Annotated in this window: 36 protein-coding genes and 3 tRNA genes (1 of these 39 running past the window's edge); 29 read left to right on the top strand and 10 right to left on the bottom strand. The window is 52.2% G+C overall.

Annotation, left to right across the window (positions count from 1 at the left end):
• The 3 genes in view from Q0R57_RS10125 to Q0R57_RS14755 are tightly spaced (at most 3 nt apart) and all read left to right on the top strand, a layout consistent with a single transcriptional unit that may run on beyond the window.
• Positions 1 to 520, top strand: the 3' end of a protein-coding gene (locus Q0R57_RS10125; RefSeq protein WP_294746944.1) for a histidinol-phosphate transaminase. 539 nt of this gene lie to the left of the window's left edge; the window shows 520 of its 1,059 coding nt (coding positions 540-1,059); its start codon lies off the left edge, out of view; its stop codon occupies positions 518 to 520.
• A gap of 3 nt (positions 521 to 523) precedes the next feature.
• Positions 524 to 1,525 carry a CDP-alcohol phosphatidyltransferase family protein gene (locus Q0R57_RS10120; protein ID WP_294746941.1) on the top strand — a complete coding sequence of 334 codons (1,002 nt, stop codon included), beginning with the start codon at positions 524 to 526 and terminating at the stop codon, positions 1,523 to 1,525.
• Entirely contained in the window at positions 1,522 to 3,858 is a 2,337-nt protein-coding gene (locus Q0R57_RS14755; RefSeq protein WP_366516848.1) for a clostripain-related cysteine peptidase, read from the top strand. The genes Q0R57_RS10120 and Q0R57_RS14755 overlap by 4 nt, the downstream gene beginning before the upstream one ends.
• 8 nt (positions 3,859 to 3,866) lie before the next feature.
• Here the strand turns inward: Q0R57_RS14755 and Q0R57_RS10105 are convergent, their stop codons facing one another.
• Positions 3,867 to 4,997 (bottom strand): HAMP domain-containing sensor histidine kinase, encoded by a 1,131-nt coding sequence (locus Q0R57_RS10105; protein WP_294746938.1) that lies wholly within the window; start codon positions 4,995 to 4,997, stop codon positions 3,867 to 3,869.
• A gap of 166 nt (positions 4,998 to 5,163) precedes the next feature.
• On the opposite strand from Q0R57_RS10105, the gene Q0R57_RS10100 reads away from it, so the two are divergent.
• The 8 genes from Q0R57_RS10100 (at position 5,164) to Q0R57_RS10065 (ending at position 12,704) form a co-directional block, all read left to right on the top strand.
• Positions 5,164 to 5,694, top strand: a complete 531-nt coding sequence (locus Q0R57_RS10100) for a DUF177 domain-containing protein (RefSeq protein WP_294746962.1) — start codon at positions 5,164 to 5,166, stop codon at positions 5,692 to 5,694.
• 58 nt (positions 5,695 to 5,752) lie between these two features.
• A complete protein-coding gene (gene rpmF / locus Q0R57_RS10095) occupies positions 5,753 to 5,944 on the top strand; it encodes a 50S ribosomal protein L32 (protein WP_081778395.1) in 192 nt (63 codons plus the stop codon).
• Positions 5,944 to 6,945, top strand: coding sequence for a beta-ketoacyl-ACP synthase III (locus tag Q0R57_RS10090; protein ID WP_294746933.1), 1,002 nt, complete (start codon positions 5,944 to 5,946; stop codon positions 6,943 to 6,945). The genes rpmF and Q0R57_RS10090 overlap by 1 nt, the downstream gene beginning before the upstream one ends.
• Positions 6,946 to 7,087: 142 nt before the next feature.
• On the top strand, positions 7,088 to 8,350 hold the full coding sequence (locus Q0R57_RS10085; protein ID WP_294746930.1) for an alpha/beta hydrolase-fold protein: 1,263 nt from the start codon (positions 7,088 to 7,090) through the stop codon (positions 8,348 to 8,350).
• Positions 8,351 to 8,567: 217 nt separating this feature from the next.
• Positions 8,568 to 9,881, top strand: a complete 1,314-nt coding sequence (locus tag Q0R57_RS10080) for a hypothetical protein (protein WP_294746926.1) — start codon at positions 8,568 to 8,570, stop codon at positions 9,879 to 9,881.
• A 149-nt stretch (positions 9,882 to 10,030) separates the two neighbouring features.
• Entirely contained in the window at positions 10,031 to 10,948 is a 918-nt protein-coding gene (gene era / locus Q0R57_RS10075) for a GTPase Era (protein WP_294746923.1), read from the top strand.
• A 44-nt stretch (positions 10,949 to 10,992) separates the two neighbouring features.
• The gene (gene der / locus Q0R57_RS10070; protein WP_294746920.1) at positions 10,993 to 12,306 is read left to right on the top strand and encodes a ribosome biogenesis GTPase Der; all 1,314 of its coding nucleotides are present in this window, start codon (positions 10,993 to 10,995) and stop codon (positions 12,304 to 12,306) included.
• Positions 12,303 to 12,704 (top strand): hypothetical protein, encoded by a 402-nt coding sequence (locus tag Q0R57_RS10065; protein WP_294746918.1) that lies wholly within the window; start codon positions 12,303 to 12,305, stop codon positions 12,702 to 12,704. Before der ends, Q0R57_RS10065 begins: the two co-directional genes overlap by 4 nt.
• A 155-nt stretch (positions 12,705 to 12,859) precedes the next feature.
• Here the strand turns inward: Q0R57_RS10065 and Q0R57_RS10060 are convergent.
• Positions 12,860 to 12,944, bottom strand: a tRNA-Ser gene (locus Q0R57_RS10060).
• A gap of 310 nt (positions 12,945 to 13,254) precedes the next feature.
• Here Q0R57_RS10060 and Q0R57_RS10055 point away from each other — a divergent pair.
• From Q0R57_RS10055 to Q0R57_RS10045, 3 genes are all read left to right on the top strand, one after another.
• On the top strand, positions 13,255 to 15,873 hold the full coding sequence (locus Q0R57_RS10055) for a Smr/MutS family protein (protein ID WP_294746916.1): 2,619 nt from the start codon (positions 13,255 to 13,257) through the stop codon (positions 15,871 to 15,873).
• 167 nt (positions 15,874 to 16,040) lie between these two features.
• Positions 16,041 to 16,472 carry a transglycosylase SLT domain-containing protein gene (locus Q0R57_RS10050; protein ID WP_294746913.1) on the top strand — a complete coding sequence of 144 codons (432 nt, stop codon included), beginning with the start codon at positions 16,041 to 16,043 and terminating at the stop codon, positions 16,470 to 16,472.
• A gap of 182 nt (positions 16,473 to 16,654) precedes the next feature.
• The gene (locus Q0R57_RS10045; protein WP_294746910.1) at positions 16,655 to 19,780 is read left to right on the top strand and encodes an outer membrane beta-barrel protein; all 3,126 of its coding nucleotides are present in this window, start codon (positions 16,655 to 16,657) and stop codon (positions 19,778 to 19,780) included.
• A 172-nt stretch (positions 19,781 to 19,952) separates the two neighbouring features.
• Here Q0R57_RS10045 and Q0R57_RS10040 read toward each other — a convergent pair.
• Positions 19,953 to 20,025 (bottom strand) — tRNA-Met (locus tag Q0R57_RS10040).
• Between the two features lie 184 nt (positions 20,026 to 20,209).
• On the opposite strand from Q0R57_RS10040, the gene Q0R57_RS10035 reads away from it, so the two are divergent.
• The 11 genes from Q0R57_RS10035 (at position 20,210) to Q0R57_RS09985 (ending at position 35,202) form a co-directional block, all read left to right on the top strand.
• A complete protein-coding gene (locus tag Q0R57_RS10035; protein ID WP_294746907.1) occupies positions 20,210 to 20,803 on the top strand; it encodes a TetR/AcrR family transcriptional regulator in 594 nt (197 codons plus the stop codon).
• A 32-nt stretch (positions 20,804 to 20,835) separates the two neighbouring features.
• Positions 20,836 to 21,573, top strand: a complete 738-nt coding sequence (gene fabG / locus Q0R57_RS10030) for a 3-oxoacyl-[acyl-carrier-protein] reductase (RefSeq protein WP_294746904.1) — start codon at positions 20,836 to 20,838, stop codon at positions 21,571 to 21,573.
• A 33-nt stretch (positions 21,574 to 21,606) separates the two neighbouring features.
• Positions 21,607 to 22,341: an RluA family pseudouridine synthase gene (locus tag Q0R57_RS10025; RefSeq protein WP_294746901.1), complete on the top strand. Its 735-nt coding sequence runs from the start codon at positions 21,607 to 21,609 to the stop codon at positions 22,339 to 22,341.
• A 2-nt stretch (positions 22,342 to 22,343) separates the two neighbouring features.
• The gene (locus tag Q0R57_RS10020) at positions 22,344 to 27,056 is read left to right on the top strand and encodes a translocation/assembly module TamB domain-containing protein (protein ID WP_294746897.1); all 4,713 of its coding nucleotides are present in this window, start codon (positions 22,344 to 22,346) and stop codon (positions 27,054 to 27,056) included.
• Positions 27,040 to 29,442: a BamA/TamA family outer membrane protein gene (locus Q0R57_RS10015; RefSeq protein WP_294746893.1), complete on the top strand. Its 2,403-nt coding sequence runs from the start codon at positions 27,040 to 27,042 to the stop codon at positions 29,440 to 29,442. The genes Q0R57_RS10020 and Q0R57_RS10015 overlap by 17 nt, the downstream gene beginning before the upstream one ends.
• A 111-nt stretch (positions 29,443 to 29,553) precedes the next feature.
• Positions 29,554 to 30,495 (top strand): sugar phosphate nucleotidyltransferase, encoded by a 942-nt coding sequence (locus Q0R57_RS10010; RefSeq protein ID WP_294746890.1) that lies wholly within the window; start codon positions 29,554 to 29,556, stop codon positions 30,493 to 30,495.
• A gap of 32 nt (positions 30,496 to 30,527) precedes the next feature.
• Positions 30,528 to 31,562, top strand: coding sequence for a DHH family phosphoesterase (locus Q0R57_RS10005; protein ID WP_294746887.1), 1,035 nt, complete (start codon positions 30,528 to 30,530; stop codon positions 31,560 to 31,562).
• A 322-nt stretch (positions 31,563 to 31,884) separates the two neighbouring features.
• The gene (locus tag Q0R57_RS10000) at positions 31,885 to 32,517 is read left to right on the top strand and encodes a DUF4827 domain-containing protein (RefSeq protein WP_294746884.1); all 633 of its coding nucleotides are present in this window, start codon (positions 31,885 to 31,887) and stop codon (positions 32,515 to 32,517) included.
• Positions 32,514 to 33,887, top strand: coding sequence for a phosphoglucosamine mutase (glmM, locus tag Q0R57_RS09995; RefSeq protein WP_294746881.1), 1,374 nt, complete (start codon positions 32,514 to 32,516; stop codon positions 33,885 to 33,887). Before Q0R57_RS10000 ends, glmM begins: the two co-directional genes overlap by 4 nt.
• 231 nt (positions 33,888 to 34,118) lie before the next feature.
• The gene (locus Q0R57_RS09990) at positions 34,119 to 34,607 is read left to right on the top strand and encodes a sigma-70 family RNA polymerase sigma factor (protein ID WP_294746878.1); all 489 of its coding nucleotides are present in this window, start codon (positions 34,119 to 34,121) and stop codon (positions 34,605 to 34,607) included.
• Positions 34,608 to 34,632: 25 nt separating this feature from the next.
• The gene (locus tag Q0R57_RS09985; protein ID WP_294746875.1) at positions 34,633 to 35,202 is read left to right on the top strand and encodes a hypothetical protein; all 570 of its coding nucleotides are present in this window, start codon (positions 34,633 to 34,635) and stop codon (positions 35,200 to 35,202) included.
• 541 nt (positions 35,203 to 35,743) lie between these two features.
• On the opposite strand, the gene Q0R57_RS09980 is transcribed toward Q0R57_RS09985, so the two are convergent.
• Entirely contained in the window at positions 35,744 to 39,694 is a 3,951-nt protein-coding gene (locus tag Q0R57_RS09980) for an InlB B-repeat-containing protein (RefSeq protein WP_294746872.1), read from the bottom strand.
• 653 nt (positions 39,695 to 40,347) lie between these two features.
• Between Q0R57_RS09980 and Q0R57_RS09975 the strand changes: the two genes are divergently transcribed.
• A complete protein-coding gene (locus Q0R57_RS09975) occupies positions 40,348 to 43,758 on the top strand; it encodes a lamin tail domain-containing protein (RefSeq protein ID WP_294746869.1) in 3,411 nt (1,136 codons plus the stop codon).
• A gap of 275 nt (positions 43,759 to 44,033) precedes the next feature.
• Here the strand turns inward: Q0R57_RS09975 and Q0R57_RS09970 are convergent, their stop codons facing one another.
• From Q0R57_RS09970 to Q0R57_RS09945, 6 genes are read right to left on the bottom strand one after another with little or no spacing between them, the layout of a single operon-like run.
• Entirely contained in the window at positions 44,034 to 44,705 is a 672-nt protein-coding gene (locus tag Q0R57_RS09970; protein WP_294746866.1) for a Crp/Fnr family transcriptional regulator, read from the bottom strand.
• 11 nt (positions 44,706 to 44,716) lie between these two features.
• Positions 44,717 to 45,643, bottom strand: a complete 927-nt coding sequence (locus tag Q0R57_RS09965; RefSeq protein ID WP_294746960.1) for an FAD:protein FMN transferase — start codon at positions 45,641 to 45,643, stop codon at positions 44,717 to 44,719.
• A 6-nt stretch (positions 45,644 to 45,649) separates the two neighbouring features.
• Complete coding sequence (locus tag Q0R57_RS09960; RefSeq protein ID WP_294746863.1) at positions 45,650 to 46,351, bottom strand: DUF6048 family protein; 702 nt, start codon at positions 46,349 to 46,351, stop codon at positions 45,650 to 45,652.
• Positions 46,308 to 46,796, bottom strand: coding sequence for a DUF6452 family protein (locus Q0R57_RS09955; protein WP_294746860.1), 489 nt, complete (start codon positions 46,794 to 46,796; stop codon positions 46,308 to 46,310). The genes Q0R57_RS09960 and Q0R57_RS09955 overlap by 44 nt, the downstream gene beginning before the upstream one ends.
• Positions 46,793 to 47,731 (bottom strand): glycosyltransferase family 2 protein, encoded by a 939-nt coding sequence (locus tag Q0R57_RS09950; protein WP_294746858.1) that lies wholly within the window; start codon positions 47,729 to 47,731, stop codon positions 46,793 to 46,795. Before Q0R57_RS09950 ends, Q0R57_RS09955 begins: the two co-directional genes overlap by 4 nt.
• Positions 47,732 to 47,746: 15 nt before the next feature.
• On the bottom strand, positions 47,747 to 48,280 hold the full coding sequence (locus Q0R57_RS09945; protein WP_294746855.1) for a DUF4199 domain-containing protein: 534 nt from the start codon (positions 48,278 to 48,280) through the stop codon (positions 47,747 to 47,749).
• A gap of 279 nt (positions 48,281 to 48,559) precedes the next feature.
• Here Q0R57_RS09945 and Q0R57_RS09940 point away from each other — a divergent pair.
• From Q0R57_RS09940 to Q0R57_RS09930, 3 genes are all read left to right on the top strand, one after another.
• Positions 48,560 to 48,633 (top strand) — tRNA-Thr (locus Q0R57_RS09940).
• Between the two features lie 107 nt (positions 48,634 to 48,740).
• Positions 48,741 to 53,222: a cellulosome protein gene (locus Q0R57_RS09935; protein ID WP_294746853.1), complete on the top strand. Its 4,482-nt coding sequence runs from the start codon at positions 48,741 to 48,743 to the stop codon at positions 53,220 to 53,222.
• Between the two features lie 5 nt (positions 53,223 to 53,227).
• On the top strand, positions 53,228 to 56,188 hold the full coding sequence (locus tag Q0R57_RS09930) for a sugar-binding domain-containing protein (RefSeq protein WP_294746851.1): 2,961 nt from the start codon (positions 53,228 to 53,230) through the stop codon (positions 56,186 to 56,188).
• The last annotated feature ends 1,483 nt before the right edge of the window (positions 56,189 to 57,671 follow it).

Raw genomic sequence — 57,671 nt, 5'->3', positions numbered from 1 at the left:
CTATGCCAGCTTCATCAGCAACGACACCGCTTATATCGCTCCGCTGGTAAACAAATACAGCAACCTCATCATCTCACGCACCCTGTCAAAGTTCTACGGACTGCCCGGCCTGCGTTGTGGCTTCGGCTTCATTGGCAAGGGTCACGACCAGTTCCTGAGCTATGTGAACAAGTATCTGGGCTACAACCGCTTCTCAGAGGCTGTGGCACTGGCTGCATTGGAGAGCGACGAGCACTACCGTCACGTAGCCGACGATATGGAATGGGGCCGTCAGCTGTACAAGAAGGAACTGGGCAACCTGCCTGGCTTCAAGGTGTATAAGAGTGTGGCTAACTTCATCCTCATCAAGTACCCGTTGGAAATCAAGGAGGCCCTAATGGAGGCCCTGAAGGTTCAGGACTATAAGATTAAGTTCATGGGCGACAAGGGTCTGGAGTCATGCCTGCGCATCACACTGGGTCGCAAGGAGCAGACGCAGGCTGTTTGCGACACCATTGTACGCGTCTTCAACAACAAGTAAGATATGAACGAGAAATTCAAGGCGACGCTGAAATCGTCGGAGACGGAAGACTGGCTGGACTTGCATGTCATCCGTCCCTTTTGCTACTATTGTGCGGTGTTCTTCGCCAAATTCGATGTGCATCCCAACACCATCACCATTTGGTCGATGATTATCGGTGCCGCCAGCGCATGGTTCTTTGCGCAGGGTAGTTGGTATTACAGCCTTCAAGAAACCGGCAGTATATGGCAGGGCTTGATTTATAATATCATTGGCATCTTCCTGCTGATGTGGGGCGACATCTTCGACTGTACCGACGGTCAGCTGGCCCGCATGACAGGCAAGAAGAGTCGTCTGGGACGAATCCTCGACGGACTGGCAGGCTTTACCTGGTTCTTCCCCATCTACGTGGCATTGGTGATTCGCTTCTATATGCACCACGACCTGGAGTTCCAGTGGCTGGGCATAGAGAATACTGAGCAGAACACACTTATCGCCACTGGTGTGGTATTTGTGTTGGCACTCATCTCAGGTCTCTGGGGCCTGCAGGGTCAGCAGCGTCTGGCCGACTATTACATCCAGGTGCACCTGTTCTTCCAGAAAGGCGAGAAGGGCAGCGAGCTGGACAACTCGACACGTCAGAAGGAGATCTACGAGCAGCTGCCTAAGGATACACCCTTTTATGAGCGTTGGTTCCAGAAGTCGTATATTGAATATACGAAGAAGCAGGAGAATGTGACTCCTGAGTTCCAGAAACTGATGGCGAAGCTTCACGAGAAATACGGCAGTTCGGACAACATCCCCCAAGAGATTCGCGACGAGGTGCGCAGCCAATCGCTGCCCCTGATGAAGTGGAACGGTCTGCTGACCTTTAACTTCCGTGAGTTCTGGCTCTTCCTGTTCTGTCTGATTGACATCCCCGTAGGCAATTTCCTGTGGGAGATTATCGGCATGGGACTCATCTACTGGTATGTGAACCATCGTCACGAGACGTTCTGCAAAAAGATTAGAGAGAAATTAGGATGACCAAGCAGGGACTGAACAACCTCTTTTTCGTCATTGGTGTCGTAGCCGTTGTGGTGATGATACTAACGTTCGACGTGAGTTTTTCAGAGCTGTGGCTGCACCTGTGTAAGGCTGGCTACTGGCTTATTCCCATCTTAGGCATCTGGTTTGTGGTCTATGGACTGAACGCGCTGGCTTGGCAGAGTATCATACGCAGCAATACTGAGAACGACGATACAAAAGTCAGCTTCTGGCGCATCTACCGACTGACCATCACGGGCTATGCCCTGAACTACGCCACACCCGTTGGCGGACTGGGTGGTGAGCCCTATCGCATCATGGAACTGTCGAAGAACATCGGCAACCAGAAGGCCACCTCATCGGTGATTCTCTATGCCATGATGCATTTCTTCGCCCATTTCTGGCTGTGGTTCACCTCTATCTTCCTTTATCTGGCACTGGCTGCCATCTACTATGTTCCGATGACGCCCGCCATCGGAACGGCAATGGCTGCTGCCATCGCTTTCTGCCTGCTGGCATTCTATATCTTCTCACGAGGCTATAAACACGGACTGGTGGTGAAACTCATCCGATGGATTGGTAAGATTCCTGGCCTAAAAGGATGGAGCGCCCGTTTCCTCGACAAGCACGCAGAAGCCCTGCATAACATTGACGCACAGATTGCCGCGCTGCACAAGCAGGACAAACGTGCCTTCTATGCCAGTCTGCTGCTGGAATATGCTTCACGCATCGTGCAGAGCCTGGAGATTCTGTTCATGTTGTTGCTCTTCGGCATCGACTGTGGCGGCGGCTTCGACGGACTGTTCCTCACGTTCCTTTATTCTATCTTAATACTGTCGTTCACTACCCTACTGGCCAACCTCATTGGTTTCCTGCCCATGCAGCTGGGTGTGCAGGAGGGTGGTTTCATGGTGTCTATTGCCCTTATCGGCATGTCCACCAAACTGGGCAGCAATGTCGACTCTGCAGCCCTGGGCATCTTTGTCAGTATCATCTGTCGTGTCAGGGAAATCCTTTGGATTTTTGCCGGCATCCTGCTGATGAAGGTCGACGGCTTCAAGCGTTCCTCGGCCAAGGCCCTACTACTGGTGATGGTAGTGATGGCGGGATTGTCGTCATGCAGTAAGGATGACGACGAGTCAGATCCGGAAACTCCCCCCATAGAAGTCAAGACAAAGCGCACGGTAATGGTGTACATGGCTGCTGAGAACAACCTGACGCAATACGGCGGCTACCGATATCTGGACAATGATTATTACGAGTTGCTCGAAGGCTCGTGCGAGCTGGCCGACGACCAGCGCCTGTTGGTATTTGTCGACAGTCTGAACGCGAAACCAGCCATGGGAACGCCCCGTATTGTTGAGTTGCGCGGAGGAAAAGAGATTATCGTAAAAGAGTACGATAAAGAGTTCTATTCCTGCGACCCAACCCATTTCCGCGAGGTGCTTACAACGATGATGGACTATGGCCAGGCCGACGAATACGGCTTGGTGCTCTGGGGCCACGCCAGCGGCTGGGCAGTAGAGTCCGACACGATAGCCGATACCGCTCGTGCCTATGGTCAGGACTATGGCACCGACGGCAATTTAGGAGGCAAGAAATGGATGAACATCACCCAGATGGCCCGCACCCTGAAGGGGCTGCCTAAGCTGAAATTCATCTTTGCGGACTGCTGTAATATGATGTGTGCCGAGGTGGGCTACGAGCTGCGCCATGCTACCGACTACCTGATTGGTTCACCTGCCGAGATTCCAGGCGACGGTGCACCCTATCATCTTGTTCTTCCTTATTTATATAAGGACAGCACAGAACTCTACAAAGGCGTCATCGACACCTATTATAATGATTATCCGGAAGGTTATAGCGTGCCACTCTCTGTCATCGACACGCGATATATCCAGGAGCTGGCTTACCAAACCCGCGACATCCTGTCAACATTTGTGCCCACCTACCCTGAGGAGGTGAATCTTACACGGAACACAGGTCTGGTGTTCTATTGGACACCTGACGCTCCCGTCATGTATGACATGCGAGCCATCTTGAAGACCTATGCTCCTGCTGACGCTTTCGCCCAGTGGGATACTGTCTGTCAGAAGGCAGTGCCCTATCACCTCATGTCGATGAGATGGATGACCGTCTATTCAGACCAGATTACTGCTTTCAACTATTTCCAACAGGACGAGTCGCTCAATGTGTGTGTGAGCATGTTTGTGCCCCAGAACAACATCTACTATCAGCAGGGCATCTTCCGTTATAACGCCACTTACACACAGCTTGAGTGGAACCGCATCGTCGACTGGTCCCGCTTCGGTTGGCCTACTGGCGAAGAATAAGTTTTCGTTTATTTTTTCAGTTCTACACGAAAGGTCGTTCCACGACCCACCTCCGACTCTTTCACAAAGATACGCCCTTTGTGATATTCCTCTGCTATGCGCTTGGCTAACGAGAGACCTAAGCCCCAGCCGCGTTTCTTCGTGGTGAAGCCAGGACGGAACACATTACTGATGTCCTTCTTCTTGATGCCCTTACCAGTATCTACCACCTCTACGGCCACGATATCTTCCTCTTCCAGCAGCCAGAGATCAATCTTGCCTGTGCCATCCTCCATTGCGTCAACAGCATTCTTACACAGGTTTTCGATGACCCACTCAAACAGCGAGGCGTTGATCTTTACCGTTACAGGATGGTCTGGATAATGTCCTTTGATACTGATCTTTTGCGACGTGCGCTTATCCATATACTCTATCACACGGTCCAGCACCTCGTTCAATGTCGTATCCACAGGTTCTGGACGTGAGCCTATCTTCGAGAATCGCTCGGCAATACGCTCCAGGCGCTTCACATCCTTCGCCATCTCAGGTATCAGCGTATCGTCGGGATAGGAATCTTTCAGCACTTCAACCCATGCCATCAGACTCGAGATAGGCGTCCCCAACTGATGGGCCGTCTCCTTCGACAGACCCACCCACACCTTGTTCTGCTCGGCACGCTTAGCAGTAAGGATGGCAAAGATGGCCACAATGGCAAAGACCAGCACGATGGCCAGTGCCCAATAGGGGTAGTAGGTCAGGCGCTTCAGCATGATCGACTCGTCGTAACATACCTGCTGGAAGTCGCCACCAAGCTCTATGCGAATAACGTTGCCCGCTTGTTTCATCCGCCTGGCATAGTCCTCCACGCTGGTAGAGTCCTCTATATTTCTATAGTCCATCACCCGATCTTTAGAGTCGAGCACGATGACAGGAATGGTATTGTTTCCCTCCATCACCTGCGCCACAAGCAGCAGATACGACATCTCGTCGTCCTGATTCAGGGCTTCCATAGCCTTTGCCCACACCTCCATCTTGTTGCGTTCCTCTGTCTGGAGGTCACGCACCAGATAGTGCGAGGCTATCAGCGCAGCAGCAGCTATCAAGATAGCTACCACCACCAGCCATATCTTCACTTGTCTGATTCTGTCAGTCCACTGCATGGGGGTCAAATGCCAATTGTTTGCTTTTTCCTCGGCAAAAATACTAAAAATAACTGAAAAAAACTAATAAAGTAGAGAAAAGTTGGTCGTTTTTAGAAAAAAAAACAGAGTTTCGGGATATAATTGAAAAAAAATGAGTAACTTTGCACCCGCTAAAAAAGTGTATATGTGTTACTTAGAGCAGTTTGACATTGATTTAAAGGCACTTACGGACGAGACAACACCTCTGTCGTGGGAGTTGGACAATCAATTTTTTCAATCGCTCGAGGATGCACAGGTGCAGGAAGGCTCGCTGCATGTGTCGGGGTCTATACGCAAGACCGTCGGCTTTTTTGAGCTCCAACTGCATACTGTCGGCACAGTTCGCATTCCCTGCGACCGCTGCTTGGACTTGATGGACCAGCCCTTAGAGGCCGACCTTCGTCTGGTGGTGAAACTGGGGAGCGAATACCAAGAGGACGATGACCTGATCACCGTAGCTGAGGATGAAGGTATTCTCCATACGGCATGGTTCATCTACGAGTCTATCATACTGGCGGTACCCATCCAGCACGTTCATCAACCTGGCGATTGTAACGATGCTATGATGCGAGTGCTCAGTGAGCATTCGGCTGCCCGAAGCAGCGATGCGGACGCACAGGAGACTGATCCCCGATGGGATGCACTAAAAAAGTTAAAAGTGAAGAGTGAAGAGTGAAAAATTTTGCTCCGCTCTGATAATTGTAAAATGTAGAATTATTAAATAGTAAAGAATTATGGCACATCCTAAAAGAAGACAATCAAACACTCGTACAGCCAAGCGTCGTACCCACGATAAGGCCGTAGCTCCCACACTGGCAGTATGCCCCAACTGTGGCGCTTACTATGTATATCACACCGTATGCCCCACCTGTGGTTACTATCGTGGCAAGGTTGCTATCAAGATGGACGAAGAGGTTGCTGAATAATGGGAAAGATTAACGCGATCATCACCGGCGTCGGAGGCTACGTGCCCGACTATGTCCTCACCAATGAGGAACTGTCGCGCATGGTCGACACCAACGATGAGTGGATAATGACGCGTGTCGGCATTAAGGAGCGCCGCATCCTCACCGAAGAGGGTCTCGGCACCTCCTATATGGCGCGTAAGGCCGCCAAGCAGCTGATGAAGAAGACGGGGGCCGACCCCGACTCTATCGATGCCGTTATTGTGGCAACATCGACGGCTGACTATCACTTTCCTTCTACGGCCAGCATCGTTATTGGTAAGCTGGGCCTGAAGAATGCGATGGCCTTCGACTTCTGGGCTGCCTGCTGTGGTTTCCTTTATTCACTCGATGTAGCATCGTCGATGATTCAGAGCGGTCGCTATAAGAGGATTATCCTCATTGGCGCCGACAAGATGTCATCGGCCACCGACTATAAGGACCGTAACACCTGTCCCCTCTTTGGCGACGGCGCAGCAGCCGTGATGCTTGAGGGTACCGAGGAAGAGAACATCGGACTGATTGACTCTTACCTGCGTACCGACGGCATGGGCCTGCCCTTCCTCCACATGAAGGCAGGTGGCTCTGTCAGCCCTCCCAGTCACTTCACAGTTGATCACCGCATGCACTTCTGCTATCAGGAGGGTCGCACGGTGTTCCGCTATGCAGTAACAAACATGAGCGATGACTGTGCACTCATTGCCGAGCGCAATGGTTTGACAAAGGACAACATCAACTGGGTGGTACCTCATCAGGCCAACATGCGCATCATCGAGGCTGTGGCCAAACGCCTGGAACTGCCAATGGAACAGGTGATGGTCAACATTGAGCACTTTGGCAACACTTCAGCAGCTACCATCCCTCTGGCTCTTTGGGAGTATGAGCCTCGCCTGAAGAAAGGCGACAACATTATTATGACAGCCTTCGGAGCCGGCTTCGTTCATGGAGCCAACTATCTCCGCTGGGCTTACGATGGAAAATAATTCCACTAACATAATTAATTGAGGCGAAGCAGCAATGCTCCGCCTCTTTTTTGTTAATATTCCTTAACCTGTTTTACTTTTCCGCCCAACCCGCGTCAAAAGACAAAAGCAAACGTTTTACCAATATAATGTATTATTACTTATGAAAAAGTTATTTCTTTCATTGTTGGCGCTCTCTGCTTTGACAGCGTCAGCACAGTTTGGTGCGCCCAGACAAAACCCCGTTGTTCCTTCTGTAACAGAAAATGTGGTTGAGGACTTCAAGCCCGCCACTTCTAATCAGGACAACAAGCAGTATCCTATGGTCAACTCACAGCGCATGGTACGCGCTCAGATCTCAGCTCCTAACGCCAAGGAGGTTGGTCTCGACATCGCTGGTAAGATCTATCAGATGACCAAGGACGAGAACGGTGTGTGGACTGGCACTTCTGAGCCTCAGGACGAAGGTTTCCACTACTATCAGCTCAACATCGACGGCGCCTCAGTGCCCGATCCAGGCAGCCTTTACTACTATGGTGCCAGCCGTTGGGGTAGCGGTATCGAGATACCTTCTGCCGACCAGGACTTCTGGCAGGTGAAGAACGTGCCACAGGGTTCTATGGGCGAGGTGTTCTATTGGTCAACCTACACCGAGAAGATGCGTCGCTGCCATGTATATCTGCCCGCTGAATATTTCACCAACCCCACCAAGAAATTCCCCGTTCTGTATCTGCAGCACGGCATGGGTGAGAACGAGTACGGATGGGCCGAGCAGGGTCACACCGCTCAGATTCTCGACAACCTGATTGCCGAGGGTAAGGCTGTTCCTTGCATCATCGTGATGGACAATGGCCTGAACACCAGCCGTCCTGGTGAGCAGGGTGGTTTCGGAGGCTTCGGCGGTCAGCGTCCTCAGGGCCAGCGTCCTCAGGGAGGTTTTGGTCAGGGCGGCCAGCGTCCTCAGGGTGCAGCACCTGGTCAGGGTGGTCAGCGTCGTGGTGGTTTCGGAGGTTTCTCTGAGGGCTTCAAGAATGTGCTCTTCAACGATATCATCCCTATGGTCGAGAAGAACTATCGCGTCATTGCCGATCCTCAGCACCGTGCTTATGCTGGTCTGTCAATGGGTGGTATGCAGGCTCGTGAGATCACCCTGGCTAACCCCGACAAGTTCGCCTATGTTGGTTCTTTCAGCAGCGGCTCTTGGAGCGTTGATCAGGTGAAGGGTTCAGAAGGTTTCGCAAAGAACGTAAAGCTGCTCTTCATGAGCGGTGGCGGCAAGGAGAACATGGGTTGTGTTGAGGCAGCTAAGAAGATTCACGACGAGCTCGGCATGAATGCCGTAGGTTACGAGTCTCCTGGCACTGCCCACGAGTGGCACACATGGCGTCGCAGCCTCTACCAGTTTGCACAACTCATCTTCAAATAATCGAGACTCATAGCAATATAAATTGTACAAACTCTATAAGGGAGGAAGCCTTTGGCTTTCCTTCCTTTTTTAGTCAGCACAAAAGGAATCGGAGTTAAAAGAGACTAAATGCCGCCACGAAGGTTTAATAAACCTTAATTCAATTGGCTAAGCACGAGAATTTCTATACTTTTGCGCAAAAATAATTATCAATGACTAAATTAATTAAAAAGAAAACATGAAAAAGTACTTTCTTAGCATGATGTCCATCCTCATGATGGCATTGGTGAGTGTGAGTTTCGTGGCCTGCGGCGACGATGATGACGATAATGGCGGCAGCTATAGTGGCAGCGCCAGCAGCGGCACGTCAAAGATGGACATGGGCGAGTTGAACGTCGATGTAAACCATTGCTTCTGGGCATACGATACAGAGGATAACGAGAATGTTTACGTCGTAGATCTGTACAACCTGGACATTGAGGCTTATGCCAAGCAGGGTCGTCACTTCTATAATGCCGACATGGTGCAGATTCTCATCAAAGACAACAATGGCAGCAATGCCTCGTTGCCCACTGGTACCTTCAAGGATTTCACCATGCAAATCACGAGAGGCGTCAGCAGCAATTTAAAAGCCCTGGACAACGTTATCATGTATTTCTGCGAGCCTGACTCTACCGGCAATGCTCAGGTGACCATCAGCAAGAGCGGCGACGACTATACTATCAGCGTTAGCGGCGTGGATATCTTTGGTGAAGAAGACGAGCAGCTCGTCCTCATCAAGAAGAGCGCAACGTTCAGCTACACTGGCGGTGCCGTCAACATGACTGACCTGAAGTCAGAGTTTGAAAAGATTAAGGATGATGAAGAGGAAGCCGAGAAGAAGGATTCTACCAACTACGCCACCTCATTGACACTCGATGACAAGACGTTCAACCTCGACTACGGATACTGGTATAAGTCCGTTGACTCTATCAATAACGTGACCTATTTCTACATCAACATATTCAACTGCCCATATACCGACATTTGGACAGAAGGCGATAAAAGCGATCTGCCTGCCGATATCCACGAGTTTAGCATCTACTTTAGAGCTCAGAGCGTCTATTTTGATGGTCTACCCGAAGGAAACTTCGTTCTTTCAAGTTTGGCTGCCATTTCTATCGACAGAGACAAGTACTTAGCTGCGTTGGAAAGTGATGCTGATTACATTAGCTCAAGTGAGTTCTATACCTCTGAGTTCATTGAAGCCAGTGACCGTGCATTCATCAGCATCAAGAAGGAAGGCGACAAGTTCTACCTCTCGTTCTCAACGCTTGAGTTCTATAAGGTTAACATCGCAGCCTCAACCATACTGAACGACCCCATCTACGTCTCGAACTGGGGCTATGAAGGCAACCTCAAAGACATCAACTACCTCTACGAATATGATGAAGAGGAAGAAGAAGGTGAAGAAGGTGAAGAAGGCGAAGGCGAAGGTGAAGGTGAAGGAGCAAGAAGCATGACCAAGCAGAAGGCCAAGAACCTATTTATCAAGCCGATGTTCTTGAAGTAATGTCGTAGGGCATTGCCTTAACAAATAATCAAGGGCGTTTTTGCAGCGAGGGTGAAAGTCCTGCGTTTGCAAAAACGCTCTTTTTTTGCAAAACATTTTGAATATTGGGTGAAAATGATTATCTTTGCACCAAAATGAACGAACGACTGATGAAACACAAAGCAGGCTTTGTAAACATTGTGGGCAATCCTAACGTAGGAAAATCGACGCTGATGAACCAGTTGGTGGGCGAACGTATCTCTATAGCAACGTTCAAGGCTCAGACCACTCGTCATCGCATCATGGGTATCGTCAACACCGACGACATGCAGATTGTGTTTAGCGACACCCCAGGTGTGCTGAAGCCCAACTACAAGCTGCAGGAGTCGATGCTCGCCTTCAGCGAGAGTGCGCTGACCGATGCCGACGTGCTGCTCTATGTGACCGACGTGGTGGAGAACCCAGAGAAGAACATGGAGTTCCTGGAAAAGGTGCAGAAGATGACCATCCCTGTGCTGCTCTTGATTAACAAGATAGATAGCCTCACCCCCGACCCCTCCCCCAAGGGAGACGGGAGTAGTCAGCAGAAGCTGGCCGCCATCGTCGAGAAATGGCATGCCCTGCTGCCCAACGCAGAGATCCTGCCTATCTCGGCCAAGAACAAGTTTGGCACCGACCTGCTGCTGAAACGTATTCAGGAGCTGCTGCCCGAGAGTCCCGCGTTCTTCGACAAGGACCAGCTGACAGACAAGCCCGCCCGTTTCTTCGTGTCAGAGATTATTCGCGAAAAAATCCTGCTGTTCTATGACAAGGAGATACCCTACTCCGTCGAGGTAGTGGTAGAAAGCTTCAAGGAGGACGACCGTCAGATTCATATCAACGCCGTCATCTATGTGGAGCGCGACTCGCAGAAAGGCATCATCATCGGCCATCAAGGCGTAGCGCTGAAGAAGGTATCTACCGAGGCCCGTAAGGCATTGGAGAAGTTCTTCGACAAGCATATCTACCTGGAGGTCTTCGTCAAGGTGGACAAAGACTGGCGCTCGTCGCAGAAAGAGCTGGATAATTTCGGGTATAACCCGGATTAGGTTTGAGCTTTGAGGTTTAAGATTTGAGATTGAGAGATTAAGATATGGGAAATTTAGTAGCTATTGTGGGCCGTCCCAACGTGGGTAAGTCCACCTTATTCAATAGACTGACCAATAGTCGTCAGGCCATCGTCAGCGACGAGGCCGGCACCACCCGCGACCGCCAGTACGGCAAGTGCGAATGGTGCGGCAACGAGTTCTCGGTGGTGGATACTGGCGGCTGGGTGGTCAACAGTGATGATATCTTCGAGGAGGAGATTCGCAAGCAGGTGGTCATAGCCACCGAGGAGGCCGACCTGGTGCTGTTTGTCTGCGACATCAAGAACGGCGTCACCGACTGGGACATGGATGTGGCACAGATCCTGCGCCGCGCCAAGCTGCCAGTGCTGCTGGTGGCCAACAAGGCCGACGACAACAAGGACAACTACGGACAGTACGAGTTCTACAAGCTGGGGCTAGGCGACCCCTACTGCATCAGCGCCGCCACAGGTAGCGGTACTGGCGACCTGCTCGACAAGGTGATTGAGACCCTGCCTAAGAAAGACAAGGACGATGCCGAGGAGGGTATCCCTCGCTTTGCTGTGGTGGGACGTCCTAATGCGGGCAAGTCGAGCCTCATCAACGCTTTCATCGGCGAGGAGCGCAACATCGTAACCGATATCGCTGGCACCACACGCGACTCTATCTACACCCGCTACGATAAGTTCGGCTTCGACTTCTATCTGGTCGATACCGCAGGCATCCGCCGCAAGAACAAGGTCAGCGAAGACCTGGAGTTCTATAGCGTCATGCGCTCTATCCGCGCCATTGAGAATAGCGACGTGTGCATCCTCATGATCGATGCCACCCGCGGTATCGAGGCACAGGACATGAATATCTTCCAGCTCATTCAGAAGAACAACAAGAGCCTGGTGGTGGTGGTCAACAAATGGGACCTTGTGGAAGACAAGAGTCAGATAGTCATCGACACCTTCGAGAATGCCATCCGCGAACGTATGGCACCCTTCAAGGACTTCCCCATCATCTTCGCCTCGGCCATGACCAAGCAGCGCATCTTCAAGGTGCTGGAGACCGCCAAGGAGGTCTATCTGAACCGTAAGATACGCATTGGCACCAACAAGCTCAACGAGGTGATGCTGCCCATCATCGAGGCCACGCCGCCGCCCAGCATCAAAGGCAAGTATATCAAGATCAAATATGTGAGTCAGGTGCCCGACACCCAGATTCCCACCTTTATCTTCTACGCCAACCTGCCGCAGTATATCAAGGAGCCCTACCGTCGCTTCCTTGAAAACCAGATACGTCAGCACTGGACGCTGACAGGCTCGCCCATCAATATCTTTATCCGTCAGAAATGAAGAAGCGATTTTTCATAGGGCTCATGGGGCTCCTCGGCCTCATAAGCCTCATGGCCTGTGGCGAAGAGCCCACCCCCGAGGATGCTGCCATGGCCTCAGCCCAGCAAAGCTATGAGAGTCTGCTGGAGGGCGACTACGAATCGTTCCTGGCAGGTCGTGCCGATGCGGAGCAGATGCCTGCCAGCTATCGCGAGCAGCTCATCACCACATACAAACAGTTCATCGTACAGCATAAAGAGGAGCACGGCGACATTGCCTCCATTACGGCTTCGCGTGCCCAGATGGACAGCACGCTCCAGCTCATGCAGGTATTCCTGATGGTATGCTATGCCGACAGCACGCTGGAGGAAGTCCTGGTGCCGATGGTGGAACGTAACGGCGAGTGGAAAATGAAATAGAAAAAACGCAATCATCGTAATGATGGTTGCGGAGAGAGGGATTCGCGCTCGACCCGAAGGGGCGCTTTTACCAAGCATAGCGACTAAAAGAACGTGAGAACATGGTTCGCATACGCAACAAAAAAACGCCAAGAAAAGCTTGACGTTTCTTGTTGCGGAGAGAGAGGGATTCGAACCCCCGGTGCCTCTCAGCACGACGGTTTTCAAGACCGTTGTAATCGACCACTCTACCATCTCTCCTTGAGTGCCTGAAAAGCGGGTGCAAAGGTACGAATATTAATTAAGAATTAAGAATTATGAAATAAGAAAATATCTATTCTTAAAGAATTTTAACATTAAAGGTATTAAAAACTCTTAACTCTGTTGTCTTTTCGTTCGGTTTGCACTACCTTTGACCTGTAGTCTAAGGTACTCACGCTCGAAAATACTCAAATAAATTTGGTTTTTACTCGCTTATTCGCACTTTGAGTCTACGCCTCGAAAGTAGGCTGCATCTCGGAAAAACTCAAATAAATTTGGTTTTTCGCTCGATTTGCACTACCTTTGCAGCATGATTTATCCGAATAACTACGAACAGAAAATAGGGTTTAGCGAAATACGCACGTTGCTGAAGCAGCGCTGTCTCAGCTCATTGGGACGCGAGATGGTGGACGAGATGGCCTTCTCGCAGAACGCTGACGAGGTGAACGAATGGCTGCAGCAGGTGCGGGAGTTCAGACGACTGAAGGAGGAGCACGACGACTTCCCCATGCAGTATTTCTTCGATGTGCGCGAGAGCATCACCCGCATCAGACTGGCTAACACGCACCTGGAGGAGAACGAGGTATTCGACCTGCGTCGCTCGCTGGAGACCATCGCCAATATCGTGAACTTCCTTCAGAGGAATGTGGAAGAAGGAAACAGTCCACAATACCCTGCGCTCTATCGACTGACAGAAGGTGTGTTCATCTTTCCTGCGATGATTCGGCGCATAGACTCCATTTTGGATAAGTATGGCAGGATCAAGGACAGCGCATCGATGACGTTGGCTGGCATACGTCACGAGCAGTCGAAGATGGAGGGTAGCATCTCGCGTACCTTATATACTATATTACACTCGGCACAGCGCGACGGCTTGGTTGACAAGGATGCGGCACCCACGCTGCGCGACGGAAGACTGATGATTCCTGTGGCACCAGCGCTGAAACGCAAGATCAACGGCATTGTGCACGACGAGAGTGCAACGGGTAAGACCGTGTTTATTGAGCCTGCCGAGGTGGTGGAGGCTAACAACCGTGTACGTGAGCTGGAGGCGGAAGAGCGTCGCGAGGTGATTCGCATCCTGACGGTCTTCTCCGACGAGGTACGTCCTCACGTAAAGGAGATTCTCGACTCGTACCGTTTCCTGGCCACCATCGACCTGATACAGGCGAAGGCTGAGCTGGCCGAGCAGATGCAGGCCTTTGAACCAGAGGTGAAAGCGGAACCCACGATAGACTGGATAAGGGCGATACACCCGTTGCTGCAAAGGTCGCTGGCGAAACAGGACAAGAAAGTGGTGCCACTGGATATAGAACTTAGTGGAAAGAGGAAAGAGGAGAGTGGAAAGAGAAATGTTGGAAGATTGTTAATTATCTCTGGCCCCAACGCGGGCGGTAAGTCGGTATGTCTGAAGACGGTGGGTCTGCTGCAGTATATGCTGCAATGTGGACTCAGCGTGCCCATGAGCGAGCGCTCTACCTGTGGTCTGTTCCAGAACATCATGATTGACATCGGCGACGAGCAGAGCATAGAGGACGACCTGTCGACCTACTCGTCGCACCTGATGAATATGAAGCAGATGATCAAGAGCTGCGACGCCCACACCTTATTATTAATAGATGAGTTTGGAGGCGGCACAGAGCCTATGATTGGCGGCGCCATTGCCGAAGCCGTGCTGAAGCAGTTCTGGCAGAAGAAGACCTTCGGAATCATCACCACCCACTATCAGAACCTGAAGCATTTTGCCGACGACCACGAGGGTGTGGTGAATGGTGCGATGCTCTACGACCGTCATGAGATGCAGGCGCTGTTCCAGCTGAGCATAGGTCAGCCTGGCTCCAGCTTTGCCATCGAGATAGCCCGCAAGACTGGACTGCCCGAGGAGGTGATCAAAGATGCGTCGGACATCGTAGGCTCGGAGTACATACAGAGCGACAAATACCTGCAGGACATTGTGCGCGACAAGCGCTACTGGGAAGGCAAGCGTCAGACCATCCATCAGCACGAGAAGAACCTGGAGGGACATATCCAGCGCTATGAGAGTAACCTGGAGGAGATAGAACGCGAACGAAAGAAAATCATACAGCGCGCCCAGCAGCAGGCTGAAGAGCTGTTGGCCGAGGCTAACCGTAAGATAGAGAACGCCATCCGCGAGATTCGTGAGGCACAGGCCGAGAAGGAGCGCACCCGCGAGATTCGTGAGGAGCTGCAGGAGTTTCGTGCCCAGGTGCAGAACGACGACACCCGTGGTCTGATGAGCGAGGAGGAGTTTGCCAAGAAGCTTCGTCAGATGGAGGAGCGCAAGGCTCGTAAAGAAAAGAGGAAAGAGGAGAATAAAAAGAGGAAAGAGGAGAGTGGAAAGAGGAAGGAGGAAAGAGGAGAGTGGAAAGAGAATAGCTCAGCGGCGACAAACGCTCAACTCCAAATTGGCGACAGCGTGCGCATAAAAGGTCTTAACACCATTGGCACGATAGAGAGCATACAAGGCAAGCAAGCCTCCGTGATCTTCGGCGACGTACGCAGCAAGGTGAAGGTAGAGCAACTGGAGAGAGTTGAAAGTGGAAAGTGGAAAGGTGAAAGTGGAAAGTTGAAAGTTGAAAGTGGCAATGCCGCCCAGAAGCATGCCGAGCTGGCCATCCAGACCTCGAAGATGACGCGTGCCACGATGGAGGACCGCAAATCGAACTTCCACCAGGACATCGACGTGCGCGGTATGCGTGGCGACGAAGCCATCGACACCGTGATGCACTTCATCGACGATGCCATCCTCATCGGCATGTCGAGGGTACGTATTCTCCACGGCACCGGCAGCGGTATTCTGCGCCAGCTGATACGCCAATATCTGCGCACCGTACCCAACGTAAAGTCCTGCAAAGACGAGCATGTGCAGTTCGGCGGAGCAGGTATTACGGTGGTCGACATCGACTAAATTGGCATCTAAATAAAAGCAAAAAAAACTAAATTTATTTGGCACTCTTGCAAAAATTTCATTATCTTTGCACGCAGATTCAGGATTGCCCATTACTCTCGTGATGAGAACGGACAAGAGAAAATATTCATTCAAGGGCTTGTGATAAGCCCCATTACATAGAGTCTATGGTAAAATATGCAAAACTATTTTGTCTGGGCTTGTCTATCTTAATCCTGAGGCCCCTCAGTGCTGGGGCAGCCAAAAAGACAACTCCAGAGCAGTTTGACTGGACCCCTGTGATAGAGGCCATCATACTGGTAGAGAGCGAAGGAAATCCAAACGCCGTGAGTGGGAACTCGGTAGGCGCCATGCAGATTACTCCTATTGCCGTCAAGGAATGTAACATCATCCTCGAGGCTCGCGGCAGTGAACTGCGTTACACTTTGGCCGACAGATACGACGTGGCCAAGTCGAAAGAGATGTTCCTTCTGATTCAGTCTAAGTACAACGCCAAGAACGACGTAGAGAAAGCAATACGTTTATGGAATGGCGGACCTAACTTCAGTGTACGTGCTACAAACCGTTATTATCAGAAAGTACTAAGACGCATGAAGTGAGTTTCATGCAACAACAATGAATCACAAAACGCATACAAGTCCGGTTGCAGGTTATAAAAGCCCTGCGATCGGACTTTTTCATTATCCGAAAAACATAAAAAGTCTTAAACCGTTAAACCATCCGCGCCGCAATCCATCAAAACATTTAGTTAAAACCCTTATTAATTATACGAACTAGACAAATGGACCTACGACACCTCCTACTGCTGGTGGCCCTATTGCTGAGCATGAGCGCTAATGCCCAGCGTGAGACCCTTTCCGGCCGCGTCATCGACAAAGACAATGGTGAAGTTTTGGAAAGAGCCACCGTACAGCTCTACCGCATCACAACCCGCAGAAACAATGCCAAGGACACCACCTTCGTGGGAGGCACGCTCTCCGACGAACGCGGCGCTTTTTCGTTTAGCGAAGTCCGCTCTGGCAATTATTTCATGAAGATCACCTTTCTGGGTTACAAGGAATACACCCGCAACATCAACAAGACCAGCAGCAACCAGTCGCTGGGCACCATCTCGCTGGAGCCCAACACGGTAGAGATAGCCGAAGCCATCGTTGTGGCCAACATCCCCAAGATGGTCATCAAGGATGATACGGTAGTCTATAATGCCGATGCCTTCCGTGTGCCCGAGGGCTCCGTCATCGAGGCGCTGGTCGAGGTGTTGCCTGGTGCCAAGATTGACGACGACGGTAAGATTACCGTCAACGGCAAGGAGGTGAAGAAGTTCAAGCTCGACGGTCGCGACTTCATGACAGGCAACAACGATGCCGTGATGAAGAACCTGCCGTCTTACGTTATCGACAAGGTGAAGGCCTACGACGAGAAGAGCGACCTGAGCCGTATGACGGGTGTGGACGACGGCAACGATGACTTCGTGCTCGAGTTCACCACCAAGCGTAGCGCACGCAACGGCATACAGGCCAACCCTGACTTAGGTATTGGTACCGACCAACGCTATGGTGTGCGTCTCACCGCCATGAAGCCCTTCGGTGCCATGCGCTATACCTTCATGGGCAACGCCAACAACGTCAACGACAGAAACTTCTCGGGTCGTGGCGGACGAGGCCGAGGCAATGGTCAGGGACAGCGTCACACCAAGACGGGTGCCCTCGACATCAGCTACGAGAACGACAAGGACCTGAAGCTTAGCGGTCGTGTTACCTGGACTCACAACAACACTAACAACTGGAACCGCACTGGCTCGGAGAACTTCGTCAACACACGTGGCGGTGCCTTCTCCAACAGCGTCAGCCAGAGCTACAGCCGCAACAACTCGTGGACAGGCAACATGAACCTGCAGTGGCAGATAGACTCGGTCACCAACCTCTCGTTCCGTCCTAACGTCAGCATCTCCAGCAACGACAATCAGAACGGCTCTACCTCGGCATCGTTCAATGCCGACCCCTTCGACTATGTCACCGACCCCCTCAGCAACGACGGTCTGAAGACGATGAGCAAGGACAGCCTGGTAGTCAACAGCCGCGAGAACAAGTCGTTGAGCTATGGTAATAATAGGAACCTCAGCTCGCAGGTGCAGATATACCGCCGTCTGAACAGCAATGGTCGTAACGTCGCCCTCAGCGGCAACGTCAACTATAGCGATGGCGACAACCGCAATGCCAACCTCTCGGGTGTTCACCTCTGGCTGCAGAAAAACAAGCTGGGTCAAGACTCTGTTTACCAGACCAACCGCTACACAACCAGCGACACCAAGAACTACAGCTTCCAGATAGGTACCACATACACCGAGCCCGTCTATATCTTCCCACGTAAGGAGGAGCCTGTGGACACCACCCAGCGCGGACGTGGTCCCTTCGGCAATCGTGGTCGACGGATGGTGGGACAGGAGGGTATCTTCCTGCAGTTGAACTACAATTTCAGGTATAATTATCAGAAAAGCGACCCGCAGACCTACGACCTGCTGGGCATGAGTGAGGAGGAGTTCCAGCGCGCCCTCGACGACTATCGTGACTTCGGTTTCCTGCCCGATAACTACGAGACATTCCTCTCTACCAGCCTCAGCCGCTATTCTGAGCGTACGGAGTATAGTCATAATGCTGACATACAGATTCGTCTGAACCGCGAGAAATACAATATGAACGTGGGTGTCAACCTGCAACCACAGAAGTCGCACTATATCCAGCAGTACCTGGGCAAGCCCGTCGACACCGTACGTACCGTTGTCAACGTCTCCCCCACCCTCAACCTGCGCTATCGCTTCGACCAGTACACCAACCTGCAGGTGCAGTTTAGAGGAAACATGTCGCAGCCCAGCATCACACAGCTACTCGACATCTACGACGACACCAACCCGCTGTCAGTCACCATGGGTAACCCTGGTCTGAAGCCCTCGTTCAACTATAATTTCTCCACTAACTTCCAGATGCAGCGCAAGCCCACGCTTGTAGAAGACAGTATGGGCTTCCAGGTGCCAAAGAACCAGCGCCACTGGAGCTTCAGCTCTAACGCCAGTTTCCAGGTCACCACCAACAGCATCGGCAACATCGTTACCTATGAAGAGCTCACAGGTCGCCGCATCAGTCGTCCTGACAACTACAATGGTAACTGGAGCACTAACGGCGGCATCACCTTCAACATGGGTCTCGACACCCTCAACCGCTGGGACCTCAGCGGTAGCCTGAGGGCCAACTACCGCCATCAGGTGAGCTATGTGAACCAGAACCGCACGGAGACACCCGACCGCAACGTCACCCATAGCATCAACGTGTCACCCGATGTCTCGCTGAGCTTCCGCAACAAGTGGCTCAACGTGTCACTCAACGCATCTACCACCTACGCACGCACCGAGAACCGACTGCAGGCTTCGCGTAATCTCGACACGTGGAACTTCAACTACGGCGGCAACACCCGCATCACCTTCCCGTGGGGTACCGACCTCTCTACCGACTTCCACGTATATAGCAAGCGAGGCTATGCCGACGAGACCCTCAACACCAACGAGATGCTGTGGAACGCACAGCTCTCGCAGAGCTTCCTGCGCGGCAAGAAACTCACCGTCATACTGCAGTGGTACGATATCCTGCACGAGCAGACCAACTTCTCACGTACCATCAATGCCAATGGCTGGACCGATCGTGAGGTCAACGCCATTACCTCTTACGCCATGCTGCATGTCAGCTATCGCCTCAACTTCTTCGGAGGTAACAACCAAGGTCGTGGCGGCTTCGGCGGAGGCGAAGGCGAAGGCCGTGGCAACCGCGGCGGACGCGGTGGTGGCGGTGGCTTCGGAGGAGGTCGCGGAGGCGGCGGTGGCTTCGGTGGAGGCGGCGGCTTCGGCGGCAGAATGTAAAAGGATATAAAACGAAAGAAGCCCGATGAGAATCGGGCTTCTGAGTTGCGGAGGCAGGACTCGCGCTCGGCCCAAAGGGACGCTTCGCTCTGCGAAGAACTGCGACCGGGAGCATGTGAAGGGTACTGCCGAAACAATACGAAAGAAGCCCGATTCTCATCGGGCTTCTGAGTTGCGGAGGCAGGACTCGAACATGCGACCTCCAGGTTATGAGCCTGGCGAGCTACCAACTGCTCCACTCCGCGATATAAATCAAACCAATTAACAGGCCTTCCCTGTTTTGCGGCTGCAAAGGTACGACTATTTTTCGAGATATGCAAATTTTAATGCATCTTTTTTGCTTTTTGGCACTTTTTAAGCAAAAAACCTTGGTCATTTGAAATAAAAAGCGTACTTTTGCACACAATAACCAATGTGTGCAACGAATATATGTCAATATCGAAGACTAGACAACTGTTAGTGGATGTAGCTCGTCAGCTGTTTGCCAAGAACGGCCTTGAGAACACCACGATGAACGACATTGCGCAGGCATCCGGCAAGGGTCGCCGCACGCTGTACACCTACTTCAAGTCGAAGGAGGATATATATTATGCCGTCATCGAGACGGAGCTAGAGCGTCTTAGCGACAAGCTTGACGAGGTGGCAGCACGCCGCATCAGTCCTCAGGACAAGGTGATAGAGCTGATCTACACCCACCTGAGCATGATTCGCGAGACGGTAGTGAGAAATGGTAACCTCAGGGCAGAGTTCTTCCGTAACATCTGGATGGTGGAAAAGGTTCGCCGTCACTTTGACGATGCCGAGGTGGAGCTGTTCCGCAAGGTATTTGCCGAAGGCAAGGAGGACGGCGAGTTCGACATAGACAATGTGGAGCTGGTGGCCGACATCACGCACTATTGTATCAAAGGTCTGGAGGTTCCTTATATTTACGGACGTATTGCGCACGGCATGCGCGAGGAGGACACGAAGCCCCAGGTGGCTAAGTTTGTATATGGTGCTTTAGGTAAAAAGATTAAGATTTAATACATTATTTTTATAAAGTAAAAAGAAAACAAATGGGATTATTAGAAGGTAAGACTGCGCTGATTACTGGTGCAGCACGCGGTATCGGAAAGGCTATCGCACTGAAGTACGCCGCTGAAGGCGCAAACATTGCATTCACCGACCTCGAGATCAACGAGGAGACCGAAAAGGAGATTGCTGCCCTGGGCGTGAAGGCCAAGAGCTATGCAAGTAACGCTGCCGACTTTGCTCAGACCGAGGAAGTGGTGAAGGCAGTGAAGGAAGAGTTTGGAAGCATCGATATACTGGTGAACAACGCCGGCATTACCAAGGACGGTCTGATGCTGCGTATGACAGAGCAGCAGTGGGACGCCGTGATTGCCGTGAACCTGAAGTCGGCTTTCAACTTCATCCATGCCTGTGTGCCTGTGATGATGCGTCAGCGTGGCGGTTCTATCATCAACATGGCCTCTGTCGTTGGTGTTCACGGTAACGCTGGTCAGGCCAACTACGCTGCCTCAAAGGCTGGTTTGATTGCTCTGGCAAAGAGTATCGCTCAGGAGATGGGTCCCAAGGGTATCCGTGCCAACGCCATCGCCCCAGGTTTCATCGAGACAGCTATGACAGCAGCCCTTCCTGAGGACATCCGCAAGGAGTGGTGCAACAAGATCCCCCTGCGCCGTGGCGGTCAGGTAGAGGATATTGCCAATGTGGCTACATTCCTGGCATCAGATATGTCGAGCTACGTCAGCGGACAGGTCATCCAGGTTGATGGCGGCATGAACATGTAAGATGTCTTAAGTAAGAAGTAAGATGTAAGAGATATGGAAGTCGTTTACGAGGACAACCATATTATTATAGTCAACAAACAGAGCGGGGAGATCGTACAGGGCGACAAGACTGGCGATCGCCCCCTTTCTGATATTGTCAAGGACTATATCAAAGAAAAATACCAGAAACCCGGAGCGGTGTTTCTGGGTGTGGTGCATAGGCTCGACCGTCCCGTCTCAGGGCTGGTGGTCTTTGCACGCACTTCCAAAGCCCTGCCCCGCCTGAACAAGATGTTTGCAGAGGGCGAGGTACACAAGACGTATTGGGCGATTGTGGAATGTGGAAGGTTAAAAGAGGAAAGTGGAAGGAGGAAAGAGGATAGATTAAAGGTCAAAGAAGAAAGTGGCGAGTGGCAGATGCTGGAGAACTGGCTGACACGCAACGAACAACAGAATAAAAGCTATGCTTACGACCACGAGGTGCCCCACTCCAAGAAGGCCCAATTGCGATATAGGGTGCTGGCCATCGGCGAGCGTTATGCCCTGCTGGAGGTACAGTTGATGACGGGTCGTCACCATCAGATTCGCTGTCAGTTGGCAGCGATGGGCTGCCCTATAAAAGGCGACCTGAAATATGGTGCCAAGCGCTCCAACCCCGACGGCAGCATCTCTCTGCAGAGCCACCGCATATCATTCATCCATCCGGTGAGCAAGGCACCCATAGACATCGAGGCCCCGTTACCCCCCGACCCGTTGTGGGGCCAGTTGCAATCACTCATTGATAATTGAAAATGAAGAAACGCCTGAAGTATATTGCCATCGCAGCTGTAGTAGCAGTCATCGCCATCCTGGCGCTGCCACTGCTTATCTACGTGCCTCCTGTGCAGCGATGGCTGGTACGTCAGGCCACCGAGATAGCCTCCGAGCAGACAGGCATGGACATCACCATAGAGGGTGTGGACCTGAGTTTCCCACTCGACCTGAGCTTGGAAGGTGTGCTGGTAAAACAAGAGGGCGACACGCTGGCCGATATTGGTCGGGCTGTGGTAGATGTGCAACTGCTGCCGTTGATTGACGGCAACGTGGTTATCGACGAGCTGTCGATACAAGAAGCCCGCATCAACACCCTCAGCATGATTTCCGACCTTCAGGTGAAGGGTCAGATGGGTCTGCTGAAGCTGAACCCCAGCAAGATAAACATCAACGATGGCGACGTCAACCTGAGTGAGGTCACGCTGGCCGATGCCGACGTCACCATCCTGCTCAGCGACACCGCCGCTGTCGACACCACCGACACAGGTCCCGTGCTCTGGCGCATCGGCTTCGATGCCGTTAACATCGAACGTTCTTCCGTTGATTTACACCTGCCTGGCGACTCGATGCTCATTGGCGTTGCCGCCGCAATGATGCAGGCTAAGGACGGGCGCATCGACCTGGCCGAGAGCCGTTACGAGGTAGGCTCGTTCCAGTGGCAGGACGGCCACCTGCTGTTCGACATGCCCTACGAACCCTATAGCCGCGACCTGCTGCATCCCCAGCTGATGGACTATAGCCACCTGGATGTCAGCGACATCAACTGGACCATCGACAGCATTCTCTATTTCGACCCCATCACCAAGCTTAACATACGCCACGCCTCGATGCGTGAGGTCTGCGGACTCGACGTACAGGAGTTGAAAGGTCCTGTGACCATCGACAGCACAGGCATCCGCCTGCCCTGGCTCTTGCTGCGCACCCCCTATACTAGCATTAAGGGTAAGGCCGACGTGGACTTCAGCATTGCCGACTCCCTGAATCAGGGACTCATGGACGTCACCCTCGACGCACAGGTGGGCAAGGAGGATATGGCACATTTCTACGACGGCATCGACACCCGCCACCTGCCCGAATGGCCCCTATTGCTGAAGGGTCAGGTGCAGGGCAACATCCAGAAGGCACAGATTGAGTTAGACCAGCTGTCGTGGCCCACCCTGTTCGAGATGAGCGGCGACGGCACGGTAGAGAACCTCACCGACATAGACCACCTGCTGGCACAGCTGCGACTGAAAGCACAGACCTTCGACATGAAGCCCCTGCTGCGCACCTTCGACATACCGCAAGATGCCTTCCGCATCCCCTCGGGACTGACTTTGGAAGGCACCGCCTACATCAACGGCTCACACTATATTGCCGACCTCACGGCACGACAGGGCACAGGACGCATGACGCTGAAGGCCAACTTCGACCAGCGTCTGATGAGCTATGACGTACAGAGCACCGCCAGCCGTCTGAACCTGGGCGCCTTCCTGCCCGGCTCCGACCTGAAGACCTTCGACGCACAGATCAGCGTGAAGGGCCGCGGTACCGACTTCTTCCACTCCAGCGCATGGATGAATGCCGAAGGCACCATCCATCATCTGGCCTTTGGCGACAAGGACTTCGACGACATTCAGCTGAAAGCCAGTCTGAAAGACGGCAAGGCCCAGGCCGACCTCATTGCCTGCGACTCACTCATCGAGGGCACCATCAGTCTTTCTGCCGCCCTGAGCAAGCTCGAGAAGCGTAACAACATCGAGGCCTCGTTATCTACAGATCTGTCACACCTCAACCTCTACGGCTTCGGCGTGACGGAACATCCGCTCACCATCGGGCTCACTGGCGACTTCACCGTCAGCAGTAATCTCGACGACACCCACTACCTCAGCGGACTCGCCGACAATATCTATCTGAAAGACTCGCTGAAGACCTATCACCCCGAGAAGATTGGACTGCTGCTCAGGGCTAACCCCGACACCACCTATGTGAGGGCACAGAGCGGCACGCTGATTATCAAGATGGACGCCAGCGGCGCCTATGGTCCGCTGTTTGACAAGCTCGCAGCCCTCGGCGACTCCATCAGCTCGCAGCTGCAGCGCCGCACCATCGACCAGCCCACGCTGAAAGCAATGCTGCCCCAGGGTCGCCTCTACGTCAGCAGCCAGCAGGGCAACCCGATGGCTAATATCCTGAAGGCTGCCGCCAATATCGACTTCAAGGAGTTACTTATCGACCTGAACACCTCGCCGGTGACGGGCCTCAACGGACAGGCACATATCCTAAACCTCAACGCCGACTCCACCCGCATCGACTCCGTCTTCGTCACGCTGACTGATAAGCCCAACCACGGACTCACCTTCCAGGGACGCGTGGCCAACAATCGCAAGAACCCACAGTTTGTATTTACCGCCACTGCCGACGGCTTGCTGCAGGAACACGGCGCCAGCGTCGGCATACGCTTCCTCGACAAAGACAACAGGCTGGGCCTACGCCTGGGTGCGAAGGTAGAGATGGAGGAAGACGGTCTGCGCTTCCACCTGCTGCCCGAGCGTCCCACCATCGGCTATCGTGAGTTCACGCTCAACAAGGATAACTACCTGTTCCTGCGCCAGGACCTGAAGCTACAAGCCAACGTCAGTCTGGTGGCCGACAACAAGACCGGTGTAAAGGTCTATTCCGAGAATCAGGACTCCACCCTGCTGCAGGACCTCACCATCAGCCTTACGCAATTCGACCTGGATCACCTCACCTCCGCCATCCCCTATGTGCCGCATATCACAGGCTTGCTCGACGGCGACTACCACCTGATGATGAACCAGAACAAGCAGATCTCCGTGGCCAGCGACATGCTGGTCAAGGATATGACCTACGAAGGCAGTCCCATGGGTAATCTCGGTACAGAGTTTGTGTATCTGCAGCGCGAGGACGACACCCATGCCGTAGAGGGCACCCTGCTGCAGGACGGCAACGAGATAGCCACCATCAGCGGTAGCTACCGTAATAAGAAGGTGACCGACGGCAACGAATATCTCGATGCCACGCTGACGCTCACCCGCATGCCGCTGGGCCTCATCAACGGCTTCATCCCCGACCACCTGCTGGGCCTGGAAGGTGTGGCCGAAGGCGAGATGACGGTGAAGGGCTCGCTGAGTCGTCCCGACGTCAACGGCGAGGTATTCCTCGAGTCGGCAGCGCTGCTCAGTCAGCCCTACGGCATCCGTCTGCGCTTCGACGACGACCCTGTACGCATCCAGCAGTCCAAGCTGCTACTCGAGAACTTCACCATGTATGCCTACAACGACAACCCGCTGAACATCATGGGTAACATCGACTTCGGCGATCTGGACCATATGTCTATGGACCTGCGCATGCAGGCCACCGACTTCCAGCTCATCAACTCCAAGCAGAACGCCAACTCCATCGCCTTCGGCAAGGCCTTCGTCAACTTCTACGCCTCTATGCGAGGCCCGATGGACCAGCTGCGCATGCGTGGACGCCTCGACGTGCTAGGCACTACCGACCTTCATTACCTGCTGCTCGACTCACCTCTCTCCACAGATAACCAGATGGACGAGTTGGTGAAGTTCACCGACTTCAGCGACTCCACACAGACGGTGGTGCTGAAGCCCACACCCCAGGGTCTGGACATGGACCTTCGCATCAACATCAACCCGGGAGCCCACGTCAGATGCGGCCTCGACATCGACCAGACCAACTATGTGGACCTGTTAGGAGAAGGCGAGCTGCGTATGCTGTACAACAATGCCGACGACCTCAGCATGAGGGGACGCTACACCATTACCAGCGGCCAGATGAAATACTCGCTGCCTATCATCCCGCTCAAGACCTTTAATATCCAGGAAGGCAGCTACGTGGAGTTTACCGGCGACGTGATGAACCCCACCCTCAACATCACCGCCACCGAACGCACCACCGCCTCTGTAGGCAACGAGGGTGAAGCCACCCGCAGTGTGACGTTCGACTGTGGCGTCACCATCACCCAGACCCTCAATAACATGGGACTGGAGTTCGTCATCTCCGCCCCCGAGGATTATACCGTCAGCAGCGAGCTCAACGCCCTCTCCGTAGAGCAGCGCAGTAAGATTGCCGTCACCATGCTTACCACAGGCATGTATCTCTCCGACGGCAACACCAGCGGCTCAATGATGAACAATGCGCTGAGTGCCTTCCTTGAAAGCGAGATCAACAACCTCACCGGTAGCGCCCTCAAGTCGGTCGATGTCAGCATCGGCCTCAACAACAACATGGATGCCACGGGCCAGTCGCACACCGACTACTCGTTCAAGTTTGCCAAGCGCTTCTGGAACAACCGCCTGAAGGTGCAGATTGGCGGCAAGGTGACTACCGGCAACGAGATTCAGGAACAGAACAAACAGTCGTTCTTCGACAATGTGGCGATGGAGTATCGCCTCAGTCCCACCTCCAACCAATACGTCAAGATGTTCTACAACCAGAACGCCTACGACTGGCTCGAGGGCTATACCAGCGAGTATGGCGGCGGCTTCATCTGGCGACGCAAGCTGAACCACTGGTGGGAGATATTCTCGCTGAAGACCAAGACCGAGCAGCCCATGATACGCAACGGGAGGATGATGCCCCGCAACGGCAGCCTCACCGCTCCCCGCGACAGCAGCACCATAGCACCGCGCGACACCACAAAAACCCTTCGCAATGACACGATACGCTAAGCACATATCACTCGCCGTCTATCACCTGACTCTCCTCGTGATACTCTCTGCCTGCTCCACCACCAAGCTGGTGCCCGATGATGATCAGCTCTTCATCGGTCTGGAGGCCATCAACTACGAGAACTACGAGGAAAACGACCATTTCACCGCGACACAGGAAGAGCTGGAGGCGGCGCTGGCCACCCAGCCTAATGGTGCCCTCTTCGGCAGCAGCTATTACCGCACGCCATTCCCCTATGGTCTGTGGGTATGGAACTATGCCTACGGCTCCAGCGGCAAGTTCAAGAAATGGCTACTCAAGTCATTTGGCAAGGCCCCCGTGCTGATGAGTAAGGTGAACCCCCAGCTGCGGGCCTCGGTGGCTAAGTCGGTGCTGCAGAAAAACGGCTATATGCACGGCGACGTGACCTTCTACGAGGTGCCCCAGAAGAATCCCAAGAAGATGAAGATAGGCTATACCGTCAACCTCGACACGCTGTTCACCGTCGATACGATGACCTACGTCAACTTCCCCCCGCAGATGCAGGCCCTCATCGACTCCACCCGCAGCGAGGCGAAGATAGTCAAGGACGCACCCTTCAGCGTTGGCAACCTGCAGGCCGAGCGCAGCCGACTGACACAGCTGTTCCGCAACAACGGCTACTTCTACTATCAGTCGGGATATGCCTCCTATCTTGCCGACACCTTCGACATCGCCAACCGAGCCCGACTGCGCCTCCAGCTGGCCGACTCGCTGCCGCAGCAGGCCCTCCAGCCCTGGTATATAGGTAATGTCACCATGCAGATGCGACGCACAGCCCGCGAAGAGCTCACCGACAGCACAGGCCGCAACTTTCTCAAGGTGCGCTTCAGCGGCAAGCGCTCCCCCATCCGTCCGGGCGTCATCCTGCGCAACATGAAGCTGCGCCCCCGCAGCGCCTTCAGCTACGACAACTATCAGGAGTCTCTGCAGAAAATCAATGCCTCGGGCGTGTTCAGCAGCGTTGATTTCCAGTTCACACCACGTGACAAGGACACCCTCGACCTGCTGCTCAACTGCACCTTCGACAAGCCCTACGACTTCTATATCGAGACCAACTTCATCAACCGCACCATAGGTCGCATGGGCCCCGAGTTGAAGGCCGGTGTCACCCGCCGCAACCTGTTCCGCGGAGGCGAGAAAATAGATATCAACGTCCACGGCAACTACGAATGGCAGACCAGCGGCAACACCGAGAGCATGAGCTCCTATCAGTATGGTGCCGACGTCTCCGTGGAGTTTCCGCAAATCATCCTGCCCTTCTACAGCGAGCGCAACATCATGCGCAAACGACGCGAGCGGGGCACCAACCTCAAGCCGCGCTTCTACTCCACACCCTGGACCATCGCCAAGGTATCTACCGACATCATACGGCGTCCCAACTACTATAAGATGCACATCGCCTCGGGCGAGTGGACCTACCGCTGGCAGCCATCCGAGACCAGCCGCCACGAGTTCTCACCGCTCACCCTGAAGTATCAGTATATGAACTCACACACCGCAGAGTTCGAGGACATCATCTCCAAGAACCCCTATATCATCGTGTCGATGAGCGACTACTTCATCCCCAAGATGCGCTACACCTATACTTATACCAGTCCGCAAGACAAGGTCAACCCCATCCGCTGGGAGACCTCCCTCGAAGAGTCGGGCAACGCCACCGCCCTCTACGACGTGGTGGTGCAGGGCAACGGGTGGAACCAGAAGAACAAGACGCTGTTCAAGAACGTGTACTCACAGTTCCTGCGCCTCGAGACCGACCTCACCAAGACGTGGAACCTCGACAGCAAGTCGCAGCTGGTGGGCCACGTTAATGCGGGCTTCATCTACAACTACGGCAACACCACCGAGCCGCCCTATAGCGAGGCCTTCTATGCCGGCGGCGCCAACAGCATACGCGCCTTCACCGTGCGCAGCATAGGCCCTGGCGCCTTCCCGGGCATCTCCTTCAGCAAGCAGTTCTCCTACGTGCTACACAATGGCGACATCAAGCTGGTGATGAACCTGGAATACCGCCGACAGCTGGTGGGCAACCTCTATGGCGCCGTCTATCTCGATGCCGGCAACGTGTGGAACCGAGAGACCATCACCCTCGACAAGGCCGACTACGAGGAGGATTACTACGATACCGTGGACTTTATGAACAGCCTCTACGTCAACAGCACCCTCCAGCCTTCCACCTTCCTCAAGCAGCTGGCCACCGGCACCGGCATCGGCCTGCGCTACGACATGGAGTTCCTCGTGATACGTGTGGACTGGGGCTTCGGTCTCCACCTGCCTTACGACACGGGTAAGTCGGGCTACTTCAACATCCCGCGCTTCAGCGATATGCACTCCCTGCATCTGGCCATCGGCTACCCGTTCTAATCTCGCCCCAAGATACTCTCGTTCGAAAAAACTCAAATAAATTTGGTTTTTTGCTCACTTATTCGTATCTTTGCACCTGAAAAGTGTTAAACCTTTAAAATATACAGCAAAATGAAACCAACTCTTTTCCTACTTGCCGCTGGCATGGGAAGCCGCTATGGTGGCTTAAAGCAACTCGATGGTCTGGGTCCTAACGGCGAGACTATCATGGACTATAGTATCTACGACGCCATCCAGGCTGGATTCGGCAAAATCGTATGGGTCATCCGCAAGGACTTCGAAGAGCAGTTCCGCACACAGATTCTCGCCAAGTACCAGGGTCAGGTGCCCTGCGAACTCTGCTTCCAGGCCCTCGACGCCCTGCCCGCTGGCTTCAAGGTTCCCGAAGGTCGCGTAAAGCCCTGGGGCACCAATCACGCCGTGCTCATGGGTAAGGACGTCATCAAGGAGCCCTTCTGCGTCATCAACTGCGACGACTTCTATGGCCGCGACGCCTTCATGCAGATTGGCAAGTTCCTCAGCAACCTCAAGGAAGGCTCAAAGAACACATACGCTATGGTGGGCTTCCGCGTGAGCAACACCCTCAGCGAAAACGGCACCGTGGCCCGTGGTGTGTGTGCCTACAACGACAAGCGTCACCTCACCGACGTGGTAGAGCGTACCGAGATTGTGCGCTGCGCCGAGGACGGCTCACAGGCCGGCGCTGCCAACCAGCCCATCCGCTATAAGGACGAGCAGGGACAGTGGCAAGAGCTGGGCGAGAACGTACCCGTCAGCATGAACATGTGGGGCTTCACCCCCGACTATTTCGAGTATTCTGAGGCTTACTTCAAGGAGTTCCTCAGCGACCCGAAGAATATGCAGAACCTCAAGGCTGAGTTCTTCATCCCTCTGATGGTCAACAAGCTCATCAACGACGGCACCGCCACCTGCGAAGTGCTCGACACCACCTCTAAGTGGTTTGGCGTCACCTACGCTGCCGACCGTGAGGCTACCGTAGAGCGCATCAAGAAGCTGGTCGACGAGGGCGTTTATCCTAACAAGCTCTTTTAAGTTAAGAATTAAGAATTAAGAGTTAAGAGTTAATGCTCGAAAATATTCTAACCGAACAAGCGTGCGAGCAACTTCGCACGCTTGTTCTTCATGCAGAAACCATCCTGTGCGTCTGTCACCGCAGCCCCGACGGCGATGCCATCGGCTCTGTGCTGGGATGGAGTGCCTGTCTGCGTCTCATGGGCAAGGAGCCCCAGATGATAGTGCCCGACCAGTATCCCGACTTCCTGCAGTGGCTGCCCGACACGGAGAAGATTATCCGTTACGACAAGCACCGTGAGGGCTGCGACTGGACCATCCAGCATGCCGACCTCATCTTCTGTCTCGACTTCAACACCATCAGTCGCACCGGCGATATGACCGAGGCCCTGCAGAAGTCAACGGCCAAGAAGGTGCTCATCGACCATCATCTCGACCCCGATGTCGATGCCGTGCTCTCCATCTCGCGTCCCAAGGCCTCATCCACCTGCGAGCTGGTGTTCCGTCTGGCGTGGCAGTTAGGACTGTTTCCACAGGCCGACAAGCACTTCGCCGTTCCCGTCTATTGCGGCATGATGACCGATACCGGTGGCTTCACCTTCAACTCCACCGACCCCGACATCTTCTTCATCATCGGACAGCTGCTCACCAAGCATATCAACAAGGATAAGATCTACCGCAACGTCTATCACAACTACTCCGAAAACCGCATCCGCCTCATGGGCTATGTCATGTACGAGAAGTTGGTGTACGACGCACCTCGTCATGCGGCCTATTTCACCCTGAGCCGCGACGACCTCAAGCGCTTCCATTTCATCAAAGGCGACGCCGAGGGTCTGGTCAACATCCCCCAGCAGATCAAGGGCCTCAAGCTCAGCATATCCCTGCGCGAGGATACGGAGAAGGAGAACCTCGTGTGGGTGTCGCTCCGCTCTGTCGATGACTTCCCCTGCAACGAGGTGGCAGCCCGTTTCTTCAATGGCGGCGGACATCTCAACGCCTCTGGTGGACGCCTCGAGTGCTCGCTCGACGAAGCTGTCCGCATCACCCAGCAGGCCATCGCCGCCTTCGAGGACCAACTGAAATAAGATTTTAAGAAACGAATGAGGAAATAAAGAAACGTTTTTTAAAGAAACGAATTAGAATAATGAGAATAATTAATCCACGAGACTTGTCGAAGACCCACGAGTACTCGCAGTAATTGGAATAATAAACTCTTTAATGAGAATAAAAATATATTTATTCTAATTCGTTCTAATTATTCTAATTCGTTTCCAATAAAAAATATATTCGTTTGATTCAGTACATAATAGTTAATTAATGTAGAGCGGAAGCATTTTATTCACCTTTCACCTTTCACCTTTCACCGAAAAGTATTACCTTTGCAGCCGATTAAATAACAATGGCAATATGAAAAGACTTTTCATCGCTTTGACCACACTGTGCTGTCTGGCCGTGTTCGTAGGTTGCGACAACTACGAGACCTACGGCGAGAAGAAGGACAAGGAACGTGATGCTATCAGCAAGTTCATCTCCGACTCTAGCATCGTCGTCATCAGCGAAGAGACATTCCACGCCCAGGGCGACATGACCGACACGGCGAAGAACGAGTTCGTTTACCTCAACAATAACGGCGTCTATATGCAGATTGTGCATAAAGGCTGCGGCTCGCCCATCCGCGACGGCGAGAACACCACCCTCATCATGCGCTTCTACGAGCAGTGCATCATGGACAACTCGCAGATAGGTAACGACACGTCACCCTACCAGCCCGACTATATGGTTGTGAAGCGCACAGGTAACACCTTCACCGCGTCGTTTACCACCGAGGGCACTATGTACAGCACCTACAGCACCACGTCGGTGCCCACGGGACTCATCTCGCCCCTACCCTATATCAACGTAGGCAGGCCACGTACCGCCACCGACCATATCGCCAAGGTGCGCCTCATCGTGCCCCACACCCAAGGCCATACGGTGGCTTCCAGCTATGTTTATCCCTATTATTACGAAATAACACTTCAAAGAACCATTGATTTATGACACTGATTAAGTCTATATCAGGCATCCGTGGCACCATTGGCGGACCAACGGGTGACACCCTCAATCCCCTGGATATCGTCAAGTTCACAACAGCATACGCCACCTTCATTGGTGGAAAGAAAATCGTAGTAGGCCGCGATGGCCGTATCTCTGGTCCTATGGTGCGCGACGTCGTCTGCGGCACCCTCGTGGGCATGGGCTACGAAGTCATCGACATTGGTCTGGCCACCACCCCCACCACCGAGCTGGCCGTACGCTGGCATAAGGCCGATGGTGGCATCATCATCACCGCCTCTCACAACCCCACGCAGTGGAACGCTCTGAAGCTCCTCAATAGCGAGGGCGAGTTCCTCACAGCTGCCGACGGTGCCGAGGTGCTGCGCATTGCCGAGGCCGAGAACTTCAACTACGCTCCCGTAGAGCAGTTGGGCCATGTTGTCAAGGACGACACCATCAACCAGCAGCACATCCAGTCCGTGCTCGACCTGCGTCTCGTCGATGTCGAGGCCATCCGCGCCCGTAAGTTCCGCGTCTGTGCCGACACCATCAACTCTGTTGGTGGCATTATCCTCCCCAACCTGTTCAAGGCCCTGGGTGTCGACTTCGAGATTCTCAATGGCGACTGCACCGGTCAGTTTGCCCATAACCCCGAGCCCCTGGAGAAAAACCTGCAGGGCATCATGGAAAAGATGCGTCAGGGCGGTTTCGACCTTGGTATCGTGGTTGACCCCGACGTAGACCGTCTCGCCTTCATCTGCGAGGACGGCAAGATGTTTGGTGAGGAATACACCCTCGTCTCTGTCGCCGACTACGTGCTGTCTCACGACAAGGGCAACACCGTTTCTAATCTGAGTTCTACCCGCGCCCTGCGCGACGTCACCGAGCGTCATGGCGGCAAGTACACAGCTGCTGCCGTTGGCGAGGTCAACGTCACCACGAAGATGAAGGAAGTGGGTGCCGTCATTGGCGGCGAGGGCAATGGTGGAGTCATCTATCCCGAGAGCCACTATGGTCGCGATGCCCTTGTAGGCATCGGTCTATTCCTCAGCAGCCTGGCACAGAAGGGCATGAAGGTTAGTGAGCTGAGAAAAACCTTCCCCGACTATCAGATAGCCAAGAACCGCATCGACCTCACCCCCGAGACCGATGTCGACGCTATCCTCGTCAAGGTCAAGGAGATGTTTGCTGCCGACCCCGAGGCCACCGTCAACGATATCGACGGCGTGAAGATCGACTTCCCCACCAAGTGGGTGCACCTGCGCAAGTCCAACACCGAGCCCATCATCCGTGTCTATAGCGAGGCACAGACCATGGACGAGGCCGACGCCCTCGGCAAGCGCCTCATGCAGGTGGTCTACGACATGCAGTAACCATCATGTTACTTATAAATAATGCGCACTGGCCCATTTGATATGAGTCAGTGCGCTTTGCGTTTTGATGCCTTTGATGTTTTGACATTAAAAACAAAAAAAATATTTTGTGAGTGGATGAATACGATATCAAAGTAAATAAAATTATTCCTCTTGTGTAAGTTTTCTGATTGTCGTGCGACTAATGGGATAAAGAGTTCGACGAAGTCACACGATAACAATGATATAAAAATGAACAAAAGCGAATTAGAACAAAGGTTTCTTAGCCTGGTGGACAGCTATAAGCAGGTGATATATAAGGTCTGCTTCATGTATGTCACCGACGACGAGACCATCAACGACCTCTATCAAGAGGTGGTGCTGAACCTCTGGAGGGGTTTCCCTAAATTCCGAAACGAGAGCAAAACATCGACATGGGTGTATCGCATCAGCATGAACACCTGCATCTCACGCCTGCGCCACAACAATAGGCAACCAGAGACCGTGAGCCTGACGATGTCGATGGCAGACCTCTTCCCCGAGGAATCGGAAAGGGAACAACTGCAAGAACTCTACAGGCTCATCAGCCAGCTGGGAGAATTGGAACGCGCGCTGATTCTGCTGTGGCTTGACGATAAGAGCTATGAAGAGATAGCGGAAATCCTCAGTATCTCGGTCTCGAACGTGGGAGTGCGCATCAACCGCATCAAGGCGAAACTAAGGGAGATGTCCAATCATTAACAACCAATTAAATCAGAAAACAATTATGGAACTACAGGATTTGAAACAAAGATGGAATATGCTCGACGAGCGACTCTCGAAGAGTGAGGTATATAACAAGCGTGCTTTGCAAGAGATCATCAAGGGCAAGAACAAGACGACCTACGAGAAGCTATACAAAAGTGCGATATTCAACTTCTTCTACACATTATTTATCGCAGCTGGCATCGTACCGTTGCTACATATCAAAGGAATATTCCACGACACATCATTCTACATCTTATTGGCGGTCTGTGTTCTTGGCGTAGTGATGGTGATTGGCCGACTGGCTGTGCTTTCTCGCTTCAATGTCATGAAGACACCTGCCGAGCAACTCAGCAATCTGGTCAACTACAAGCGTTGTTATTTCTATGAGTCGGTGATTGGCGCACCTCTGGCCGTCTTTGGCATCTGTGCCACGGTATTCATTGAACACACGGCTTCGCCACTCGGACTGTTCTTTGTCAGCCTCGGCGTACTCGCAGGAGGATCGTGTGCCTACTTCGGATGGAAGAAACACAGGAATACGATGGTGGAGATAGAGCAGAATCTTGAAGAACTCAAGAACTTCGAATAAACAAAGAAGGCTGCGAGTAAGCGAGAACAATGGCAAGCTTGCTTGAACATTGTCGAGCGAGAGCAGACTAGACCGCGCTCGAGCTTCGCTCGCTTGCTACCGAAGGGACGCAAGAAGGTCAAGGGTAAAACGAAGTGCACCGACTCACTGTTTGAAGTGGGCCGGTGCGTTTTCGCAGGTGACGTCTCGTCGCGAGTCGTGCTGCATCAGAAATTGTCAATAAGGTATAGCTAAAATAGAATTTACTGAAAAGATTTATTAAATCTGGGTGCAAAGGTACAACAAAAAATCCGTGTCCGGATGGGCACAGACAAATAATCGGGCGGTTTCAGACAAATAGTCGGATGATTTGTCACACAGAAACCACAGAAAGCACAGAAATTTATATTAAAGGGCTCGCAGATAGCGCGGATAACGCAGATGTTTTTAAAGGTCCCGCAGAAATAAAAGAAATAAAAGAAATTTTTTCCTGTGGAAAAATGGCTCTTGGGTATGCGCAGCCTATTTCTGCTATTTCCTTTATTTCTGCGGGACAATTAAATTACTTAATCACAACCTTTTTACCTTTATATATATGCAGGCCCTTTTGTGTGGGCTTTGCGTTGAGCTTACGTCCCTGCAAATCGTACCATGCGGCGGCAGCCTTTTCTGTGATTTCCGTGATTTCTGTGTGACCTATTCCATTCTGTGTGCCCTGCTCATCGAAGGTGATATTGAAATCGGTGATTTCCCTGGCCGAGGCAGCACCGTCTTCACCTATCTTGAAGTAGGCACGGAAGGCACCAAGCTCGGGAGTTGCCACGACTCCAGACTCTGGGTCGTATACAGGCTCGGGGTAGTAGAGCTTGTTGGCAGCGCCGAGGAGGAGGATGCTCGTGTCGGTCTTGTCGAAGCGGGTCCAGCCGAAGGTGCCGGTGAAGCGTACTCGGTCTTCGCCAGCGACGCCGTTGTCATAGCCCTTGTTGGTGAGGAAAGCAGCTACCTTCTCTTCGTTGCTGCTACCAGCACAGGCGGCAACATTGGCGATGGTGGCATTGAGGAATATGGGGTCTTCGATGTTCTGAGGAGCGACAGCCCACTTAATAATATAAGGTACACCAGCCTCGAGTATTGATACAGGTTCGCTGAACGTCAGGTTGAGGGTCTTGTCGGTGATGCTGGCAGCGATGAGCTGACGGGCCTCAAGGTTTTTCTCCTCGTTCTCTACGTCTTCACCGAAGTCGAACGAGCTGCCCGCAAGGGTCAGGTCGAAGGGCAAACAGATGGTGTTCCAGTCGCCATCGCGGAAGAGCTTGCGACCGCCTATAATCAGGTTGCGTGTCGTGTTGCTCCAATTGCACACTATATCGAAATTGAGGTTGGAACTGTCGTAGAGGTCGTCAAACTTAATCTGGTTCACCCGCGCCTCACTATCCTTGAACTTCACCAATATCTTGTTGTATTGGTAGGGGAAGGGATAATTAGGAGTGAACAGATAGTTGGTGGTTACCTCACTGGCACCGGCGAGTGGCGTCACGGTATAGTCGTAGGCATAATCGTAGGCATAATCGTCGTCAGGATCCACCACGTCTTCCTCACCAGCAGGCGATGTCAGTTCAAAGTCGTACTTGCCGTCGAAGTTCACGTCGTAGCATTGCTTGAACCTACCAGTTTCAATGTCTTCCTCGGCGTGGAGATAGCCCTGGAGCGTCTGCATCAGGATATACACCATCTCGTTGATGACAATGGTGTCTTCTACAGTAACCGAGGTCAGGTCGAGGGTGAAGGTCTCTCTCGGGGCGGTATGGGTGGTGACGGTTACGTCGTCCTCAGGCATGACGAAGAAGTAGTCCTTGTTGTCGTCATTGGGCTTAACTTCCACCGTGCCGCCACCAGCCTTGGTGACGGTGAATCCCGACACGTATGTTCCTTCTTCCAGATTCTCGCCACCCCAGCTCAGCCATACGGTCGCACCTGGGTGAACGTCAGTATCTTCGGTTATTTTCTTAATCTCTGGGGTTTCATCCTCATCATCGGCCTCTTCCTTGTAGTAGGCTTCGCTATGTCCGTCGGTGGTGACTTTTAACTTAGCATCCGGATTCAGCATCTGCGCAAGCGTGATCTTTTTGTTCGAACGTCTATTGCTGAGGTTACCAAAGAGATAACCGATGATTTCGACCAGGCGGTCTTCGTTCAGGATGGCATCGTCATAAACAATCTTGTTTACCATGAGATATTTTTTTTCCACAACGGGAATATATACGTAGTCGCCTGTAAATCCACAGAACGCATTTGCAGTAATAAGAGTTACGCTGGCGGACAGGGTGACATCCTTCTTAGCATTACGAAACACAAATTTAGCAATGGTAGCAAGCAGGGGGCTGTTGCTCAGGTCTATGTAAGCATTGGCACCATAGAAAGCATCTTCTTCAATAGAGGTAAGCTGGCTGCCTGTTGCGGTAGCGATGCTGACACCAGGATTGTTTTCTGAAGTAGAAATATAGGTAAAAGCATCCTTTCCGATGGACTTCACATTGGCGGGAATGGTGATGTCAGACGTTATTTCGCTGAGGTCATTGAAGGCATTTTTGCCAATGTGCGTCACGCCCTCTCCCATAATCAGCGTCTTGATTGTGGCTCGATGATTGTACCAGGGGGTGTTAAACATAGTTTCATAATCCGTCATCGCACCACTGCCGCTGATGGTGAGTTTGTCGTATTTCCCGTTTGCCGCGCTGCTGGTCAAGGTCCACGTTAAGTTCGTGCCGCACGAGCCGGTGAGTTCGTAGTCCCAGACAGCATACAGAGTCAGGTCGTTCAGCAAGGGGTTGATGACATCGTTTGGCTGGTACTCAACGCTGCCATCAGCACTTGTGGCCCAGCCCAGGAAGCTATGACCTGTATAGGTGAAGCCGCAGGCAGGGATGGAATAGGACGTTCCGCCATCGTGTGTAACGGCAGCCATTGTGCCCTCTGTGGCACCGTTGCCATTGAAAGTCACCGTACAGCTGTTTTTCTGCCACTTGGCATAGAGAGGCAGTATGAAACACTCATCGGCGCCACTGAAGGCCAGACCGTCTCTGCTGAGCACGGTACTGAAGTCGAAAGCCTTGGTACCTGCCGCATCCTTATACCAGCCAAGGAAGGTATAGCCGTCTGCTGTCAGGGCTGTAGGCTGGGTTATGGTCTGCCCAATCGTCGTGTTCACCCATGCAGGAGCCGTGCCGTAACCATTAGCATTGAACTTCACCGTCACGTTGTCGTAGTCAGACAGCGATACCATCTTGATTTTGACGGCCAGACTTGATCCCCTTTTAGAAGTATTTTTGAACAGATAGCTGATGATGTCGGCCTTGCCATCGGTCATTCCGCCGCTATAAGCACTGCCGTTCACTGTAAGTGCCTTGCCTTCTGGCACGGGGATATAAACATGATAGCCCTCAAATTTGCTAAACGCTTTAGGTACGATGGTATCCACGCTGGCAGGCAGGATGACATTACCACCTACGCTTGTGAAAACACTATTGTCAATTTTTGTGAGCAGCGTACTGTTGCTCAAGTCTATATAGGCTTGGGCAGATTTAAATGCATATTTGTCGATGGAGTCGAGCTGGCTGCCTGTCGGAATAGTAATATTGATGACAGAACCAGATGCCGACAAATTAGTAAAAGCAGAGTGGCCGATAGTCTTCACGCTGGCAGGGATAGTGACATCCGTCTTGACATCTTTCAAATCCTTAAAAGCATAATTACCAATGTGTGTCACACCGTCACCTATGTTTATCGTGTTGATGGTATTCCTTTGTTTATACCAGGGGGTTTTACCTGATTTGTAGTCATCCATCGGGCCAGGGCCTATAATACAGAGATCTTTATTCTCTGTTGTTGCAAACTTCCAATCCCACTTCGATTCCCATTTGGCATAGAGGTTCAGGACAAGTTTTTCGTTGTCGACTTCGAATGGCAGGCTATAGTCAAGAGCATTGTTGAAGTTGAAGGGGGTTTTAAACTTCTCATCAGTGAACCAGCCAAGGAAATTGAAATTGATATCCGTTGGGGCGGTGGGTTCTGGCACAAGGTCGTCGATATGCAGATTCAGGGTGACGGGCTCAGGGCTACCTAAACCATTCATGTCGAAGTTCACCTCCACGTTGTCGCTTAGCTGATGGAAGGTCACGGTGAGATAGCAGCCTGTAACTTCTGGCACGTCGTAGTACTCATCACGAGTTGATTCTTTCACTCCTTTCTTTTTGAGTGTCCTATGACTTGTTACTACTCCGTTTTCTTTCTTTTCCCACAACACTTTTTTAACTTCGAACCCAGGGTTGGGTCTTACACGCACACGTTGGGGGTAGTTTAGCAGGTCGTACATAGCTGCCTTACCTCCCTTAAGGTTGCTAGGTTCTGTCACACAAGTGATGCGCAAGGCCCACGTCGTGGTGGCGCTAAGGCACAACAATAACAGCAGGGCGGCGATGCGGCGTGCTGCTGTAGAAAACAGTTTTTTGTTCATTGGTTGTATCATTGGTTATTGTTTATTGTTTAATCTCACACAAATCACAAGATGCCACAGATTTCGCTATCGTCAGCACCGTTGAAATGATGGTTAAGATACTTCGTTTCATTCCCTTATGAAATATTTCGAGTGCAAAGGTAGTGCAAACCGAGCAAAATACAAAATAAATCAGAATTTATTTTTATTATCGAGGTGCAGCCTACATTCGACCGAAGGTCAAAGGTAGTACTAATCCCATAAAACACAAAAGGAATAACAAGTTTTCTTTTACTTTGAAACGAATTTCCCTAATTACTCGTAATTTTTCTAATATTTATTTCTTGGAAACGAATTAGAATAATTAGAACGAATGAGAACGAATAATTTTTTTATTCTCATTAAAGAGTTTTTATTCCAATTACTGCGAGTACTCGTGGGTCTTCGACAAGTCTCGTGGATTAATTATTCTCATTATTCTAATTCGTTTCTTTAAAAATTATCTGTGTTATCTGTGATATCTGTGTGACCTTAAATTAATATCTGTGTGACCCTAAATTAATATCTGTGTGACATAAGAAGAATAGTGTGACTTTAACACAACTTTTTTCGGGAAAAGAACCGCTCTTACGTATTTAATAAAAATAACCAATTATAAATATTATCGAAACATTATGTGGTCAACCATTTTGTCCATCATCGTGGTAATCAACGAACTGATGGCTTCAAACGCAGGAAAAGTAATGAGTCCTGCAACGAATTTCGACAGTTGGATTGAATTGTATAATCCAAGCGAACAGGCTGTGAACCTGGGAGGCATGTACCTGAGTAACGACGCCAGCAACCTGAAGTACTGGCAGTTGCCCAATAACTTCGGCACCATACCCGCCAAGGGCTTCAAGGTGGTGTGGCTGGGCTCGAACAACATCAAGAGCGACCAGGCTCCCTTTAAGCTTGACTGCGACGGAGGCACCATCTACCTGAGCGACAAGAACGGTAACATGGTTACAAGCCAGGAATATCCTAAAGCCATGAGCAGAACGGCGTGGGCTCTGAAGACCGACGGCGGCAGCGAATGGGGATGGACTGACAACGCCACACCGGGCGAGAGCAACGCCACGGCACAGTTTGCCACAGAACGGCTGGCAGCTCCCGTGGTGAACGTGGACAGCAAGCTGTTTAAGAGCTCGCAGACGGTGAAGGTGACAATTCCCGAAGGTGCCAAGCTGATGTACACCACCGACGGCAGTCTGCCAGTGTCGCTGGAAGGCGTGAACCCCTGGAAGGACTGGGTGAAGAACGGCGACTGCGAGGGTACGGATGCTACCTGTCTGGTAACGAAGAACGGCAACAACAACGGCAGGGTGAACAGAATTACCGACGGCGTAGGTGTGGACGGCTCACGTGGTGTGAAGGTGCACTCGGTGGCTAACGCTGCCAACGACTGGACCACACAGTTCTTTGTATATACGCCGGACCACACATGGAGCACGGGAGAAAAATTCCGTTTCCGTATGATGGTACGTGCCGACAAGGCGGCAACCATCACCAACCAGGCTCAGAAGACACCTGGCGAGAATATCACTAACAACGTGGTGGGAGGCAGCTTCCAGGTGACTACGGAATGGAAGGAGTTTGTGTATGAAGGTACCCTGACCAAGGAACAGGCCGGCGAACAGCAGGACTGGGGCTGGGGCTGGGGATGGGGCGGCGGCACCGTGACCTACTCGCTACAGACCATCGCCTTCAACCTGAACAAGGATAAGAGCACGGACAATAACTTCTATTTCGACGATATCTCGTGGGAGTCGCTGGACAACAGCGTCACCAGTCAGGAGAGCGAGAACGGCGTGTTCAACATCTCTGAGACCACCAACTTCACCTTCCGACTGTTTAAGGACGGATACCTGCCCAGCGTGCCGGTGACCCGCAGTTATATCAAGACCAGCAACAACTACACGCTGCCGGTAATCTCAATCGTAGGCGACAAGCGCTACTTCACCGACCCGAAGATAGGATTTGACTGCGACGGCGACGGCACCAACGGTAAGACGGGCAACGGACAGGACCAGCCTAAGAACTACAACCAGGACTGGGACCGTCCCGTGAACTTCAGCTATATGAGTGCCGACGGCAAGATGCTCTTCAACCAGGATGTGAACATCAGCGCCTCGGGTGGCTATACCCGCTCGCTGAAATTCCGCTCGTTTAAGCTGAAGAGCAGCAAGGTGTTTGACGACCACAACCAGTTTGACTACTCGTTCTTCCCACAGAAACCGTATATCCGCAGTAAGGTGCTGCTGATACGTAACGGCGGTAACGACAACTGGCGTCACAACGCACGATTCTTTGACGCAGCACTGGAGACCATCATCCAGCGCTCGGGACTGGACCTTGACGTGCAGTCGTATGTGCCCGTGATAGAATATGTGAACGGTGAGCTGCGCGGCGTCTTCAACATGCGAGAGCCCAACAACGACAAGTATGCCTACGCCAACTGGGGATATGACGACGAGGAGCTCGACGCCTTTGAGAACCTGGAGATGAAGAACGGCAACGACTCGGTGATCAAGCGTATCTTTGAACTGGGTAAGCTAGTGGGTACCGACAACAGCGCCTACGAGGAGATGAAGACGCTGCTCGACATCGATGAGTTTACTAACTACATGGCTGTCACCTTCTTCCTCTACAACGACGACTGGCCCGACAACAACATCAAGGCATACCGCAGCCGCAACGACGGACGCTACCGCTTTATCAGCTTCGACCTGGACTATGCCTTCAAGGGATGCTGGAACTACAGCGACAACAACCCCTTCACCAACTTCGTGAAGTTCAAGGATACCAACAACCCAAGGTCGAGTGCCATCAACAACGAGATAGTAAACTTGTTCCTCAACATGCTGAACAACGATGAATACCGTAAGAAGTTCATAGACACCTACTGCGTGGTGGGTGGCAGCGTGTTCGAACCTACTCGCGCCGCAGAGATCGTGGACGAGCTGCTGGCAGTGGTGAATCAGATGTGTAACCTGATGAAACAGCAGGGACTGAACGACGGACACGACGCAAGCCGATCGGCTACCACCATCAAGAACGAGCTGAAGGGCCGTTCGAAGAAGATGACAAGCTATCTGAAGGACTTTTCTAATGCCAAGCTGAGCAAGGCGGCACAGGCCGTGACGGTGAAGAGCAACACCGAGGGCTCAAGCCTCTTTGTGAACGGCATTGAGGTGCCCTACGGCGAATTCGACGGCTACCTCTTTTCACCGGTAGAACTGAAGGTCAAGGCACCGGCAGGCTATCGCTTCGTGGCATGGAAGGACGGCAGCAGCATCGTCAGCAACGACACAGTGATGACTATGCCGGAAAGCAGCACCGTCAGCCTGACGGCTGTCTTCGAGGCACTTGACGAGGAAAACCTCACGGCACAGGGCATCACTCCGGTACGTATCAACGAGGTGAGCGCTGCCAACGGCATCTATGTGAATGAATACTTCAAACGCAACGACTGGGTGGAGCTGTACAACACAACCGACGAGGCTATCGACGTGGAGGGTATGTACCTTACCGACAACCTGAGCAAACCGACGAAGTACCAGATAACCAAGGGTAACGCGCTGATATCGACAATCATTCCCGCACACGGATACCTTATTATATGGTGCGACAAGCTGGAGTCGACAGGACAGCTGCACGCACAGTTCAAGCTGGATGCTGACGGCGGCACGGTGATGCTGACAGCGGCAGACCAGAGCTGGAGCGACTGCCTGACATACGCTCAGCACCAGAGCGACCAGACGGTGGGACGCTTCCCCGACGGACAGAACGACGTGTTTGTGATGAACATCCCCACCATTGCCAACAGCAACATCGCTTCGAGCTATATGGTGGCTGTGCCACAGCCTGAGAAGACAACGGATATTGACGAGGCTCAAATATCAAACCTCAATTCTCAGACCAAGACTCAGATCTTCAACCTGGCTGGACAGCCCGTGGACAACCCACGACCCGGCAGCTACTACATAGCAAGGGTGACCGACAGCAAGGGACACGTCAGAACGTATAAGTTTATCAAGAAGTAGAGACGAACACATTTTTCGTGGTCAAAATAAAAAAGGGGCGCATCCAGATATCACATCGGTTGCGCCCCTGTCAGTACTAAAAGCAAACAATAACCTAAAAAACAAACCTATGGTATTTCTATTCTTTTGTTGATGCAAAGATACGGAGTTTCAACGAGTTACACAAATAGAAAACCCTAAACCTATAGGGGAGTTTCCCTATTCTTGCGAGGAAAATCCCTACGGGTTTCATCAATACGATGAAACCGAAAGGCACAGAAAGTAACGGAAAGGCCTTACATTAAAAGGTGTTCGAGTGATGGTATCTCGATGATACCGCGACGAAGATGCAACAGACCTTCTGTCTGCAAGGCGTTAAGCACCCGAGAGACATCCAGACGACTGTCGCCCACCTCCTGGGCCAACTGTGTCATCAGCATACGAAACTGTTTCGGACCGGCAGGATAGAGACAGTGGTCTACGAAAAAGCGGATGATGCGCTGACGGAGGGTCTCAGGACTACGGCGCCAAGGCTGGCGACCCCGTCGCTGGGACTGGGTGGACAGCAGATTCAGCAGGTTGAGACGGATAATAAAGAAGTCCTCAAGAAGACGCAACACCTCGTCTTTGGAGAGGGTGATAAAATGGCATTCCGTTAGCGTAGAAACAGTGCAGGTGTATTGCGGATGGGCTCCGAAAACGGCTTCGGGCTGCAGGAGCCAAGGGGCTGACAGCTGTTCTATGACGGAATAGCGGCGATCGTCACTCATCGTGGTGAGTGACAAGCGTCCGTCAATCAGGAAATAGAGCTGACTACATGGTTCTCCTTCACGAACAACAGGCTTTCCCTCTGGCAGTTTCAGGAATCCGAACTTGGTCTGACCCGTGAGTTGCAACAGCTCGGCACGGCTCAAGCCCTGGAATAAAGAAAACTGCAGGAGACTGTCGTAGAGACGGAAGGAGTTCATGGTGCTACTGATTATAATTCACAGTCTAAGGTCTCAGAACGCCATACCGACATCTGTCCTGACTCATCGCTATATATCAGATAGGCCTTCAACTCGGGATGACTGTTAAGCACAGCCTGGGCACTGTCAAGACCCAGCACCATAAACGAGGTGGCATAGGCATCGGCAGTGGCACAGTCGGCAGCCACCACGGTCGCCGAGAGAAGACTATGCTGCACGGGATAGCCTGTGCGGGGGTCGATGGTATGGGCATAGCGCTGACCGTCCTTATAATAGAAGTTGCGATAGTTGCCGCTGGTGGCTATGGCGCAGTCGGTGATACTCAGCACCGTCTGGAGGTCGCCATCCTCGGGGTTCTCCACAGGTTTGTTGACACCGATATGCCAAGGCTGGCCTTTGTCGTTATGTCCGCTCAGCACAACCTCGCCACCTATCTCCACCATGAAGTTCTCGATACCATGAGACCGCAGCAGACGGGCCACCACATCACAGCCATAGCCTTTGGCAATGGCGCTGAAATCCATCTGATCACGTATCTTCAGCAGACTGTCAACCTGTTGGGGCGTAGGCAACTGGTCATGTTTGAAGCCAAAGCCCCAGGCATTGACCAGCGGAGCCACATGGATATCGAAGGCGCCATTGGTCTCCTTGTTAACGGTCTTCGCCAGCTCGAAAATCTCGCGGAACATGGCGGAACGCTCCACTGTAGAGTCGCCGCCGTTGATGCGGGCAACAGTTGACTGGGGGTTAAACATCGAAAACTCACCATCTACCTTCTGCAACTCGGCCTCGATCTCAGCCTGCAGGTCGTCGGCATACTGATAGGTGATGTTATAAATGGTGCCAAACACCAAGTTGCTGTTCTTCTGGAACGCCGCCTTTTCCGTGCAGGATACCAGAAGCAACAAACCAAAACCGATAAACAGGAACCTCCTCATCATATCTTAAATATCAATGCTGACATTGAAAGTGGCACCCAGATTCGACGTGTCCTGTATGCCATAGCCCGGCACATACCACGTCTTACCAATGATGCCGTCGTCGTTGGATAAGCGGTTGCGATAACGCACACTCCATCCCAGATGCAGCGGACCCACCAGCTGGGCATCGATGCCGAAGAGCACTTCGGCCCAGTGTTGCGAGCAAGCCACATCCGACACGTCGTAATACGTGGTGTTTTTCCATACCGGGTCTTCAAAGGGCGAACGGTTTACATCCACCTTATAACTGGTATAGGCATAGCGCACACCTACATAGATGCGGTTGTTAGCATGTTTGTTCTTCGCGATATTCACATCGACACCCACACGGAAATAGGGGGCACTGGTCTTGTAAGTGATATGCGTCACCTCATCATCCACATGATTGGCCTTGCCAACACCCAGCTCCACAATGGGGAAATACTGGTCGTGAAGGTTGAGTCGCAGTGCTGCCTCATATTGTCCGTAGTCACCAAGCTGCATCTGAGCCAGACCCACCAAGTCGGCAGAGACGGCAAAACCCCGGAAGAACGGGATAGAGTCCTGCTGCAGCTTCAAGAAGCCCTGAGCCGAGGCAGAGAGCAGCGACAGGTGGAAGACGATAAGCGTCACCAGCCACAACTTACTTCTTGAAATGAATGTACAGATGCTTGACCGACGAGTCATAGGTTACTGATGAATTATTAATGATGATTGTATCGATGGCTTCATGGGTACTCCTCACATCGGTGATCTTGTGGAAGTAGCGAACGGCACAGTCCACTGATTCGAAGTGGGGAATATCTTCCTTGCTGATCCACACCGTGTCGACGTCGAAGTTCTGTAAGGTATCGACAGTCAGGAAAATCAATGTATCCTGAGGTCCCTGATAGCTTGTTGGCAAACTAAAAGAGCGGACATTAACCCCACGATTATACAACAGGGTGTCATCACCGTCGGCACGACGCGACCACACCCAGAGAGTATCATTCAAGGTGTCAGCCACCTCTTCACCATTCTGATATTTCATCACAGCATAGTTGACCGCTACCGTATTCTCGATAGGACACTCTATACTGGAGCAGGCCACCAGCACAACAGAGAGGATAAGCAGAAGGAACAGACGTCTCATCCTATCTTCTCTTCTATTTGATAGTCATTACGTACATTCGACGTACGGCTGATAAGGTCGCCAAGGAAACCTGCCAGGAAGAACTGCGTACCCAGAATCATCATGGTCAGCGAGAGGTAGAAGAAGGCAGAGTCGGTGATCCACAGAAGACCGAACACCTTACCTACTGCCAACAGGAAGGCGGCAAAGAAACCAATGAGGAACATGATGGTGCCCAGGAAACCGAACACATGCATGGGCTTCTTGCCAAAGGTGCTCAGGAACCACAGCGTCAGCAGGTCAAGATAGCCATTGACAAAGCGGTTCCAACCCATGAACTTTGAGGCGCCATACTTACGGGCCTGGTGCTGTACCACCTTCTCCCCTATCCTACCAAAGCCAGCCTGCTTAGCCAAATAGGGAATGTAACGGTGCATCTCACCATAAACCTCGATATTCTTCACCACATCGCGGCGATAGGCCTTCAGGCCGCAGTTGAAGTCGTGCAGGTTATTGATACCGCTGACGGCACGGGCCGTAGCATTGAAGAGCTTCGTAGGCAGCGTCTTCGACAGCGGGTCGTAGCGCTTCTGCTTATAACCCGACACCAGGTCATACCTCTCTTCCTTAATCATACGGTACAGCTCGGGAATCTCGTCGGGAGAGTCCTGAAGGTCGGCATCCATCGTAATCACCACATCACCCTGGGCCTCGGCAAAGCCGCAATAGAGGGCGGGACTCTTGCCGTAGTTGCGACGGAACTTGATACCCTTGACGCATGACGACTTTGCCTTGAGGTCGCAAATCAGCTCCCAAGAGCGGTCGGTAGAGCCGTCGCTAATGAAAATCACCTCGTAAGAGAAGTGATGCTCGTTCATCACACGTTCTATCCAAGCAAAGAGCTCGGGAATCGACTCTTCCTCATTATAAAGAGGTATTACTACTGATATATCCATTGTTCTTTGTATTTTTTACTTTTTTACTTTTCTCTGCACCAGCGCAGCAATAGGCACGCCCAACATGACGCCTACCATCAGGAGCGTCGTCAGCATTTCCAGTGCAAAGTCGATGGGACGCATCGTCTGCAACACATGAAGACTCTCGTTGACCTGATCTGACATGCCCAACTGCTTGATCAACTCCGCATTCTGGGGTTCTGACATCATACCGGTAATCACCGACAGCATATAGCCGTGATCCAGATAGGCCAGATAAGCATACTGGGCCAATGCAAACAGCAGACCGCCATAGAAGAACATCAGCGAGACGTAGGCCCAGCCACGAAGAAACGAGATGGTGCCTTCAAGACCCTCATCACGGAAACGACGCAGGCGAACCCCCACAAAGACTGGCGTCAGCACGATGGCAAGCAATGCCAGAAACCCGTAGGTGGGCGAGGTAAGACCTACGATATAACACGCGAAGGCTACTACCAGCATCAGGGCCAGCAGGGCTCCGTCGATGCGGGCAAAAGCCTTCAATTGAATGTATTCTGGTGCTGTCACTCCTAAACAATTTACTATTTCGCTGCAAAATTACGCATTTTCCCGCACATAACGTGGCCAAGGTCTTAAAAAATAGTTAAAAATTCAAAGGCGGGAGCAAATTCTTCACTCTACACGCTTCACTCTTCACTTTTTTTCGTACCTTTGCACCCGCTTTCGGAGGAAAGCATACATATCATGGGCAAGTCCTGTACGACCAGCTCCCTCGGAATCCTCCAGGATGGGAACATAGCAAAGGTACTTGGTTGTAGCGGTGCGATATAGATCGCTTGCCCACCCGCCTCTTTAGCTCAGTTGGCCAGAGCACGTGATTTGTAATCTCGGGGTCGTTGGTTCGAATCCGACAAGAGGCTCAAAAGGATTGGCGAAAGCCAATCTTTTTTTATTTAAATAATTTGTATCGTATCGTTTTTTTTCCTACCTTTGCACCCGAAAACTACTTATTACAACAATAACTGACATGAAACTACTAAAAACATTATTCAGCCATGCCACGACATTTGGCTTCGTGGCTCTTCTTTCTTTAGTAACGGAACCCCTTACCCTGAATGCCCAGCGGATGCAACAGCCACTGGACCGAGGTGTCGTTGCCGTAAACCGCTCTGGCAGCTCCATCCGCAGTGTCACCTCTTCGGGCGGGACAGGCAGCCTTATCTCTTGGCGCAAGCTGGCACAGGAACCGGAAGGCACCACCTATAATATATATAAGCGGACGGCGGGCTCTGCGGACTATACGAAGCTAAACGACACACCGCTGAAGGTAACCAACTACAAACCCACATCACTCACCAACAACACAGAATATGCCGTAACGGCTATCAGTCCAGAAGGTGTGGAGGGAGCTATGAGCAAGCCGTTCCTCTACAAGACACAGCCCTGGCCCAACGTCTGGCTGAACATCAACTTCGACAATAGCGTGATTCAGCGCAATGACTATCGCACCAAGTTCTGCTGGCCTATGGATACCGATGGCGACGGCGAATACGATGCCGTGGTTGTGGACCGTCTGTATGCCGGTGCAGCATCTGGTGAGGAGGATACCGAGAATACCGCCACCACAAGCCATAAGATTCAGGCCTACCGTTTCACCGGCGAACTGCTATGGACGGTAGATATGGGACCCAATGTTAATATCAGTGCCGGACAGAACGACATGGTGGTGGCATGGGACATCAACTGCGACGGACGCTGCGAGGTAATGATCAAAAGTAGCGACGGCACCCGTTTCTGGGACAAGCAGAACGAGACGTGGGGAAAATACGCCATGGGCAGCAGCGTAGCCGACGTCGATGGCGACGGCATCGTGGACTATCGTACGCAAACGGCGAGAAACCGTCCGTTCTATATCAGTGTCATCGACGGACTGACAGGCGAGGAGATTGCTGCCAGCGAACTGAAATACAACGAGGTACACGATGGCAGCGACAGCTACACCCGTACCTCGAGACCAAACTATATGAGTGACGGCTACTCGGCTATGGACGGACACTTCGCCATCTGTTATCTGGACGGCATCCATCCCTCGCTGGTGATGGAGTGTCTGGATCGCGACAACAACAAGACGCACCATAACTACGTCTTTACATGGGACTACGACTGGACCGACGGCACACCTACCAACTGGCACCACTCTCACACCTGGAGCCGTAACGACAAGAAACCCTGGCCTGCCGAGTTTCATCAACTGCGTGTGGCCGACGTTGATGGCGATGGTACCGACGAGATGATACAGGGCGGCTATTCGGTGAATCCACACACGGGATGGTTTGCCAGTGCGGGCATAGGTCACGGAGACCGCTATGTGTTGAGCGATATTGACCCCGATCGTCCAGGACTGGAGGTCTATGCCATACAACAGAGCGCCCTGCTGGGTCAGCTGCTCTATGACGCACGCACCGCAGAGCATATCAAGGAGTGGTATCTGCCATCGGTCTATGATGTAGGCCGCGGCACCTGTCTCGATATGGATGCCTCGCACAAGGGTTATGAGATACTGAGCTATGCCGACGAGTATGTCTATGACTGCAAAGGAGAAAAGACGGGACAGACACGTAGCGGCTCGATGTACGAGGGCTGCTGGTGGGACGGAGACCTGCAGCGCGAATGGCTCAACTCGCCTGGCGGTAGCGGATGGGGCACCAACCTCATGGTGTCGAAGGTGCTGGGTGACCGATTGGCAGAGTTCTCGCAGGAAAGCAACTGGGCCACACATGCTGCCACCGGTACGCGTCCGGCATTCATGGGCGACATCATCGGTGACTGGCGCGAGGAGGTGCTGCTGGCCAAACAGGATGACAACGGATGTACGGGACTCGTGGGATATACCACTGCCATGCCCACCAGCTATAGCATCTACTGTCTGCAGCAAGACCCACACTACCGCGGCGACTGCACCACCCGCGGCTACTATCAGCACCCCAACACGGGCTTCTATCTGGGTGGCGATATGCCTATGCCACCACTGCCGCCTGTCTTTGTGGCCGATGTGCGCAACCAGATGGTCAGTGGCAAAAGCGTGATGTTCGACCTTCAAAACGCCAACGGCTCTGTCTTCGACGTGAATGGCGAATCTCCGACCACCCTTTACCTGATGAATCCTCGTGGTCACGACTACGTGTTCAAGGGTACGGGCACAACGGGCAACGGCCAACTGATCAAGTCGATGCAGGGAACGGCGACGTTCAACTGTAATCTTGGACATACTGGTAAGAACCTCATTAGTGAGGGCACTCTTATCGTTAACGGAACCATTGCCGGGCCCGTGGAACTTCGCGCCCGCGGCACCCTGAGTGGTAATGTCGTACTGAAGGACACTATCACCTTCGAGGGAGCATTGAACTACGAAGGCTGCCGACTCAAGACTGTCAGCAGTCACATCACATCGAAGAAGAGCATGACCCTCCCTGGCAATGTATATTTAGAGGTGGATGCAAGTCTGCTCTATCCCGATGGAGGTGACGGTAAGCCGATTCCTGCTTGCTTCGGTCTCATCGTGGAGGGCGACCTCACCTTCAAGAATACCAACTACCTCACCGTCAACCTGGGCAGTCAGGAGGCTGCTGACTATGTGGTGGCCGAGTGTACGGGCACGCTGACCTGTGATGTGACGAAACTGAAGACCCGTGGCTTGGAGGGCATCAACTACGACCTTGTGGTGGTTGATGGCAAGAAACTCGTGCTGAAGATTCACGCCACGCGCGCCCCTATGCAGAATGTCGTCTGGACAGGTGCCGAGAGCAAGTTGTGGGACTATAAGGCCCAAAACTTCAGCATAGGCGGAGGTTCTGCCTCCGCACCCCCGACCTCGTTCGTCTCAGGCGATGCCGTCGTCTTTAATGCGCAGGGGCAGCAGAAGAACGTCACCGTCAACGAGATGATGGTTACCAACGGCGTTTACTTCGACAGCGGAAAATACACGCTCTCTGGCGAGGGTGGCATCAGCGGCGAAGGTGGCATCACCATCAACAGGAATGCCGACGTGACACTCAACATGAAGTATAGCGACTATACGGGTAAGACCATCGTTAACGGCGGTACGCTTACAGTACCCAACTTCTACGACGGTGGACAGAAGAGTGCACTCGGCGCTGCCACCGCCGCCAAGGACAACCTGCTACTGAACGGCGGTACGTTGGTGCTCTCGAAAGACAACATGGGTACCGACCGACAGATTACTATTACCGACACAGCCACCATCCGCATCACCCAAGCCAACAGTGCCCTCTCGCTGAAAGGGGCCGTCAGCGGTACGGGTTATCTCGTGAAGGATGGTGCCGGACAGCTGAACTTTACTTACGGTGGGGCAAATAACTTCGCAGGACTGATTGTCAAGAAAGGTATCGTGGCACAGGGTAGCTGGAACGCCACCTTCGGCAAGAGCGGCTCACCCATGCTGCTGGCTGGCGGCGAGGTACATCAGTTGGATGTCAACAGCACCTCTACCGTACCAACCTTCAACCATGTGGTCACCATTCAGGAAGGTACCAACAACAAGATTGTGGGTTCTTCGCGCGGTAAAATCAATGGTAGCGTGAAGGGCAAGGGTAACCTGACCATCGTATCGAAATACGTACGCTGCGATATCGGACTGAACTTCAAGGACTACGAGGGCACTCTCACCGCTTCTGGCAGTCAGTGGCGACTGATGAGCAACGTTACCGACATGTCGAAGGCGACACTCAAGGTGGATGCTGCCACCAACATCGCACACTATGCAAGCGGAGGCGGCAACCAACAGACTGCCACACTGAAGATTGGCGCCATCGCTGGTACTGCTACCGATGGTGTGCTCGAAGGACAGACCACCTATCAGATAGGCTATCTAAACAAGGATATGACGTTCTCAGGACTCTTCAAGGGCAAGGCGGTCACCAAGGAAGGCACGGGCCGACTGACGCTGAAGACCGCAGGAAGCACTTCACCTATCACTGTCAATGGCGGCACGCTGGAACTCAGCAACACCTCATCGACTGCTATCACCACAGGATTGGTGATAGTGGGTGCAAAAGGTATCATCACAGGTACGGCAACTGTTCAGAACCTCACACTGACGAAAGGAGCTACTATACTCTGTCAGTTGAAAGCCGCCAGCAACACCTGTCTCACGGTAAAAGGCAACCTGAAGCATGATGGTGATACCATCCTCGTGGAGATTCCTGCCAGTCGTCAACTACAGGTGGGCGACGAGATTACCGTCTTCAAGGTCAACGGCACTCACACAGGCACTTTCGTTCTGAAGGTCGATGCCGAAGGAGCCGACTATGAGTTCGACACCTCTACATTGCTCTCCGATGGTACCCTTCGTGTCACGGCTGTTGTCGATGCCATCAATAGTCCCGTTGTCGATGCACATTCTAGTGTGACTTACGACATCTCAGGCCGCAGAATCTCAGAACCAACAAAGGGCGTTTATATCAAGGGTGGTAAGAAATACAGGAAGTAGGCAAAATGAAAAAGCGGATTCTTTTCTATATGCTGCTGGTGCTCGCCATGAGCATGGAAGCTGCAGAGCGACAGAAAATATGTTTCAACGCAGACTGGCGACTGCAGGTGGGCGATTTCACCGAGGCTGCGAAGCCTGAGTTCGACGACAGTCAGTGGCAACGGGTGACACTACCCTATGCCTTCAACGGCAACGAGGCTTTCCGAAAGGATATTGTCAATCTCACGGACACCGTCTGTTGGTATCGTAAGACGTTCACGCTGACGGAGGCAGACACCAAAGGAAAAATGTTCATTGAGTTCGAAGGTGCACGACAGGGTGCTGACGTTTGGCTGAACGGTCAGAAGGTAGGCTTCAGCGACAATGGCGTGATGGCTTTCGGCTTCGACCTCTCACCTTATGTGAAGGCTGGCCGTAATGTCATGGCTGTGCGCTGCGACAACAGCTGGCAGTATCGTGACCGCGTGCTCAACAGCCGTTACCAGTGGAACGACAAGAACTTCAATGCCAACTACGGCGGTCTGCCCAAGAATGTCTGGCTGCACAAGACGGGCAAGCTCTACCAGACGCTGCCGCTCTATAGCAACCTCGGCACGACGGGCACCTACGTCTATGCCACCGATTTCTATTATACAGGACTTCGGAAAGATATTCCTGTTGCCACCATTCATGCCGAGTCGCAGGTGAGAAACGATGACGTAAAACCCCATACCTTCAGGATGGGGATGAGAATGTGCGACCATGAAGGCCAGATGCGGTTCTTCACGATGTCTGATGTCGTCACGTTGCAACCTGGCGAGACGGGAACGGTATCGGCTGCCCAGACCTCTTCCCCTCTGCATCTGTGGTCGTGGGGCTACGGCTACCTATATACCGTTGAAACATGGCTGATAGAAAACGATCAGGATTTTGACAATGTTGTTACCCGCACAGGCTTCCGCAAAACGCGTTTCGGTGAAGGTAAGATTTGGCTGAACGACCGCGTAATGATGGTGCATGGATACGCCCAGCGCACATCAAACGAATGGCCAGGTGTGGGTATCTCGGTGCCTTCCTGGCTCAGCGACTATTCGAACGGCCTAATGGTGGAGAGCGGCGCGAACATGGTGCGCTGGATGCACGTCACGCCGTGGAAGCAGGACATCGAAAGCTGCGACCGTGTAGGATTGCCACAGGCCATGCCTGCCGGTGATGCCGAGAAGGATGTGGAGGGTGCCCGCTGGCAACAACGCACGGCTCTGATGCGCGACGCTATCATTTACAACCGTAACAACCCCTCGATTCTGTTCTATGAATGTGGCAACGAAAGCATCAGTCGCGAACATATGTTAGAGATGAAAGCCATTCGCGACAAATATGACCCTCACGGAGGACGCGCCATCGGCAGTCGTGAGATGCTCGACATCAATGAGGCGGAGTATGGCGGTGAGATGCTCTACATCAACAAGTCTCATAAGCACCCCATGTGGGCAATGGAGTACTGTCGCGACGAGGGACTACGTAAATATTGGGATGAGCAGAGTTACCCCTATCATAAAGAGGGCGACGGCCCACTCTATCGCGGAGGACCCGCCTTGGAGTATAATCATAACATGGATCAGTTTGCCGTGGAGATGGTGCGTCGCTGGTACGACTACTGGCGGGAACGTCCTGGCACAGGCACACGTGTCTCAAGCGGTGGCGTAAAGATTGTCTTCAGCGATACCAATACCCACCATCGCGGCGAGTCAAACTACCGCACCAGTGGTGTCACCGATGCCATGCGCATTCCCAAAGATGCTTTCTTCGTACATCAGGTGATGTGGGACGGATGGGTAGAGCCGGAAAAAGAAAGGACGTATATCGTAGGGCATTGGAACTACGAAAGCGGTACACAGAAACCTGTCTATGTGGTGTCCACAGCCGATTCCGTCGAGTTGTTCCTTAATGGCAAATCACTTGGCAAAGGAAAGCAGAGCTATCGCTATCTCTTTACCTTCGATAGTATTACCTTTGAGCCCGGTGTGCTCGAAGCCGTAGGCTCTGACGGTAGCCGTTTCAAGCTCGAGACGGTGGGCGAACCGTATCAATTAAAACTCACAGCTATCGAGAATCCTGAAGGTACTAAAGCCGATGGTGCCGATATGGTGCTCTTCCAAGTGGAGGTCGTAGACAAACAAGGCAGACGTTGTCCGTTGGACAATCGCATGATTCATTTCGAGCTCAATGGTGAAGGACAATGGATAGGCGGTATAGCCACAGGACGAAACGACAATTTTGTCGGTGCTATGTCGCTGCCAGTAGAGTGCGGCATCAACCGTGTGCTGGTAAGAAGTACGGTGAATGCAGGCGATATCAACCTCTCTGCCTATGCCGATGGTGTGAAACCGGCATATCTGTCGGTGAAGAGTGAAACTGTTGACAAAGAACACTATCAGCCACAACTTACCCTCAAAAGTCACCTTAATCGAGGAGAGACACCACTCACTCCATCATACACAGAACAGGCACGAGGTATAGAAATCGCTTCTGCCACAGCTGGTCACGACAGTGAGCACGCCATTAACAGCTATGATGACAACGAACTATCTGAATGGAAGAATGACGGACGGCTCTCTACTGCCTGGATTACTTATAAGTTAACAGAGAAGGCTGCTATCGATGATATCTGTCTTAAGCTCACGGGCTGGCGTCTGCGCAGCTATCCATTAGACATCTATGCTGGCGACCAACTCATCTGGAGCGGCGATACAGAACGTAGCCTCGGCTATATCCACCTCACTCCCATGCGACGTGTAGTAACTGACGAAATCACCATCCGGCTACGCGGCGCTGGCAAAGACAAAGATGCCTTCGGTGGCATCGTTGAGGTGGCAGAACCAGCTGCTGGGGAACTCGACCTGTTCAAAGCCGCCAAAGGAGCCGAGACCAAGAACGAACTACGCATAGTAGAAATAGAATTCATTGGTAAACAAACAGAAAGGTAAAAAAGATTACCGGACATCAGTCGTACTTCCCATAGTGTAGCCATACTCTACCCATACTCTACCCATACTGAATGAGTAAGCCTAGAGTATGGCTAGAGTATGCCTAGAAGCAGCCTAGAGTATGGCTAGAGTATGGCTAGAAGCTGTATAACAACGAAGTATAAGGGTCGGAGAATGATCACTCTCTCCGACCCCCTGATTTATGTGTTGTAGCTTCTGGCCGTCGTCGCCGCCAGAGCTATGTCGTTCTTATGTCTCATATTCAATTATCCTATTCTCCAGTTCTCATATACGTCATGATAGACCTCTATTGGTCTATCTATGACTATATGTCCCTATCTATAGGGATAGGGACTATATCGTATATAGTCCTTATAAAGCAACTATCGGTAAATCCCGAACTCCAATATCATTTGCAAAGGTACGAATAAGCGAGTAAAATACCAAATTTCTTCACTCATTTCTTTTTTTTAGCGGTGTTCAGGCGAGTAAACTCGGAGTCTTTGAGTATTTTCGAGCGGGAGTACCTTCGAGGCGTAGCCTCAGAGGTAGTGCAAAATTTCGATTAAGCGAAGAGAAAGCAAATAAATTTGCATTCTTGAGCGTAAGAAATTTATCTAAACCGAGCGAAAAACCAATTTTTTTTGAACTTTTTATACCCTTTGCTTCATTGCTTGTTATTGTCTGAATTCTGCGTAAATTCGCCTCGAATTCTGCGTGCAAACTATCACTCTGGTATGCAGCTCTGTGACCGACGTCATCTTACACCCGTTCCGACGTCATCTTCGGGTGTTTCCGATGGCATCTACGACTCGTTCCGATGATACTTTACCCCCCTAAAGTATCATCGGAACGACCGCAAAACACCATCGGAACGGATGAAAGGAACGTCAGGAAAGACCCAAAAGTGACTGCCCTCACCTTTCACCTTTCTTGCGTCCCGTTCTTATTTTAGGAAGTACATCACAGTGGGTCAATGAAAAAGAGGAGGAGGTAGCAAAGCTATCCCCTCCTCTTTCTTGCGTCCCTTCGGTTCTTTCGTCCCTTCGGTAGAAAGCGGCAAAGCCGAGCGGCAAGCGAGCATAGCTCGAGCGCACCTTTATATTAAGTAGACCTATAGCCGGCCATCTTTATGAGCATTCTGACCATTGTGACCATAATGTCCACCACCTGCTACGTCATTGAGCTCCTCATCGTTGAGCTCCACTTTCTTCTTTTTCTCTTCTTCTTTCATAATTGTAATGTTTAAAATTTATGAGTATAATTTGCCTGCAAAGATACTTCTTTTAGAGTGAACTTCCAAACTTTTTGCCAATTTTCCTGGGGAACAGCCCTCAGCTATTCTCCCTTCACCTTTCAACTTCCTTCAGCCATCAGCCTTCTATATATCAACTGTCCCCATGGCATATGCTATTGTAAAGAGCCAGTCCTTTTACCGTCAGCAGGTATTTCTGGCGAGGGTGACGGGGCGAATCAGGATATA

The organism is uncultured Prevotella sp. (assembly GCF_946407605.1).
Classification (GTDB): domain Bacteria; phylum Bacteroidota; class Bacteroidia; order Bacteroidales; family Bacteroidaceae; genus Prevotella.
This window is presented reverse-complemented; position numbering and strand designations above follow the sequence as displayed.

Coding starts and splice junctions, on each gene's coding strand:
- Q0R57_RS10120 (WP_294746941.1), top strand. CDS start 524: ATGAACGAGAAATTCAAGGCGACGCTGAAATCGTCGGAGACGGAAGAC.
- Q0R57_RS14755 (WP_366516848.1), top strand. CDS start 1,522: ATGACCAAGCAGGGACTGAACAACCTCTTTTTCGTCATTGGTGTCGTA.
- Q0R57_RS10105 (WP_294746938.1), bottom strand. CDS start 4,997: ATGCAGTGGACTGACAGAATCAGACAAGTGAAGATATGGCTGGTGGTG.
- Q0R57_RS10100 (WP_294746962.1), top strand. CDS start 5,164: ATGTGTTACTTAGAGCAGTTTGACATTGATTTAAAGGCACTTACGGAC.
- rpmF (WP_081778395.1), top strand. CDS start 5,753: ATGGCACATCCTAAAAGAAGACAATCAAACACTCGTACAGCCAAGCGT.
- Q0R57_RS10090 (WP_294746933.1), top strand. CDS start 5,944: ATGGGAAAGATTAACGCGATCATCACCGGCGTCGGAGGCTACGTGCCC.
- Q0R57_RS10085 (WP_294746930.1), top strand. CDS start 7,088: ATGAAAAAGTTATTTCTTTCATTGTTGGCGCTCTCTGCTTTGACAGCG.
- Q0R57_RS10080 (WP_294746926.1), top strand. CDS start 8,568: ATGAAAAAGTACTTTCTTAGCATGATGTCCATCCTCATGATGGCATTG.
- era (WP_294746923.1), top strand. CDS start 10,031: ATGAAACACAAAGCAGGCTTTGTAAACATTGTGGGCAATCCTAACGTA.
- der (WP_294746920.1), top strand. CDS start 10,993: ATGGGAAATTTAGTAGCTATTGTGGGCCGTCCCAACGTGGGTAAGTCC.
- Q0R57_RS10065 (WP_294746918.1), top strand. CDS start 12,303: ATGAAGAAGCGATTTTTCATAGGGCTCATGGGGCTCCTCGGCCTCATA.
- Q0R57_RS10055 (WP_294746916.1), top strand. CDS start 13,255: ATGATTTATCCGAATAACTACGAACAGAAAATAGGGTTTAGCGAAATA.
- Q0R57_RS10050 (WP_294746913.1), top strand. CDS start 16,041: ATGGTAAAATATGCAAAACTATTTTGTCTGGGCTTGTCTATCTTAATC.
- Q0R57_RS10045 (WP_294746910.1), top strand. CDS start 16,655: ATGGACCTACGACACCTCCTACTGCTGGTGGCCCTATTGCTGAGCATG.
- Q0R57_RS10035 (WP_294746907.1), top strand. CDS start 20,210: ATGTCAATATCGAAGACTAGACAACTGTTAGTGGATGTAGCTCGTCAG.
- fabG (WP_294746904.1), top strand. CDS start 20,836: ATGGGATTATTAGAAGGTAAGACTGCGCTGATTACTGGTGCAGCACGC.
- Q0R57_RS10025 (WP_294746901.1), top strand. CDS start 21,607: ATGGAAGTCGTTTACGAGGACAACCATATTATTATAGTCAACAAACAG.
- Q0R57_RS10020 (WP_294746897.1), top strand. CDS start 22,344: ATGAAGAAACGCCTGAAGTATATTGCCATCGCAGCTGTAGTAGCAGTC.
- Q0R57_RS10015 (WP_294746893.1), top strand. CDS start 27,040: ATGACACGATACGCTAAGCACATATCACTCGCCGTCTATCACCTGACT.
- Q0R57_RS10010 (WP_294746890.1), top strand. CDS start 29,554: ATGAAACCAACTCTTTTCCTACTTGCCGCTGGCATGGGAAGCCGCTAT.
- Q0R57_RS10005 (WP_294746887.1), top strand. CDS start 30,528: ATGCTCGAAAATATTCTAACCGAACAAGCGTGCGAGCAACTTCGCACG.
- Q0R57_RS10000 (WP_294746884.1), top strand. CDS start 31,885: ATGAAAAGACTTTTCATCGCTTTGACCACACTGTGCTGTCTGGCCGTG.
- glmM (WP_294746881.1), top strand. CDS start 32,514: ATGACACTGATTAAGTCTATATCAGGCATCCGTGGCACCATTGGCGGA.
- Q0R57_RS09990 (WP_294746878.1), top strand. CDS start 34,119: ATGAACAAAAGCGAATTAGAACAAAGGTTTCTTAGCCTGGTGGACAGC.
- Q0R57_RS09985 (WP_294746875.1), top strand. CDS start 34,633: ATGGAACTACAGGATTTGAAACAAAGATGGAATATGCTCGACGAGCGA.
- Q0R57_RS09980 (WP_294746872.1), bottom strand. CDS start 39,694: ATGAACAAAAAACTGTTTTCTACAGCAGCACGCCGCATCGCCGCCCTG.
- Q0R57_RS09975 (WP_294746869.1), top strand. CDS start 40,348: ATGTGGTCAACCATTTTGTCCATCATCGTGGTAATCAACGAACTGATG.
- Q0R57_RS09970 (WP_294746866.1), bottom strand. CDS start 44,705: ATGAACTCCTTCCGTCTCTACGACAGTCTCCTGCAGTTTTCTTTATTC.
- Q0R57_RS09965 (WP_294746960.1), bottom strand. CDS start 45,643: ATGAGGAGGTTCCTGTTTATCGGTTTTGGTTTGTTGCTTCTGGTATCC.
- Q0R57_RS09960 (WP_294746863.1), bottom strand. CDS start 46,351: ATGACTCGTCGGTCAAGCATCTGTACATTCATTTCAAGAAGTAAGTTG.
- Q0R57_RS09955 (WP_294746860.1), bottom strand. CDS start 46,796: ATGAGACGTCTGTTCCTTCTGCTTATCCTCTCTGTTGTGCTGGTGGCC.
- Q0R57_RS09950 (WP_294746858.1), bottom strand. CDS start 47,731: ATGGATATATCAGTAGTAATACCTCTTTATAATGAGGAAGAGTCGATT.
- Q0R57_RS09935 (WP_294746853.1), top strand. CDS start 48,741: ATGAAACTACTAAAAACATTATTCAGCCATGCCACGACATTTGGCTTC.
- Q0R57_RS09930 (WP_294746851.1), top strand. CDS start 53,228: ATGAAAAAGCGGATTCTTTTCTATATGCTGCTGGTGCTCGCCATGAGC.